Origin of the sequence: Flagellimonas okinawensis, assembly GCF_029194005.1 — a bacterium.
In the GTDB taxonomy this organism is placed as follows: Bacteria; Bacteroidota; Bacteroidia; order Flavobacteriales; family Flavobacteriaceae; genus Flagellimonas; species Flagellimonas okinawensis.
In genome coordinates, this window is the sequence record NZ_JARFVA010000002.1 from 230,687 (window position 1) to 288,357 (window position 57,671).

At 41.8% G+C, this 57,671-nt stretch carries 50 protein-coding genes and 1 tRNA gene (2 of these 51 running past the window's edge); 18 read left to right on the top strand and 33 right to left on the bottom strand.

Translation table 11 applies throughout. The features are described from left to right. Positions 1-789 carry the end of a TonB-dependent receptor gene (locus PY091_RS06870; protein WP_275648968.1) on the top strand. 1,632 nt of this gene lie to the left of the window's left edge, so 789 of the gene's 2,421 nt are visible here — the last part of the coding sequence; its start codon lies beyond the left edge, outside the window; the stop codon is at positions 787-789. Between the two features lie 52 nt (positions 790-841). Further along, entirely contained in the window at positions 842-1,834 is a 993-nt protein-coding gene (gene dusB, locus PY091_RS06875) for a tRNA dihydrouridine synthase DusB (protein ID WP_275648969.1), read from the top strand. On the opposite strand, the gene PY091_RS06880 is transcribed toward dusB, so the two are convergent. Further along, entirely contained in the window at positions 1,831-3,036 is a 1,206-nt protein-coding gene (locus PY091_RS06880; protein WP_275648970.1) for an ABC transporter permease, read from the bottom strand. The genes dusB and PY091_RS06880 overlap by 4 nt on opposite strands. A gap of 2 nt (positions 3,037-3,038) precedes the next feature. Further along, entirely contained in the window at positions 3,039-3,434 is a 396-nt protein-coding gene (gene rbfA / locus PY091_RS06885) for a 30S ribosome-binding factor RbfA (RefSeq protein ID WP_275648971.1), read from the bottom strand. Positions 3,435-3,536: 102 nt separating this feature from the next. Between rbfA and mce the strand changes: the two genes are divergently transcribed. Both mce and PY091_RS06895 read left to right on the top strand, forming a co-directional pair. Continuing rightward, a complete protein-coding gene (gene mce, locus PY091_RS06890) occupies positions 3,537-3,944 on the top strand; it encodes a methylmalonyl-CoA epimerase (protein ID WP_275648972.1) in 408 nt (135 codons plus the stop codon). A 59-nt stretch (positions 3,945-4,003) separates the two neighbouring features. After that, positions 4,004-4,077: transfer RNA gene (locus PY091_RS06895), tRNA-Ile, on the top strand. Between the two features lie 166 nt (positions 4,078-4,243). Here PY091_RS06895 and PY091_RS06900 read toward each other — a convergent pair. The 3 genes from PY091_RS06900 to PY091_RS06910 all read right to left on the bottom strand — a co-directional run bounded on the left by PY091_RS06900 (position 4,244) and on the right by PY091_RS06910 (position 6,307). Continuing rightward, on the bottom strand, positions 4,244-4,756 hold the full coding sequence (locus PY091_RS06900) for a DinB family protein (protein WP_275648973.1): 513 nt from the start codon (positions 4,754-4,756) through the stop codon (positions 4,244-4,246). Between the two features lie 3 nt (positions 4,757-4,759). Continuing rightward, positions 4,760-5,818 carry a serine hydrolase domain-containing protein gene (locus PY091_RS06905; protein WP_275648974.1) on the bottom strand — a complete coding sequence of 353 codons (1,059 nt, stop codon included), beginning with the start codon at positions 5,816-5,818 and terminating at the stop codon, positions 4,760-4,762. 87 nt (positions 5,819-5,905) lie between these two features. Then, positions 5,906-6,307 (bottom strand): hypothetical protein, encoded by a 402-nt coding sequence (locus PY091_RS06910; protein WP_275648975.1) that lies wholly within the window; start codon positions 6,305-6,307, stop codon positions 5,906-5,908. Positions 6,308-6,771: 464 nt separating this feature from the next. Here PY091_RS06910 and PY091_RS06915 point away from each other — a divergent pair, with 464 nt between their 5' ends. Both PY091_RS06915 and PY091_RS06920 read left to right on the top strand, forming a co-directional pair. Beyond that, positions 6,772-7,266, top strand: a complete 495-nt coding sequence (locus PY091_RS06915; protein ID WP_275648976.1) for a hypothetical protein — start codon at positions 6,772-6,774, stop codon at positions 7,264-7,266. Positions 7,267-7,420: 154 nt separating this feature from the next. Further along, positions 7,421-7,714, top strand: coding sequence for a helix-turn-helix transcriptional regulator (locus PY091_RS06920; RefSeq protein WP_275648977.1), 294 nt, complete (start codon positions 7,421-7,423; stop codon positions 7,712-7,714). A 187-nt stretch (positions 7,715-7,901) separates the two neighbouring features. Here PY091_RS06920 and PY091_RS06925 read toward each other — a convergent pair whose 3' ends face one another. Continuing rightward, on the bottom strand, positions 7,902-8,594 hold the full coding sequence (locus PY091_RS06925; protein ID WP_275648978.1) for a hypothetical protein: 693 nt from the start codon (positions 8,592-8,594) through the stop codon (positions 7,902-7,904). A gap of 130 nt (positions 8,595-8,724) precedes the next feature. Between PY091_RS06925 and PY091_RS06930 the strand changes: the two genes are divergently transcribed. From PY091_RS06930 to PY091_RS06940, 3 genes are all read left to right on the top strand, one after another. Beyond that, positions 8,725-9,804 carry a hypothetical protein gene (locus PY091_RS06930; RefSeq protein ID WP_275648979.1) on the top strand — a complete coding sequence of 360 codons (1,080 nt, stop codon included), beginning with the start codon at positions 8,725-8,727 and terminating at the stop codon, positions 9,802-9,804. Positions 9,805-10,013: 209 nt separating this feature from the next. Further along, a complete protein-coding gene (locus tag PY091_RS06935; protein ID WP_275648980.1) occupies positions 10,014-14,852 on the top strand; it encodes a RecQ family ATP-dependent DNA helicase in 4,839 nt (1,612 codons plus the stop codon). Between the two features lie 417 nt (positions 14,853-15,269). Further along, a complete protein-coding gene (locus PY091_RS06940; RefSeq protein ID WP_275648981.1) occupies positions 15,270-16,361 on the top strand; it encodes a Fic family protein in 1,092 nt (363 codons plus the stop codon). 166 nt (positions 16,362-16,527) lie between these two features. On the opposite strand, the gene PY091_RS06945 is transcribed toward PY091_RS06940, so the two are convergent. The 7 genes from PY091_RS06945 to PY091_RS06975 form a co-directional block, all read right to left on the bottom strand. After that, positions 16,528-17,139, bottom strand: a complete 612-nt coding sequence (locus tag PY091_RS06945; protein WP_275648982.1) for a plasmid pRiA4b ORF-3 family protein — start codon at positions 17,137-17,139, stop codon at positions 16,528-16,530. Between the two features lie 141 nt (positions 17,140-17,280). Next, positions 17,281-18,495: a GIY-YIG nuclease family protein gene (locus PY091_RS06950; protein ID WP_275648983.1), complete on the bottom strand. Its 1,215-nt coding sequence runs from the start codon at positions 18,493-18,495 to the stop codon at positions 17,281-17,283. Continuing rightward, positions 18,488-20,452, bottom strand: coding sequence for a DEAD/DEAH box helicase (locus PY091_RS06955; protein WP_275648984.1), 1,965 nt, complete (start codon positions 20,450-20,452; stop codon positions 18,488-18,490). Before PY091_RS06955 ends, PY091_RS06950 begins: the two co-directional genes overlap by 8 nt. A gap of 3 nt (positions 20,453-20,455) precedes the next feature. Next, the gene (rhuM, locus tag PY091_RS06960; protein WP_275648985.1) at positions 20,456-21,436 is read right to left on the bottom strand and encodes a virulence RhuM family protein; all 981 of its coding nucleotides are present in this window, start codon (positions 21,434-21,436) and stop codon (positions 20,456-20,458) included. 1 nt (position 21,437) lies between these two features. Next, positions 21,438-24,161 (bottom strand): class I SAM-dependent DNA methyltransferase, encoded by a 2,724-nt coding sequence (locus PY091_RS06965; RefSeq protein WP_275648986.1) that lies wholly within the window; start codon positions 24,159-24,161, stop codon positions 21,438-21,440. Then, entirely contained in the window at positions 24,161-24,367 is a 207-nt protein-coding gene (locus PY091_RS06970; protein WP_275648987.1) for a helix-turn-helix domain-containing protein, read from the bottom strand. Before PY091_RS06970 ends, PY091_RS06965 begins: the two co-directional genes overlap by 1 nt. 260 nt (positions 24,368-24,627) lie before the next feature. After that, positions 24,628-24,810 (bottom strand): hypothetical protein, encoded by a 183-nt coding sequence (locus PY091_RS06975; RefSeq protein WP_275648988.1) that lies wholly within the window; start codon positions 24,808-24,810, stop codon positions 24,628-24,630. A gap of 257 nt (positions 24,811-25,067) precedes the next feature. Between PY091_RS06975 and PY091_RS06980 the strand changes: the two genes are divergently transcribed. The 5 genes from PY091_RS06980 to PY091_RS07000 all read left to right on the top strand — a co-directional run bounded on the left by PY091_RS06980 (position 25,068) and on the right by PY091_RS07000 (position 29,408). Next, complete coding sequence (locus tag PY091_RS06980; protein ID WP_275648989.1) at positions 25,068-25,415, top strand: single-stranded DNA-binding protein; 348 nt, start codon at positions 25,068-25,070, stop codon at positions 25,413-25,415. Positions 25,416-25,481: 66 nt separating this feature from the next. After that, a complete protein-coding gene (locus PY091_RS06985; RefSeq protein WP_275648990.1) occupies positions 25,482-25,931 on the top strand; it encodes a JAB domain-containing protein in 450 nt (149 codons plus the stop codon). A gap of 434 nt (positions 25,932-26,365) precedes the next feature. Further along, complete coding sequence (locus PY091_RS06990; RefSeq protein ID WP_275648991.1) at positions 26,366-26,788, top strand: BfmA/BtgA family mobilization protein; 423 nt, start codon at positions 26,366-26,368, stop codon at positions 26,786-26,788. Positions 26,789-26,794: 6 nt separating this feature from the next. Next, the gene (mobB, locus tag PY091_RS06995) at positions 26,795-27,823 is read left to right on the top strand and encodes a MobB family relaxase (protein ID WP_275648992.1); all 1,029 of its coding nucleotides are present in this window, start codon (positions 26,795-26,797) and stop codon (positions 27,821-27,823) included. A gap of 10 nt (positions 27,824-27,833) precedes the next feature. Continuing rightward, the gene (locus tag PY091_RS07000; protein ID WP_275648993.1) at positions 27,834-29,408 is read left to right on the top strand and encodes a type IV secretory system conjugative DNA transfer family protein; all 1,575 of its coding nucleotides are present in this window, start codon (positions 27,834-27,836) and stop codon (positions 29,406-29,408) included. Here PY091_RS07000 and PY091_RS07005 read toward each other — a convergent pair whose 3' ends face one another. The 17 genes from PY091_RS07005 to PY091_RS07085 form a co-directional block, all read right to left on the bottom strand. Next, positions 29,409-30,215, bottom strand: a complete 807-nt coding sequence (locus PY091_RS07005) for a DUF4138 domain-containing protein (RefSeq protein ID WP_275648994.1) — start codon at positions 30,213-30,215, stop codon at positions 29,409-29,411. Between the two features lie 18 nt (positions 30,216-30,233). After that, positions 30,234-31,151: a conjugative transposon protein TraM gene (gene traM / locus PY091_RS07010; protein WP_275648995.1), complete on the bottom strand. Its 918-nt coding sequence runs from the start codon at positions 31,149-31,151 to the stop codon at positions 30,234-30,236. Next, a complete protein-coding gene (locus tag PY091_RS07015; protein ID WP_275648996.1) occupies positions 31,132-31,758 on the bottom strand; it encodes a conjugal transfer protein TraK in 627 nt (208 codons plus the stop codon). The genes traM and PY091_RS07015 overlap by 20 nt, the downstream gene beginning before the upstream one ends. 12 nt (positions 31,759-31,770) lie before the next feature. Next, positions 31,771-32,610 carry a hypothetical protein gene (locus tag PY091_RS07020; RefSeq protein WP_275648997.1) on the bottom strand — a complete coding sequence of 280 codons (840 nt, stop codon included), beginning with the start codon at positions 32,608-32,610 and terminating at the stop codon, positions 31,771-31,773. After that, complete coding sequence (locus PY091_RS07025) at positions 32,610-33,215, bottom strand: conjugal transfer protein (protein ID WP_275648998.1); 606 nt, start codon at positions 33,213-33,215, stop codon at positions 32,610-32,612. Before PY091_RS07025 ends, PY091_RS07020 begins: the two co-directional genes overlap by 1 nt. Further along, the gene (locus tag PY091_RS07030) at positions 33,202-35,622 is read right to left on the bottom strand and encodes a TraG family conjugative transposon ATPase (protein WP_275648999.1); all 2,421 of its coding nucleotides are present in this window, start codon (positions 35,620-35,622) and stop codon (positions 33,202-33,204) included. Before PY091_RS07030 ends, PY091_RS07025 begins: the two co-directional genes overlap by 14 nt. Then, entirely contained in the window at positions 35,615-35,893 is a 279-nt protein-coding gene (locus PY091_RS07035) for a hypothetical protein (RefSeq protein ID WP_275649000.1), read from the bottom strand. The genes PY091_RS07030 and PY091_RS07035 overlap by 8 nt, the downstream gene beginning before the upstream one ends. Position 35,894: 1 nt before the next feature. Beyond that, entirely contained in the window at positions 35,895-36,182 is a 288-nt protein-coding gene (locus tag PY091_RS07040) for a hypothetical protein (protein WP_275649001.1), read from the bottom strand. A 623-nt stretch (positions 36,183-36,805) separates the two neighbouring features. Next, on the bottom strand, positions 36,806-38,599 hold the full coding sequence (locus tag PY091_RS07045) for an ATP-dependent nuclease (RefSeq protein WP_275649002.1): 1,794 nt from the start codon (positions 38,597-38,599) through the stop codon (positions 36,806-36,808). A gap of 6 nt (positions 38,600-38,605) precedes the next feature. Then, entirely contained in the window at positions 38,606-40,300 is a 1,695-nt protein-coding gene (locus tag PY091_RS07050) for a response regulator receiver domain (RefSeq protein WP_275649003.1), read from the bottom strand. Between the two features lie 10 nt (positions 40,301-40,310). Next, positions 40,311-43,187 carry an ATP-binding protein gene (locus tag PY091_RS07055; protein WP_275649004.1) on the bottom strand — a complete coding sequence of 959 codons (2,877 nt, stop codon included), beginning with the start codon at positions 43,185-43,187 and terminating at the stop codon, positions 40,311-40,313. Further along, entirely contained in the window at positions 43,154-44,233 is a 1,080-nt protein-coding gene (locus tag PY091_RS07060; protein WP_275649005.1) for a DNA cytosine methyltransferase, read from the bottom strand. The genes PY091_RS07055 and PY091_RS07060 overlap by 34 nt, the downstream gene beginning before the upstream one ends. A gap of 54 nt (positions 44,234-44,287) precedes the next feature. Next, complete coding sequence (locus tag PY091_RS07065) at positions 44,288-44,950, bottom strand: P-loop NTPase family protein (protein ID WP_275649006.1); 663 nt, start codon at positions 44,948-44,950, stop codon at positions 44,288-44,290. Further along, positions 44,947-45,486 (bottom strand): hypothetical protein, encoded by a 540-nt coding sequence (locus PY091_RS07070; protein WP_275649007.1) that lies wholly within the window; start codon positions 45,484-45,486, stop codon positions 44,947-44,949. The genes PY091_RS07065 and PY091_RS07070 overlap by 4 nt, the downstream gene beginning before the upstream one ends. Before the next feature lie 2 nt (positions 45,487-45,488). After that, positions 45,489-45,767 (bottom strand): helix-turn-helix domain-containing protein, encoded by a 279-nt coding sequence (locus PY091_RS07075; RefSeq protein WP_275649008.1) that lies wholly within the window; start codon positions 45,765-45,767, stop codon positions 45,489-45,491. Between the two features lie 282 nt (positions 45,768-46,049). Then, entirely contained in the window at positions 46,050-46,889 is an 840-nt protein-coding gene (locus tag PY091_RS07080; RefSeq protein ID WP_275649009.1) for an RteC domain-containing protein, read from the bottom strand. Between the two features lie 12 nt (positions 46,890-46,901). Next, on the bottom strand, positions 46,902-49,307 hold the full coding sequence (locus PY091_RS07085; RefSeq protein ID WP_275649010.1) for an aminotransferase class I/II-fold pyridoxal phosphate-dependent enzyme: 2,406 nt from the start codon (positions 49,305-49,307) through the stop codon (positions 46,902-46,904). Between the two features lie 198 nt (positions 49,308-49,505). Here PY091_RS07085 and PY091_RS07090 point away from each other — a divergent pair, with 198 nt between their 5' ends. From PY091_RS07090 to PY091_RS07105, 4 genes are all read left to right on the top strand, one after another. Continuing rightward, the gene (locus PY091_RS07090) at positions 49,506-49,883 is read left to right on the top strand and encodes a DUF7793 family protein (RefSeq protein ID WP_275649011.1); all 378 of its coding nucleotides are present in this window, start codon (positions 49,506-49,508) and stop codon (positions 49,881-49,883) included. 18 nt (positions 49,884-49,901) lie between these two features. After that, entirely contained in the window at positions 49,902-50,828 is a 927-nt protein-coding gene (locus PY091_RS07095; protein WP_275649012.1) for a helix-turn-helix domain-containing protein, read from the top strand. A 96-nt stretch (positions 50,829-50,924) separates the two neighbouring features. After that, positions 50,925-51,374, top strand: coding sequence for a MauE/DoxX family redox-associated membrane protein (locus PY091_RS07100; protein WP_275649013.1), 450 nt, complete (start codon positions 50,925-50,927; stop codon positions 51,372-51,374). 59 nt (positions 51,375-51,433) lie between these two features. Further along, positions 51,434-51,679, top strand: a complete 246-nt coding sequence (locus PY091_RS07105) for a DUF6520 family protein (protein ID WP_275649014.1) — start codon at positions 51,434-51,436, stop codon at positions 51,677-51,679. Positions 51,680-51,795: 116 nt separating this feature from the next. On the opposite strand, the gene PY091_RS07110 is transcribed toward PY091_RS07105, so the two are convergent. The 3 genes from PY091_RS07110 to PY091_RS07120 form a co-directional block, all read right to left on the bottom strand. Then, positions 51,796-54,114, bottom strand: coding sequence for a zinc-dependent metalloprotease (locus PY091_RS07110; protein WP_275649015.1), 2,319 nt, complete (start codon positions 54,112-54,114; stop codon positions 51,796-51,798). 81 nt (positions 54,115-54,195) lie between these two features. Further along, positions 54,196-55,635: a RagB/SusD family nutrient uptake outer membrane protein gene (locus PY091_RS07115; protein ID WP_275649016.1), complete on the bottom strand. Its 1,440-nt coding sequence runs from the start codon at positions 55,633-55,635 to the stop codon at positions 54,196-54,198. A gap of 15 nt (positions 55,636-55,650) precedes the next feature. Then, positions 55,651-57,671 carry the 3' portion of a SusC/RagA family TonB-linked outer membrane protein gene (locus PY091_RS07120; protein ID WP_275649017.1) on the bottom strand. It continues 1,009 nt past the right edge of the window, so only the last 2,021 of its 3,030 coding nucleotides appear in the window; its start codon lies beyond the right edge, outside the window; its stop codon occupies positions 55,651-55,653.

Genomic DNA, 57,671 nt, shown 5'->3' on the forward strand with positions numbered 1-57,671 from the left:
TTTTCTTTTGATTTTGGAAGAAACATCAATCGCCCAAAGTACAATGATTTGAATCCTTTCCGATTTTTCTACAATGAGAACGACTACGAGGAAGGAAACCCAAGTCTAAGGCCGAGCTTTAGCAACAATTTTAATTTCAACTACACATTGAATAGTGAATACTTCTTTGATGTGTACTATCGGGATAATGGAAGCAACATTGCGTATTTGGTATTTCAGGACAATACCGACCAAACCTTGGTAGAGCTCAAACAAAACGTGTTGGACAGTAAATCTTATGGATTGGATTTTACCTTGAGCAAATCCATTGCCCCATCTTGGTTTATGTATGCGTATACCTCTTTGTTCCACGAAGAGGAGACCTATTTGGCCGAAGAAAGTGGCAATGTACCTTTTACCAATGAGGTGAACGGAGTGTATGCTTACCTGGGAAATTATTTGACCCTGTCCAAGGACGGAACCTTTACTGGCGAGGTTACGGGCACCTATATTTCCAAATTTCTTTTTGGATCGTATGTGTCCGATGAGCAATTCAACCTCACCATTGGTTTAAGAAAAACCCTTTTTGACAATAAAATCACCTTGTCTCTAGCTGCCGAGGACATTTTAGAGCAATATGTGCCGACGTATCGTTCGCAGTATCTCAATCAAGATAACTTTTACCGTAGGCGTCCCGAAACGCAGTTTATTCGCTTTGGTTTTACCTATAATTTCGGAAACTTCCGTTTGGAGGACAACGAGCGTGGAATTGACAAAAATGAGCGTGATCGACTTCAAACGGCAAACTAGCTTTTTGTTTTTCACCTATTTTGTACTTTTGCAGTCCAAAAAACCGTAGGATTTGCCTAAAATAAGAAACATAGAACTCCCTGATTTTCCGCTTCTTCTAGCTCCAATGGAAGATGTGAGTGACCCTCCTTTTCGCAAATTGTGCAAGGAGCAGGGTGCCGATGTGGTGTATACGGAGTTTATTTCTTCAGAGGGATTGATCCGTGACGCAGCGAAAAGTGTCATTAAACTGGACATTTATGAAAAGGAACGTCCAGTAGGCATTCAAATTTTTGGTGCGGAATTGGATTCCATGTTGCAGGCAGTGGATATTGTGGAAGCATCCAATCCTGATATCATCGATATCAATTTTGGCTGCCCCGTGAAAAAGGTGGTCTGTAAAAATGCAGGAGCTGGTATTTTGCGGGATATTCCTTTGATGGTTAAGCTTACCGAAGAAATCGTGAAACGCACCAAATTGCCCGTAACCGTAAAAACACGTTTGGGTTGGGACCAAAGCTCCATCAAAATTGTTGAAGTAGCGGAACGCTTACAAGATGTAGGCATTGAGGCCATCTCCATTCACGGCCGTACCCGTGTTCAGATGTACAAGGGCGAGGCCGATTGGAAACCCATTGCCGAGGTAAAGAACAACCAGCGTATGCACATTCCTGTTTTTGGAAACGGTGATGTGGACACTCCCGAAGCTGCGGTAAAAATGCGTGACGAATACGGATTGGACGGTGCAATGATCGGTAGGGCGAGCATAGGTTACCCTTGGTTTTTTAATGAAGTTAAACACTACTTTAAAACAGGCGAGCACTTGGCTCCACCAACCATGCACGAACGTGTGGAGGCCGCCCGCAGACACCTACAAATGGCCATTGATTGGAAGGGTGAAAAACTAGGTGTTTTTGAAACCAGAAGGCATTACACCAACTATTTTAAAGGCATTCCGCACTTTAAGGAATACCGTATGAAAATGGTGACCAGCGACGATGCCGCGGATGTTTTTGCTGCTTTTGATGAAGTTCAGGAGAAATTCGGGGATTTCCAGTTCGCTTAAGTGGAAATCAATTTTTGGGTAATTCGGCTGCTCGCAATTTTTGAAGAGATAAAGCCCAAAACCACAATCGTTCCGATTACAATCAATAAATTGATGACATTGAACTCCACAGGGTAGGCCAATGATGGTGTAATCTTCAACCACCCGAAGGCCAGTTGGGACCCGATCAAAATCGACCCGATCAAAACACCGATCAACCCGCCGAAAGAAGTCACCAATATGCCTTGGATAAAATAGATACGGCGTAATTCTTTGATGGTCGTACCCAGACTGAACAATGTTTTGGAGTTTTGCTGTTTATCCAAAATCATCATGATTATTGCCCCGACAACATTAAAAAGGGCTATGATCAACACAAGTGTGAAAATCAGATAGGTCGCTAAATTTTCCGTATTCAACATTCGGTAGAGCGAGGTATTCTGCTCCCTGCGGGTCAAAACCGAAACTTTATCGCCCAGAACACCAAGTATGGAGTTCCTGACATCATCTGCGGAGGCATTTTCCATCAATTTAAAATTGAGGCCGGAGACTTCTGTACTATCTTTCTGCAATAGGTCTTGCACCACGGGAAGGCGGGCGAACACGTATTTTTTGTCCAAAGATTCTTCTACGGCATAAACACCACTCACAACCAAGGGAAGGTCATCATAAGGTTTGGAATTAAACCCTTGTTGCGAAAAAGAACCTTCTCCAGGTTTGGGCACCAAAGCTTCCATGGCGGTCCTGTTGTTCATAGGAACCCCTAACAAATTATAAATCCCGATACCAATAACACCATTGTACACATCCACACCCCAGTTTCCAAAAATCAGGGTACTGTCTACGCCTGTTACGGCACGGTAGTTTTCGTCCACCCCTTTTATATAGGCAATGGTGCTTTTTTCTTTATAGGTAAGGTAGGCCCGCTCTTCCAGTTCCTTGGAAAAATTGGCCAACCCCTCGATTTCCAAAAGTTCCGATTCTTCATCAGCAGAAATGGAAAAATGCTTGCCCATGGTGGGCGAGGCCTTCAAATCGGGATCAAAGGTATTAGAAAAGGAAAGGCTGAATGTCTTTAGACCGGCAAAAGCGGAAAGCACGATAAAAAGAGCAGCAGAACCTATCACAATCACCAAAAAAGTGATGAAATTGATAATATTTACCGCATTTTGGCTGCTTTTGGAGCGCAAGTAACGTTTTGCGATATAAAGTGGAAAATTCAAAATCAGGATTTCTTACGTTTGTCGAGCAAGTCCCTGTTTTCGATGGGATTTTCTTCTCGTTTCAATGATTTTTCGATTCCTTCAATGTATTCCAGGGAATCATCAAGGTAAAAATTGAGCTCTGGCACTCTCCTCAACTGATGCTTGGTTCGTTGGGCCAGCTCATAACGAATGGCCACTTGGGTTTCTTTGATGCCCTCCAATAATTCTTTGGCGCCTTTGTTGGGAAAGATACTTACGTACACCTTGGCCAAGGAAAGATCTACAGTAACGGAAACCTTGGACACAGAGATCAAAGTTCCCTTTAGTCCACCATCGGTAGCGGCACGTTGTAAAATGTCGGCCAGGTCTTTTTGAATGATTCCTGCTATTTTTTTCTGTCTTTGTGTTTCCTCCATACTGCAAAAATAAGCGAATAAATGACTAACCTCACGCTATTAACCATTTACAGTGCTTAATTTTGGAAAAAGGCGAACATTTTAATGCTTATTACAGCTACTATGGATAAAATTGAACACATCGGAATTGCGGTGAAAGATTTGGAGGCATCCAATGTATTATTTGAAAAGCTTTTGGGCGTGCCCCATTACAAAATTGAGGAAGTGGCCTCGGAAGGAGTAAAAACGTCATTCTTTAAATCGGGCCCCAATAAGATTGAGTTGTTGGAGGCTACCAAACCCGACAGTCCCATTGCCAAATATTTGGAGAAGAAAGGAGAGGGAATCCATCACGTTGCTTTTGCGGTGGAGGATATCGTATCGGAAATGGACCGATTAAAGGCCGAGGGATTCGTGGTTTTGAACGAAACACCCAAAAAGGGAGCGGATAACAAACTGGTGGCGTTTTTGCACCCAAAGGGCACCAATGGGGTGCTGGTGGAGCTTTGCCAAGAAATAAAAGAAAGCTAGAGGCGTTAAAACCTTGCGCTGAAGAAAAATAAACACTAATATTGCATCCGCAAAATGCGGGTCCTATAGCTCAGCTGGTTAGAGCACCTGACTCATAATCAGGGGGTCCATGGTTCGAGCCCATGTGGGACCACCTCAACAAAGATAAGCCTTTCAAGCAATTGGGAGGTTTTTCTTTTTTATATGGGTACAACATAGGTACAACATTTCAAAAACACCAATAAACCATTCATAAGCTATTATTGTTTGTCACGTGATAGTTAAAAAAACAGGCATTCGTTTATTTGAAATTTGTTTGATTAAGGCCACCAACCATTACGCTTTCTAATATAAATAATCTGGCCAGTATGGTATGCATTATGAGCCGTCATGCTTGTTATTTCTGAACCCCATTCTTCCAATTTTTCCAAAGAAGATTCTCCAATCACTTTTTCCCATTCAGTTTGAATACTATCCAATTTCATCAATATCATTGACCAATCACTTGCATTATTTATTTTGAAGGTCTGATCATTATCAACATTTAGGTTTGACATATCCTCTCCATTGAATGACCTTAAGTTCATTTCATTCCAAAAAGTCAAATGTGTTGCTAGTTCCACAATTGAGTGATTGTTTGTAGAGTCTTTCCAAATAGCTTGTTCTAAAGAAAGCCCTTTCAGGGCTATATTGGTCGGAACGAACCATTCTTGTTCTGTGTGTGTATTTTTCAACTGTTGCAACAACAAAGATTTCATCCTCGTATCGTTCTTGCCTTCAGAACAGCTTAGGATTGGCAAACTCAATATGAAAATGATAAAGATTTGTTTCATCGTTTATTTAGATTTTGGAATTGTTTTATTGGCCAAAACATGCTTAATGTAATTTGAAATTTTGTTCATTCCTTTTCCTTCAGCGGTATCGACGTTTGAAAGGATTATGGCGGTAATTTCGTCTTTTTCAAAATACATTAACTCACATTGAACGCCATACCAACCGCCAGTATGACCAACAATGGTTTGACCCCATCGATTATCCACAGAAATCCCAAACCCATAATTTGTATAATATCCTTTTACCAATGGAGACATCATTTTTTTGGTTAAAGATTCAGAAATCAATCGATAGTTTTTTAGGGCTTTAAAAAATTTCAAAAGATCCTCTGTGTTTGAATAGTAGAAACCTGCAGGGTTGGCCATTTCAAGAAAAGTATCATTCTTGCTATAGGTGTTGGACTCTCCAAAGTAAGAAGTATATCCACTTGCTTTGTTTTTTACAATGGAATCCAACGGGATGGCTAGCGTGTTTTCCATACCAGCTTTTGCAAAGACATGTTCATCCAAATATTGGTGATAGCTTAAACCGCTCAGTTTTTCTATCAACAGACCAATAACCATATATCCCGAGGCACTGTAGGCATATTTTGAACCAGGTGAAAACAATAGCGGTTTGGTTGCAAAAAAAGGCAAATAGTCTTTAATATCCACTAAATCCAATTTTCCCATATTTTGAGATTCATCCACCAAAAAATTGTTCAATCCTGAGGTATGTGTCAGCAGCTGATGGGCCGTCACCGAATCTCGGACGGTTTGGTTGGGATAATTGGGCAAATAGTTGCCAACGGGGACCTCCAAATCCAAGAGACCTTTTTCCACCAATTGTAAGGCTGCAACGGCAGTCATAGTTTTGGTTATGGATGCGGTATTGAAAAGTGTGTTGACTCGATTTTTGACATCATACTCCAAACTTGCGTAGCCATAGGCTTTTTCAAAAAAAACACTGTCTTTTTGCGCCATTAGGACCACCCCAGAAAACTCTGGATAGGTTATGTTTTCCAAGTAATCAATAATCCTATTTTCCCCAACCGTTTGCGAACACACAAATTTGCTTAACATTAAAAAGCAGGTAAGGTAGAAGGATTTCTTATGCATATCGTTTATATGAACTTTAATTTAAGCTCAGTCATTTGTTGTGTAGCTCTATTATATTCTTTTTTTCAATTCCATTTTTTCTACCCAGAAAAGTTTCGATTCTGTGAAACGAATGATTGAGTCATTTATAACCCGGACTTTGGTATTATCAAAGTCTAATCGATAATCCTGTGTTATGTCTTTCTTCTTATTACAACTAAGTATAATCGACTTATTCTTATAAGTCCAGGCACCTTGACCTTTTTCCATTCCAGCAGCTTGAATTTCACCATTCATACCAGTTTGTTCCCAATGTTGTTCAAATTCAAAGGTTCCGGTTGAATTAAGAGTCAATTTATAACGTTGCTTTATTCCAGAGCTATTATTGAAAATATACTCTCCAACGTATTTATCAGTTTGCGAACAGGAGGTAAGACTTGTAAGGAGAAAGAATATTAATAACCTTAATTTCATTTTTTGATTTTTTCTAATGCAATATGACGAATGTATGTGATCAGTAATCATATTTTCCAATTGTGCACAGTTGACAAGTTAGTGAGATAACTAGAGTCTTAGAATCATTTATTTGAACTTTTTTAGAGTTCGGTTCTTTGTTAACAGCTGGCTTATTTATTCGTTTGTTTTCGTAATTCGTTTATCTCATTCTCCAAATCCGATTTCGATTGAAGTACCCCCCCCACAAATTACAGCTTTTAGTTGACTTTTCTTACTCAATCATTTTATCCCTATCTTGGGATATGGAAAAATTGGGCAACATTTTGGCCATTTGGATTCATAGAAAAAGGTTTTTGATTAAAAACTATAACTCAAACCTTTCAATAAACCAGCTTTCATTTCTAATTATAGTATTTTTTGCTGTACTCCCATTGACTGTATATTTTGTAGTTAGTAACCAAGAATATACTTGGTTGGATATATTGGCATTTTACATAATGGTATTGTTGCCTTTTAGCCTTTCTATAGTAACCGCTATTGGTTGGTACAAAGCCAAAGAAATGGCCAAAGCCGATGCGGAAGGTTTCTCATTTGTAAAGCTATCGTTTAAGAAGATAGAAAAGGAATATTTTGGATTTGATGACTCCGACATGGAAAATCTAGAGCTTTTGACAAACCTTTTGCCTTCCAAAGAAAAGATAGTCATTAGGGAAGTACCAAAGAACAAGCAATCGGGTAATCTTAGGTTTCTTTTTTCGTTTTTGGACCATATTATTGAAGATGGTATTCAAGGGCTGGGAAAGGAATCGAGAGACTCACTTTCCAGTTTAGTTCAAAAAAGATTTTCCTTTGATGGTTCAGAAATCAACCTAAATACGTTTGCATCAAGTTACTCCAAATGGTCACAGAAGACCAAAGCAGGGGACTACGATGATACCCGAAAAACTATAGCCAAAGCACTGGGCCTTTCCAATTAATTATAGATTTTATGCCCAAATCCCGAAAACAAAAGGCAATTAAAACGCAATCTTCATTTCCCTATTTTTCACTTGCATCAAGTGATATATGTTTGTCCTGTACAAAAAAGTAAGCGGCCGTTTACATATTCTCTAATTCCAAAAATCAAAAGTTATGGAAGAGCAACAGAATGTGTTGACATTACTCAAAGAAATCAAAACCATCCTTGGCCATCAGAAGAAGGTCATGAACGTGGAAGACCTTGCTGCCTATACAGGACTTTCCAAAAGCAAGATTTACAAGCTTACCTCGTTAAAGCTCATTCCTATGAGTAACAATAAACATATCCGGCAAATATTTTTTGACAAGGATACCATCGACAAATGGCTGATGGGCGACCCAAACCTATCCGATGAATTTCTTGAAGAGAAGTTCAATCAACAGCTTCAAAGAAACAAAAGCCACTGAGTTTTGTAGCCTTACCCCTTTTAGAACATCGCTAAATTCATAAAAACAACCAAATGACCTCCTCCCAATATTAGGTGCCGGTCATAACTAGAGAATCGGGGCTTTCTTGGCATTCATGAAGAAAATGTTGAATAATTATCTCTGAGACACCACTATTATATAAATAAACCTTAATGTGAAAGAATGATTAATTTTCTGAAACATCAAAATTCCACTTCAATTCCTCAAGCTTCCAAATGAACTTTTTTACCTCATCGGTAGCGTTTTTTAAACCATTGTCATCATTGAACTTCATTGACAATTCGTCACTGGTTTTATAAAGTAATTTGTAGGCATAGAACACTCTTTTTTGTAGTATTTCAAGACGTTCCGAATTTATTCCTGCATTTAATTCTTCAATGTTTTCACAATCCCAATTAAATTCTGATTGTAGCAGTTCAAACTCTGTTTCTTCTTCATTTATTGCTTTAAACCCCGCCTCAATGGCAACACGCATGGAGTTTTGATAGAATTTATCACCGATGCTGTTTTTATCAATGTTTATTCTTTGTTTATCCCTGCCATCATAAAATATATAAGGGAGAATAGATTCTTTAAGAGCCTTTGTCAAATAACCAAGTTTTCTGTTCTCTGGAACCATATACCAATGCAAATCATAATTCATATCAAGCACTGCCCCAATATATCTGCCAGTTTCATTTTTTAAAAAGAAAAATCGGTATGAATCAAAATTCCCAATGATATCATCCGTTATTTTGGGTTGTTCGGACCACACCTTTGCTACAACCACTGTTTCACTTATTTGTCGGGTAAATATTGTTTCGGATTCTTTTTCTTTGTTCAGAAGGTCAATATATCCTTGTATTTCTCGGTTTGTCATTTTTATGAAGATCAGTATATAAAAATCAGATAAAAATTTCAAATATGTAATAGCACAAAAGGTTTAATCATGTTAGGTATCGCAACTAAAACCTCCATGAAAATATTCCTAAAATAACACACTAATAATTATGGCTATTTCCAGAAAGGAACTATATGACTTGGTCTGGTCCCAACCCATGGTTCAGATCTCAGAAAAACTACAAGTGCCCGCACATATTTTAAGAAAAAAATGTAATCAATATCAAATTCCGCTGCCTAAACAGGGATATTGGCAAAAACTTCGATATGGAAAGAAAACAAAGCAGGATAAGTTACCACCTATAAATGTGGCTGGGAACAGAAAGCCAGACGGTAAGATTATGGTAAAGTTTGTGAGCGAATACAAAGCACGCATAGAAGAGCTTAAGAATGACAGGGCCTTGGATTTAAAGGTCCCGACCAAACTGTCCCGGCCACATCCATTGATAAAGAAAACCGAAACGGCCCTGGGGAAGAAATTGGACAAGGAATATGGTTCGAGGTTTAGTTCAAATGACCCTAAATTCGAGTTTCTCCCAATCAATACGGATAAAAAACAGCGGGCTAGGGCCCTAAGAATTATGAACACTTTGGTTCGTGCCATCGAAAAGTTGGGACATAAAATAAGTTTCCAATATGGACGATGCTATGTGGAAATGTTTGGTCAGAAAACAGAGATAAACCTTCGTCAAAAGTATAACAGGGTTAGAGAAAAAGGGGATGATGGATTTAGTCGGGAATCTTGGGTAAAAACGGAAAGACTAGAGTTTCAGGCAGGGCCTTCCTTTGATCAGAAAAGATGGATAGATACAAAAACCAGAGACCTTGAATATTATCTGCCTGAAATCATCGCTTGGATAGAAAAGGATTGTAAGTACTGGCATGACCTCAGGGCCCAACAAGCAGAAGAAAGGAAGGAAAAGGAACGGGAATTGGAAATTGAGCGAAAGAGACTAGCGGTTATTGAATCTGAAAAGAAAAAATTGGAGGAGCTTATTGAGAATGCACAAAACTGGAAAAAAGCACAAGCCATACGTGAGTATATAGGTGAAATGGAGCGCCAAGTAGAGAATATGGATTCAATGCTTGGGGAAGATCCCAAGGCCTATATCGAGTGGGCCAAACGAAAGGCCAATGGTTTAGACCCTTTAAATGGATTCGAAGATCCCATTCTCGGTAAGGAAAAGTAAACACAACTACTTGAAAGAGTATCAACTGTATCCTTGCACATTGGTTTTAAGGAACATTCGATAATTATTGGTAATTTACTGGCATCCCTTAAAACAGTTGTTAAAAATGGCTCCGTGACACCGGGAACAAGAAAGAACAACTTTTTTGGCCCAAATCCGTTGATTATGTGGAAACAGTGGAATGATACGATCATTCAGAAAAAGGATAGATGAAAAAAATCTTTTTTTTTGATACCGAAGTTCAAGCTAAAAGCGGGAAAGTCCTTGACATTGGAGGAGTTGACGTAGCGGGTTATACATTTCACTCCAATTCCATACCTGAGCTGTTGGAAATATTCGGTCAGCACGAGTATATATGTGGGCATAATATCATTTATCATGATATACCCTATGTCCAGAAATATGTGGGCAGGAAACTTTCTGGAGCCAAGGTCGTGGATACACTGTTTTTATCCCCCCTCTTATTTCCTGCCAAACCCTATTATTCCCTACTTAAGGATGACAAACTCCAAACAGAGGAGTTGAACAACCCAGTAAACGATGCGATAAAGGCAAGGGATCTGTTTTATGATGAAATATCGGCTTTCAATAGAACGGACGAGGATCTTAAACAGATCTACCATGCCTTATTGAAAGATAGGAAGGAATTTTCATCATTTTTTGATTTTGTCGGGTATGCTCCTTTTACCGATAACCTATCAAGATTGATTCGAAAAAGGTTCACGGATAAAATTTGTAGATCTGCCCCAATGGATAACATCATCCAGACAGACCCCGTGGGCCTTGCGTATAGTTTGGCAATTATAGATACGGATAGTAGAAATTCGATTACGCCACCCTGGGTGCTTAAAAATTATCCTGAAGTTGAACGGATCATGTATCTGCTCAGGAACAATCCCTGCATTGAGGGCTGTACTTACTGCAATAAGGCGTTGGATGTAAAGTTAGGTCTTAAAAGGTTCTTTGGATATCCCGACTACAGAACATTTGATGGCAAGGCCTTGCAGGAAGAAGCGGTAACAGCGGCCATACACAACAAATCCATTTTGGCCGTGTTTCCAACGGGAGGAGGTAAATCCATAGCATTTCAAGTGCCAGCACTGATGAGCGGGGAAAGTGTAAGGGGCCTTACGGTAATCATTTCACCCTTACAGTCCCTAATGAAGGACCAAGTGGACAATCTTGAAAAGATTAACATAACCGAAGCGGTCACTATAAATGGCCTTCTTGATCCGATTGAACGTGCAAAGGCGTTTGAACGTGTCGAAAACGGCAGTGCTTCCATTTTATATATTTCACCGGAATCGTTGCGGTCCAAGTCGATTGAAAGACTGTTACTTGGACGAAACGTGGTCCGTTTTGTGATTGATGAGGCACATTGCTTTTCTTCATGGGGCCAAGATTTTAGGGTGGACTATTTATACATTGGGGATTTTATCAAAATGCTCCAGGAGAAAAAAAACCTTGAATTTGGCATACCTGTTTCCTGTTTTACAGCAACGGCAAAACCTAATGTGATCCAGGACATCAAGGATTATTTCCAAGATAAGCTCGGACTTAGTCTGGAAAGTTTCAATGCTTCCGTTTCACGGACCAACTTGAATTACAAGGTGATTCCCAAGGATAATGAAGAAGATAAATACAATACACTTCGCAATTTGATCGATGGAAAGAATTGTCCGACCATTATCTATGTATCACGCACCAAAAAGGCATTTCAAATAGCCGAAAGATTGTCAAATGACGGGTATTCGGCCGGGGCTTATCACGGTAAAATGGATAAGCAGGAGAAATCAGAAAACCAAGATGCGTTCATTGAGGGAGATATACAAATAATGGTCGCCACATCTGCCTTTGGTATGGGCGTAGATAAAAAGGACGTAGGCTTGGTCATCCATTATGAACTTTCGGATTCCCTCGAAAATTATGTGCAGGAATCTGGCAGGGCCGGTAGGGATATAAATATTATAGCGGATTGCTATGCGCTTTACAATGAAGATGACCTGAGCAAGCATTTTGTTTTATTGAACCAGACCAAGCTGAACATTAGGGAAATCCAACAAATATGGAAGGCGGTCAAGGAAATTACACGGTTTAAGGATACCGTTTCCAACTCAGCTTTGGAGATAGCGAGAAAAGCGGGATGGGATGATAATGTGGTCGAGATTGAAACCAGGGTTTCCACGGCCATCTCCGCCTTGGAAGAGGCTGGTTATCTCAGAAGGGGCCAGAACATGCCACGAGTTTATGCCAATGGGATTCTTTCCAAGAATGCCCTTGAAGCCATTGAGAAGATAAATCTATCAGAAAAGTTCAACGATAAACAAAAACAACAAGCGGTACGCATCATCAAAAAATTACTTTCCAGTAAGAGCAGGAAACAGACTACGGATGAAGCGGCCGAATCCCGGATTGATTATATATCCGATCACCTAGGAATAAGAAGGGAAGAGGTCATCAGTGTGGTCAATATTTTACGGGAAGAAAAGATATTAGCGGACTCCAAGGACTTAACGGCCTATATAGGTCGTGGAACCAAGAAAAATAGGTCCATGACCATATTGGAGTCCACCGGTGAAATCGAAAGGTTTCTGGCTTCTGAATTTGACTTGGAGAAAAAGGCCTTTCACATCAAGGAATTGAATGAGATGGCTGATGAAAGTGGGTGCAAAAGTGTTTCGCCCAACAAGATCAAAACTATCATCAACATATGGACAATTAAAAATTGGATCAAAAGGGAGCAGCACAACTATTCCAAAAATCATTTTTCCATCCAATCCAATTATTCAAGAACTGAATTGATGGACAGGTTGGAAAAGCGTCACGAACTGGCACGGTTCATTATAGATTCCCTGTACCAAAAAAGTGAAGATTTCATTTCGGACACTGATAAGGAAAAGGTATTGGTCGAGTTTTCAGTACACGGGTTAAAAAGTGAATATGAAAACCGCAATAGCTTGTTCAAGTCCCATATTGATATTGATGACATTGAGGATGCACTGTTTTATCTCTCCAGAATAGACGCCATACATATCGAAGGCGGGTTTCTGGTCGTTTACAATAGGCTCACAATAGAAAGGCTGGAAAAGGACAATAGGATTAAGTATAAGGTAGAGGATTACGAGAAGCTCCATCGGTTTTATGAAAACAAGATCCAACAGATCCATATTGTGGGCGAGTATGCCCAAAAAATGATCGCTGATTATAAAGGGGCATTGCAGTTTGTTGAAGATTACTTCCAGTTGAACTACGTTTCGTTTCTGAACAAATACTTTAAGGGAAGTAGGCAAAATGAAATAAAGAGAAACATAACGCCCGCAAAATTCAGGAAGCTTTTTGGAGCACTTTCACCCGCACAACTTAGCATCATTAAGGATAATAGTAGCCAACATATTGCGGTGGCTGCCGGTCCTGGCAGTGGAAAAACCAGGGTCTTGGTCCATAAATTGGCTTCGCTCTTGTTAATGGAGGATGTAAAGCATGAACAATTGTTGATGGTTACCTTCTCAAGGGCGGCAGCTACGGAGTTTAAGACCCGCTTGTTTGAGTTGATACATAATGCGGCTCTTTATATTGAAATAAAAACGTTTCACTCCTATTGCTTTGATCTATTGGGTCGTGTCGGTTCCCTAGAAAAATCGCAAACCGTGATCAAGGATGCCGTGGACAAAATAAAGAGCGGGGATATTGAAGCCAACCATATTACAAAGACGGTATTGGTCATCGATGAGGCCCAGGATATGGACCAGCATGAATTTGAGCTGATAAAAACGCTGATTGAACACAATGAGGAAATGCGGGTCATTGCCGTTGGTGATGATGACCAGAATATTTATGAATTCAGGGGCGCCAGTTCAGAGCATCTGGAGCAATTTATCTCCGAACAGAAAGCCAAAAAAGTTGAACTTGTTGAAAATTATCGAAGCAAGGCCAACCTGGTGTCGTTTACCAATCAATTTGTGGAACAGATACCCCACCGATTAAAACAAACCCCGATCGTTCCCAAACAAAAGGACAATGGTTTGGTTAGGGTGGTCAAATATTCCAGCTCAAATCTCATTGCTCCATTGGTCAAGGAAATACTATCAACTGATTTAACTGGGTCGACCTGTGTGTTGACACACAGGAACGATGACGCCCTTCAGATTGCAGGGCTTTTGATTAAAGGTGGTTTGCCTGCCAAGTTGATACAATCCAATGATGGTTTCAGTCTTTATGATCTATTGGAGGTGCGCTTTTTTATCGAACAACTAGGAGTTGACCAAGACCAGTATATCATCGATGAAAGCACATGGAAAAATGCAAAACGAAGACTTTGGGATACCTACAGGGATAGCTCCAACATAGAAACCTGTATCAACATCATCAAGGACTTTGATGCCAGCCATCCGAAGAAGAAGTACCGGACCGATTTTGAAATGTTTGTCAAAGAGTCCAAACTGGAGGATTTCACAAAGACCATGGGGGAAGCCATCAATGTTTCGACCGTTCATAAGGCAAAAGGGAAAGAGTTTGATAATGTGTTCTTAATGTTGGACGGTTATAACTTGGACTCCGATGAGAAAAAAAGACAAATTTATGTGGCCATGACCAGGGCCAAACAGAACCTGGTTGTTCATTTGAACAGTGATTTTCTGGATAGCTTGTCGTGTGAGGACATTCAAAAAGAATTTGACTATAACGCCTATCAACCTTCAGACCTATTGGTGTTGCAGTTATCGCATAAAGATGTATGGCTGGACTTTTTTATTACGCGACAACATCTCTTGTGCGATTTAAAGAGCGGGGATCAATTAAATGTTGATATTGATGGTTGTTACGATGAAATGGGGAATTGTCTGGTTAAATTTTCGGGAAAATTCAAGGATAAGATTCACGAATATGGAAATAAGGGGTATCGAATTAAGGACTGCCAAATAAATTATATGGTATACTGGTATAAGGAGGAGATTGATACAGAAGCAAAAATTGTGCTTCCTGAATTGCTGTTTCAAAAAAGTGAACAAATTCCATCGGAAAACTCTACAACATCGCTAAACATGTCATAGCGGCAAGTCAATAGTTTAGGTAAATTGTTTTCAGCACTAACAAACAATACCTCCAATTGGTAATCTAGAGGTCATTAAAAAAAGAAAATTTTAATTCACAGTTAAGTGGCAACTGTTCCATTTTACTTTTCAAGGATTTTTTTGGCAGTCAAAACAATGGACATGACGGGGTAACTTGAGATGGTTAATATCAGATATATATTGTGCTAACGGCATAAATGCCGATTAAAACTTGGATAAAAAGAGCCACAGCACTTTTTGACATAATGGTATAGGGCAATTTGATCATCCCATTGTAAATTGTATAGTTTCTTTGCCATGTTTTGTTTTCCCCAATTTTATTTTTGAGCCGAATACACCCAACAATCAACTCATATTTTTATTATATTTGAGCCGAATAAGATTTTTAATCGACTCATGCGATATAATTGGCAAAAAAAGGATTGGCCCAATTTTCAATACCAGACCAATGATATTGAAGACTTACTGTTTGATTTTGCACAGAGAACTGGGCGTATTGGGGGAGTATTGGAAGGGCTTTCGGAAACGGAGCAGACAGATGCCATGATCAACCTAATGGTTTCCGAGGCCATAAAGACGTCCGAGATTGAAGGTGAATATTTGAGTCGAAATGATGTCATGTCCTCTATCAAGAGAAATTTAGGAATTCAGCAAGATGTTCCCTTAACCAAGGACAAAAGAGCTGAAGGGATAGCGGAGCTTATGTTGGCCGTTCGAAAGAATTTTAATGAGGGCCTTCGTGAAAGAGAGTTGTTGGATTGGCATTCCATGTTGATGAAGGGCAATGTATCTGTTCAAGTGGGCCAGTGGCGGACCCATGAGGAACCGATGCAAATCGTATCTGGAGCCATGGGCAGGGAAGTGGTCCATTTTCAGGCACCACCTTCTGAAAGAATACCTTCCGAAATGGAAGCTTTCATTGCTTGGTTCAATAAATCACAGGATAAAATAAAGAAACCTATAATAAGAGCTGCTGTTGCCCATCTGTATTTTGAATCCATTCACCCGTTTGAGGACGGGAATGGTAGGATAGGTCGTGCGATTGCGGAAAAAGCTTTGTCCCAAAGTATCAATCGTCCAGTTCTATTCAGTTTGTCAAAGTCCATTGAGAGCAACAAAAATGCCTATTATGACGCTTTGAAAAAAGCGCAGCACTCCAATGAAATCACCGAGTGGGTCAATTATTTTGTACAGACCGTTCTTGAGGCACAAATAGATGCCGAACAGGAAATCGAGTTCACATTAAAAAAGACTAAGTTTTTTGACCAATTTAAGAATGGGTTCAATGATCGTCAAGAGAAAGCGGTTCGCCGGATGTTGGACGAAGGGCATAAAGGTTTTGAGGGTGGGATGAACGCACGTAAATATGTTTCCTTGACAGGGGCATCCAAGGCCACGGCCACCAGGGATTTACAGGATTTGGTCGAAAAGGGAGTCTTTGTTCCAATTGGAGGCGGAAGGAGTACCCGATATGAAATCAAACTTTAGAAATCAGCGAACGAAGAAGAGCGAATTGCTGAATGCCCAAATCCTTTGGATTTGTACAAAAGTTTGTTTGTCTAAGGGCTGACACTAAATTCCAATTCGATTCCATTGAGTGAGTCGCCCCACCATACATTTAGTGTGTTATCACCAACATCTTTTCAAACCTCTACTATTGCTCAGCCTCATGCTCCCATTCCTTGATATAGGTATCCAGGTTGAGCAAGACAAAATTTATCCTTTCCATCGGGAATTTGTTGGGGTCATAGCTGCCATCAATGGCCACAAGTTTGCTGTTTACCCATGCTTTTGTTTCCTTGTATTCCGGATGCTTGGGCTTTTCCATGATCTTTAGAAAATCATAAAAACCCGGTATGCTGCCAACATCTTCTGGAGGGCAGTTCAATGCTCCATCACAACAGACGGGAAAGGGCATTGCCAGATCCTCCACTATCATTTCCAAGGTCAGGGAATGTTGCCAGTAATCCCCGAAATCGTACAAATATTCCAATTTTTGGCCCTTGGCCTTTAGCACATCACCAATGGTTATCGTTTTCGAATCAATGATCTCATTGGGGCCATTAAAGCCATCGTCCTCAAATTGTTGACCAATCCGATAGCTGTCCATAGTGAATTCGTACAGGTGGTAGTTCTCCCACCCCATTACAATCTGGACGATGTGGTGAAGCCTGTAAAACGTGGTATCGGATGGGACCAAAAATTCACGCCATATTTTGGGGGAGGTCTTTTCCAATTCGATTCGAAACTTGAATATTTTTTTCAATGTATAGAACTTGTGTGTAATTGTTAATACTTAATCAGACAATCTTAAAAAATTAGTTTGACTCTTAAAGCAAATCCTTCAGATAAGTACGGCACAAAAAATCATCAAAATGAAGTTGGGATTGCTCGAACTTGCTTTGGCTTATTCCTTTAGTTTAATTCTTTGTGCTTCTGTGTCATATTCGTAATGGACGATATTTTCATTCAAGATCAATTGGATGGTTTCTTCGATAACCTCAAAAGGAACTACAAACCATTCCCTTGGATTTAGTCGTTGTCCTTTTTCATTGAACAAGTCAATGTCCAAACAAGCATTGGCGAAAAATCTATGCAGAAGAATTTCTAATTTGTCCGCATTTCTATTGTAAACTTTGTAAGTCGCTATTTTTTTGACGTCTGCAAATAAGTAAGTCGCTTCGTTTTTGGCATTCTTTATTCTGTCGTCAACTGAACCACTTGCAAAGCCGATTTTGTATAAGTCCTTAATTTCTGTGAGTTCTTTTTCAGTTGATTTTGTTTTCAAAACGTAAATCCAACCCGACTGAACATCTTCTTCTTTTACAAGCCCTGAATTAACAAACAAGTCCTGTTCAATTTTGTCATAGGTGTTGGTGATCAATTTCCCATCTTTTTGGATTTGCTTCCCTAAAGAACGGTACAGCATATTGCTGTAAGTTCCATTTTCAAAAACCGTTCGTGTACGACCTTCAAGTCTTACTCTATTTCCTGAACCAAGGTCGACTTCATCTTTTTTCAAATTCGCTGATTCTAAATAAAGCATAATGCCATTCATTAGATAGAAATCGCCAACGTGTAGGTTTTTTTCAATGTTGGTAAACGGCTTTATCTTTCGCTTTCCTTCCTTTATTTCCTTGTGAACTTTTAAGAACATTTTCTCATACTTCTCAAAGTCCTTTTCTTTTATTGGTTTTCTTTGGGCAACAAAATCCGCATCTGCCCTATCTTCTGGTCTTGGTGTGTGTTTAAATTTGAAAATAGCTAAATCATTGTCAGCATCTAGCAATCCCAATTCATCATCTTCATTCAAAATGTCGTCAATGGATTGCTTTTCCATTTCTACATAGCCCAAAAGGTTGTGTCTGTCAAAAGGTTTAAGAACTTTTTTCTGCTCTTCATTTTCTCTGAAGTTTTTGAGTTTGGCTAACAAACCATATTCTGACATACTGGATTTGTTAGGTTCCCGCTCGTTTTTGTCAATAAAAACATTGATTTCCTCAAAAGAATCAATAAGCCTTTCTTCATCTGTTTTTACAGTTGAAGTTTTGACTTTGGCATCTAACAATCCAAAATCATCATCATCAAAAATATCCTCTATGGTCAGTTTCTTTTTACCCATTTTCAAGTGTTTTTTTACGTTTTAACTCTCTCAAAAACACTAAAGCTTCTGCCATTCTCTTTTCTTTATGGTCAAATGCCTGAATACTTGGTTGCTCGCCCTTATTGTTTTTTACCCATTCTTTTATTTTTGGCCATAATAAAATGGCTTCTTCTTCGGTCATTTCAATTTTGGTGGATTGAATATGTTCGTCAATCAATTTTAAAACCTGTGTGGTTACCGATTTTGATAAAATTTCAAAGGCCTTTTGGAACGGATTCACTTGGTCAATCAGATCAATGTGAATATCATCTATGTTCACAAAGCTTCCTGCCATTCTGATAAATTTCTTGTCGCCTTGTTCCTCAATAGTACTGTTCTTAATAACAGAATCGACTACTACGTGCTGTCTTACGGCTTCCACATCTTCTTCATCCAAATCGGGATAAACTTCACGAATGATTTTAGGAATCAAAACGGTATTGATAACCTCTGGCTCAATATTCCCGGGCATTGCTTTCAGCATTTGTGGGTCTTGCAAAATCTTAGCCTTCAAATCATTCAAATCTGTATCAATGATGTCTTTGGCCCTCTGTGAAGTAGGTAATTTGAAACCTCTTATTTTAATGGTGTTGTCATCCTCGTCTTCATCCTCATCATCTTCGTCTTTTTTGAGCTTGAATTTCCAATTTGGGGCCAACACTTGCTCCATCAATAAAGAAGCTGTTATGGCTTTCAGCATATTATTGACAGACAATTTTACTTCTTCATCTTCTGCATCAGGTTGCGCAATAAGGTTGGTAAATTGAGCGTGTGTTTTATTGTTGCTGTCTCTTGTGGCTCTACCAATGATTTGAATGATTTCAGTTAATGAACCTCTGTAACCAATCGTCAAGGCGTGTTGGCAATAGGGCCAATCAAAGCCTTCTTTTGCCATTCCTAGGGCAATTATAATGTCAATATCATCTGCCGATTTTACATTGCGTAGATACGCACTTATTTTATCTCTTGATTTTGGATTGTCGTTTACCAAATCAGCCACTTTTAAAATCTTGCCTGTCTTATGGCTTTTAATATGTAAAACACCTGTTTCTTCGGCTTGATATTCCAACTCGCCCAAAACGTCAATGATGTGATTAACTTCTTCGTATTTCTCTTTGGAAGATTCAGCAGAATTTACACTTGGAATGTGGATGATGGTTTTTTGATTCTCATCTAAAATCTCTGCCAAAGCCGACATTTCTTTTTCAGGATGTTTCTTGAAATACTTCCCTGTGTAAAAATGATAGCCGATCCCCAAGGATTTTAAAAACTCATAGCCGTTTAATTGTTGGTAGTAGGTGTACGTTACTTTGGTGAATTTAGCCTCATCTTCTGGCATTAATACAGGAACACTATCACCTCTGAAATAAGAGCCTGTCATTGCTACAATATGGGCGTTAGAATTGTGCATAATGCTTTTTAATACCTGACCTAAAATATTATCGCATTCTGCTGAAACGTGGTGAAACTCATCAATTGCTACTAATGTATCATCCAACTTTTTCACGTCTAAACCCTCAAAGGCAAAACGCAACGTAGCGTGTGTACAGACCAGAATTTGCTCGTCGGATTCCAAAAAGTTTAAGAATGCCGTCACCTTGCTTTTTTCTGTGCCCGGTGTACAGAGATTGTATTTTGGATTTGGGTTCCAATCGGCAAAAAAGCCATATTTCTTAAGTTCTGTTGAGCCAAAAGATGCACCAATAGATTTTTCAGGGACCGCAACAATGACTTTTTGAATACCTTGGTTTTTCAACTTGTCCAAAGCAATAAACATCAAGGCCCTTGATTTACCCGATGCTGGTGGTGCTTTAAGTAATAAGTATTGAGCAGTTCTGCCTGCGTATGCCTTTTCTTGCATTTCCCGCATACCTAAAGCATTGGTACTTTTGCTTTTTCCTGTTTGGTCGTATGTTACGTGTACTAAATTTGGCATTGGCTATTTCTTTAATTTTTTGGCAGTAGCATCTATCTGCTTGATGAAATCCTTTTCCGCTTTTGAAAGCTCGTTTTTTGTCTGCTCCTTATATTTTGCATATTCTTTATGAGCTTTGTCCAACGCTTTTTGATGGCTGATACTTCCTGCATTGGTTAAAATGTCATTCCCCGTCATTGTTAAAAAATCATCCAAACGGTTTATCCAATCTTTCATATACATTGGTTTTCTGTTTAGCGCTTGCAATTCTGCCAATTCCAAATAAGCGGTTACCATTCTGTTGAGTACATCCAATTCTTTTTCGTTCAGGTAGTTTTTGGCAACTTCGGTTTCTTTTTTGGTTGGTTTTTCACCTTTAAAATTGGTTAACCCTAAATTGGGCTTACTGGCATCAATACGTTTGTAAATGGTTTCCGCAGCGGTTTGTCCGTGTGCTGCCCAATGCATTTTGTTTTGTACGGTTTTAAAAAACAGAATGGATTCTTCGGCTTTTCCGTCATAATCAATACTGGTTGCATATATATCGAGTACTTTTCGCCAAAACACTTTTTCTGACGAACGTATATCCCTTATACGTGCCAACAACTCATCAAAGTAATTGCCTCCACCTGCTTCTTTTAGCAAGTCGTCATTCATTGTAAAGCCCTTTACTACGTATTCTTTTAAACGTGCTGTTGCCCACTGGCGAAACTTTGTGCCTTGTAAGCTCTTTACGCGATAACCAACAGATATGATGACATCCAAATTATAGAAATTGGTAGGCTTGGTAGAAAAATCGGAATTTCCGATTTTTCTCATTGAAGTCTCTTTTTTTAGCTCGCCCTCTTTGTAAATGTTGAGGATATGTTCGTTAATGGTCGACTTTGCTTTTTGAAACAATTCAGCCATTTGCTCAATGGTTAACCATACGGTTTCATCCTCTAATCGAGTTTGGATTTTAGTCTGTCCATCTTCGGTCTGATATATGATTAATTCACTACTCATTTTACTTTCTTTTTTGGTTTTTTTTACCCTGAGCTTGTCGAAGGGTCTTCTGCTTGGCAAACAGGGTATCTTTTTTTACCATTCCCTCATACTGCTTAAACAAGAACTCCAAACGCTCGGTATCGTTTTTAAAAGGTTGCAAACGGTAACATTGTTCAATGGCAATATCGAGGGCTTGATGGGCTTGCAGCAAACCTTTGGGCATTGTAGGTGGGTTGTACAACTGTGCCATTGTTTTGCTAGGGTGTATGGCTCGCTCATCTAGTATATCAAACACATATTGATTCAAATTCTCTTTTTGTTTGGTGGTAATGTCTGGAAAAGGAAAAGTATTATAGCAGAGTTTTGCTGAATAACGATAATCTGTCTTTAATTTTCCTCCAACATTTCTTACCCAAACCATATGCATACGAGAAGTTACTACTGCAAAAAGCCAAGGTTGGGCGTGGTATATTGCCATTGCTGAATTTGAAATAATAGTATCCTGATTCAAAAAGCCAATTGGTATATAATCCCTTCTCTCTGATGATGTTGCAGGTATAATAATTGAGTCTGAATTTATATGGCGTATTTCTCCAAATAAATGTGGGCTTTCTGCTAAAGCGTTAGTTGCTTCTCGCTTGCTATTTAATCTATGTATTTCTACGTTGTCAATACGTTTTGCTATCTGAGGAATTTTATAGGCTTCTTTTAAATAACTGTCCTCAATCCAAAGACAATATTTTTTTATTCCTCTAACAAACTCTGCACCTCCTGAAAACTCTTTAATGTATTTTGAAGCGTTGCTATTCTCTTTAATAAGATTGTTCCTTTCATCTTCATCCAATAGCAAGTAGCCTTTGTCATTAGGCATACTACCGAAACTTATTTCAGGAAATTTTGAAAGCGGTTTACTTCTACCTATGACAATGGTATTAGAACCATCCAATAAATAAGGATTTATGTTTTTTGCTGTTTTTCTAAAATTGTCGTTAAACAAATATTTCGGTTCATTACTTACATTTCTTAGTCCAACAATAATGACCGTAACGCCTGCATTGCCTTTGGCGTTGTTGGTCCATTTGAAAGATTGGTGTGCAAAGTCAATTTCTATGTCGTCTGAAAGAATTGAAGGCCATATTAAAGCTACTTGTTCCCCCTGACAAATTGAATTGGTTGTTACCAAGGCACATTTAGCGTTATTGTCTTTTATATAATCTTTTGCTTTATAAAACCAACAGGCGATGTAATCCATATTGTTGTATCCACTCTTTCCGTGGAATACAATTTTCATATCTTTTTTCTGTTCAGCATCCTGCAATCTTGCTCCCAAATAAGGCGGATTGCCAATTACATAAACTTCATCCTTTGCAGAAATTGGACACACCTCATTCCAATTTCTTCTTGTGGCATTGCCATGTTGTATTTGTCCTGCTTCTTTTAAAGGTAAAATTGGTTTTGATTTTCCGTAATCAAAAAGCATTTCTTCAAATACGCGGTTCATTTGGTGTTCTGCCAACCAAAGAGAGAGAATAGCCATTTCGTGAGCAAAGTCGTCTATCTCGATACCGTAAAACTGAGAGAGGTTTACAGAAGTCCATTTGAAAGTTGGTGTAGTTTCTAAATCGGTAATTTTTTGCAGAATCTTTATTTCCAATAAGCGGATTTCCTTGTAAGTGATAATCAAGAAATTGCCACTACCACAGGCAGGGTCAAAGAATTTGATTTTTGAAATGCGTTGAATGAGTGCGTTGAGTTGTTTTACCGTTGTTGCATTTTCAAATTCCTCATACAATTCATCTAAAAAGAGCGGTTTAATGAGTTTCAGAATGTTGGCTACCGAGGTATAGTGCATCCCCAAATCGCTACGGTAATCTGGAATTACCACCGCTTGTATCATTGAGCCGAAAATGTCAGGATTGATGTCCTTCCATTGCAATTCGCCCAATTCGATAAGTGTCTTTCTTGCTTTCGAAGTAAATCTTGGCGAACTGATTTTTTGACCAAACAAACCACCATTTACATATGGGAATTTGGCTAAAAAGTCTGGATAGTCTTTTCCGCTTTTGCTGTCCAAACGGTCAAACAAATCATCTAAAAACGTATGGGTGTCGCTACCGTTCTCTGTGGTGTGTTGAGCAAGTGTGTTGGTAAAAATGCTGTCTTGCTCGAATATCTCGGTGTCTTCGGCAAAGAAGCAAAACAACAAACGCGATAAGAATATATTGAGGTTGTGGACGCTTTCTTTTGAATTGTAAATGTTGGGGTTTTCCTCAATCAACAAATCATACAACGAAGCCATCTTGTAGGAAGCGTTTCTGTCCGCCTCATTGTCGTTGCTCGCATTGTAAACCTCACTACCTGCCAACGGCAAAAAGAAGTCGAAATAGTTTGGTAGGTCTTTAAGTGCAATATCTAAGGGGCGACCTGTTTTTAGGTCTTTAGCAACGATTTGTTTGTGATCGGTAAGAATCGCAAATCTTGGTTTGTGTTTTAAGATGCGTTCTTCTTTTGTAATGGTATCTATACTGCTCAACAATTTGTCCGTGGCTTCAACTTTAAAAAAGATTTTCTTTTTGTAAAGGACTTCGCCTTCCACCTTTGAGAGATTGTAATCCCCTTTTTTTAGTCGTGTTACAGAAGTTTTTGAAATACCGTAAGCAACTAACAAGTCAAAGACAAATTCTTCCTTCGTGAAATTGTCAATCAGGGTCTGAACATTATGTTTTATTTCACTTGATTTCATTAGTTGTCTTGTTCAGGTTTGTTGGAAACGAGCAATTCTTTAATGTCCACATTCAGAATGTCCGCAATCCTGTATAAGTCGTCTATACTAGGTTGTCTTTTGTTTTGAGCATAAGAGTGAACCATATTGTAGCTTTTCCCCAATTGCTCAGCCAACCAAATTTGCTTAATTCCTTTCTGGTCTAAAATGGCTTTAATCCGGTTCATTTTGAATTATTTTATTCGGTGAACTAATGTAGGAAAGATTTTATGGATACTCACTGAATGAGTATAAAAACTATCATTCAATTAGGTCTCTATGGGTAGGAGAAAATCCCTTTGGTTTTTTGGGGTTGGATGATGGTGTGTATGCAATAAGGAAGTCGGCCAAATGGATTTTAACGTGCCCTTCCTTTGCAAATCCTTCTTTGGGCTTTGCCGTGGAAGGCCACAATCCGTTTGTCCGCCCAACAAATTTTAAGGGGTCCTTAATAAAAGAAGCCCTGGTTGTTTTTCGGGTCGTCGAAAAACAGGGCAGTGCCCAAGGACTTCTCATCAGGACACCATCGCCCGCACTCGCTTAACTTCCCGTACGCTCCCTTGGCAATGGGTCGGATGGAATTCCTAAGGCCCTTATCGAACCTGTCAAGGCCATGCCCTGTTTTGTCCATAAATAGGGTTTCCACTTCCTTGAAAATCTTTGGCCGTGCCTCCGGCAGGCAAGATTTTACTACGTCGCGGAGCCTCCCGATTTCTGCCCAAAAGCCCTGACAGAACCCCCTTCTTTTATTGTGCTACGCACCTAAGAAGCAAACAAACGCCCCTTAAAATTTGGGAAACAAAACCAAAAAAATAGAGGGGAAATTTTTAACCCTGTTTGCTGATTTATCCCATAGTGGAAGACAGCAGGCCTTTAAAACTTTTTATCATGAGTACATTGAGAAACAAAGTACAACTTATCGGAAACGTGGGGCAAGACCCCACCATTACAGACCTTGACAAAGGGAAGCGTGTGGCACGGTTCACCATGGCCACCAATGAACATTACAAGAACAACCAAGGGGAACGGGTGACCAATACCGAATGGCACACCGTCATCGGATGGGGGAAGCTTGCCGACATCATCGAAGGCTTCGTGACCAAGGGCAAGGAGATTGCCATCGAAGGGAAATTGACCTCCCGTTCCTATGAGGACAAAGAGAGCAACAAACGCTATGTCACCGAAGTGGTGGCCAGTGAGATCTTATTGTTGGGCGGAAATACTAATGAGGCGTAAAGGTAACGGGTGGCCCTGTCTTTGGATAGGGCCCCCATTCCTTTTTTAACCTGTAATACGAAAAGTATGGAACTCAAAGTCAACGAAATACAGATCAGCTATCGGGAAAAACTCAGCACGCTGACGTCCTTGTCCGTGACCAACTCCAACGCGGTGGCGAAGCTGCTGTTCCAAAATTGGGACAATAAGACCATAGGCTTGCACGAAACTTTTAAAATCGTGCTGCTCAATCAGTCCAACAAGGTAAAGGGCATTTATCCGCTATCCAATGGGGGCATCACAGGCACCTTGGTGGATATGCGCATCCTTTTTGCCATTATCCTAAAGACCCTTTCAGTGGGAATCATCCTTGCACACAACCATCCCTCCGGGCAACTCAAGGCCAGCGAACCCGATAAGCAATTGACCCGAAAGATCAAGGAGGCTGCACAACTTTTCGACGTCAAGGTCTTGGACCATATCATACTTGCACCCGATGGCCGTTACTACAGTTTTGCAGACCATGGACTGATGTGAGGAGCCCATTAATTGAATTGATGGCATGGTGTTGCAAGCTGCCAATAGGAACCAAAACGACCCAATCATTATGATTGGGTTTTTCTATGTTCAAGGCTTTAATTTTCATATATTTAAGTCGTTGTCCAACAACAAATAAAATGTACGGCGATTCTGATTTGACTTTCCCAAAGTCCGTGCGATTCGATTTGACTTTTACATAATTGGCAACTGGCCTTGGCCAGGTTGTTCGAGTTTTTGGTCCCGCACCGCGGGACAAAGGAGAAGCAAGAGGGTAACAGGCTAGCGCCATGTTACACGTTTGCGGTTTTTGTCAAAGCATTGATATATAGATTATTACATAAATTTTTAAAATGATTTTTGGGGAGATGGTCCGCATTTTTCACGGAAAAACGCCGCCAGCCCCCTAAAACCGGCAAATTTTTCACGGAAAAATGGATAGAGGATACGAAAAGGAACGGTTTGAGAGCCTGAGCATCAAAACATCGATCGCCCAAAAATTCAAAAAATTCAGTAAGCGGATGGGAGCTTCCCAATCCATGACCTTGTTATTGATGTTGGATTTTTTTGAGGCCAATGGGATTTCCCCAAAAGAATCCCTGGGTCCCCATATCCATACCTTGGAGAGCTTGATCAAAAAACGGATCAATGCCGTGATGGCAGTGATCAAGGACATCGAAAAGAACCAGACCAAACCCACCGCGGCCATGATGCATGCCCTCTTTGAAGGAGAGGACCCATCCGAAAAGAAACCCCTATTGACGGAACGGAAGCAAACGGCCAAGACCCTCGAATCCGAATTGGAAAACTGGATAAGCAAGAAGGAAGCCCAAAAAAACCAGGAATTTAAAAAATGAACCGCTATGTATATCACCATTACGCCACAACAGACTCAAGGGAATTTCAGCCAAAGTGCGGCCGATTATGTGGCCTATCTCGAAAAGGAAAACGAGTCACTTTCCCCTCCTGAACAGGAACACTTTTTCAATCAATACGGGGATAAGGTCACCGCGGAACAAGTCATTGCAGAAATCGATGGCAATACGAAAAAACTCAGCAAGCACGAGCCCAAGTTCTATGCCATCACCGTCAGTCCAAGCAAGGCGGAGCTGAGGCAGTTGAAGGACCATTCCAAGGACCTGAAAGCTTATACCCGGGAATTGATGAAGGCCTATGCCCAATCTTTCCATCGGGAAATCCATGGACGACCACCGAATATCGATGATATAAAATATTTTGCCAAAGTGGAACACCAGCGCTACTTCAAGGGAACGGATCGAGAAGTCAGGGAGAACCAGCCCATGGCCTCAAAGATTCTGGAGCTCCAACATCAAAAACGCAGGATACAACGAGGGGAGGAGGCAGGTAACTTAAATCTTATCAAAGAAAGGATCGCCCAATTGGAAAAATCCGCTCCCCACAAATTGGAGGGAAAGCGCATAGTCCAGGGGATGGCCAAACCGGGCCATCAGACCCATGTGCACCTTGTTGTCAGTCGTAGGGATGCCAGTAACTCCGTTAGCCTTTCCCCAGGGAGCAAGTACAGGGCGTCGGAAGTCATGCTCCATGGAAAGCTGGTCAAACGGGGCTTTGACCGGGACCAGTTTTATACCCAAGCCGAAAAGGTGTTCGATGCAAACTTTGGCTACCAACGGAATTTTGTGGAACAGTATCATTCCCGGAAACTGATGGTCCAGAACCCAAAACTGTACTATAGTACGATCCTGGGCCTGCCCGCCAATGAAAAGGCGCTGGCCCTAAAGCTGCTGGGCAAATCAGGGGTCCACCTCCCACAGATCCCTACCAATAAAGTACAACTGGCCCTAAGGACCATCAAGGCCCTGAAACGTGGCGTGGAGGTGGCCATCAAATCAGGGTCTATCGGTATCTAAAAAATCACATATGGAAGGAGAATGGAACGCACTTATTACGCTGACAATTTTAGGGGGGCTGGTATCGCTGGCACTTTACCGGTGGATACGGTTTGCCTTGGGAATCGGTTTGCTGTTCATGATATGCTTGGCCATGGGACTACATGTTTTTGCGGGGTTTCCTGGACCGCAGTTGGTTTTGGGGCTTGTATGTCCCCTGCTATTGGTGAATGTGGTGGGCTATGTCTTTGTGGCCAGGGATACCCTTCCCGTCAAACCCACTCCTTTTGTGATCAATATCCCATTGCAAAAGGGAATACTCGTACTGCAGAACATCCGTAGGGGCATCTCCATCATAGGGGCTGCAGGCAGTGGCAAGACGGAAAGTGTGGTCGCACCCCTCTTGGACCACTTTGTCCAAAACGGGTTTTCCGGGGTCATACATGATTACAAGGATTTTGAGCTTACCGAAATCGCCCACCCCTTGATCGATGCGGACAAAGTAGACTTTTACTGTGTCGGTTTTGATCCCATCCATTATCGGGTCAATCCCATCGCTCCCCGGTACATGGATTCGGAGGAAAGTGTCAACGAGCTTTCCCGGGTATTGGTGGAAAACCTTTTGGAGCAGAAGGAATCCGGTGCGACGGGGAGCAACAGGTTTTTTACCGATGCTGTGGAGGGATTGCTGGGCGGCATGATCTGGAAACTGAAATCGGACTATCCAGATTATTGCACCCTGCCCCATTTGATGGCCCTTTACCAATACCTGGATATGGAAAGCCTGGAGGCTTTTTTGAAGGGCAATCATACGGCCAAGGCCATGGCCGATGCCTTTGTCAATGGCATCAAGTCGGAACGCCAGACCGCCGGGGTGCGCAGTACGCTCTCCAATGCCCTGAAGAAAATCTCGACCCAACGGAATTTTTATGTGCTTTCCGCAGATGAAGTACCCCTTGATATCAAGGAGCACAAACGTCCCGTTATCGTATCCGTGGTCAACAATCCCAAATATGAAACGGCCTATAGTCCTGTCATCGCAACCATCATCCATACCTTGACCAAGCAGATGGCCGTACGAAATGCCAGGCCTTCCTTTCTCATGATGGAGGAGGCCTCTACCTTACGGCTATTGAACATGCATCGCATCCCGGCCACGTTGCGGAGTTATGATATCGCCACGGTATATGTGATGCAGGACAAGGTGCAGAACGATATACTTTATGGGGACAAGGCCAGTAGAGCAATCCTGAGCAACCTGTCCTACCAGTTTTTTGGAAAAGTGAACGACCCCGAGACGGCCAAGTACTATGAACGCTTTTTTGAACTCGTGAAGAAACCCACCACCAGTATCAATCGTAGCTATACCATCAACTTTGATACCCGTGTGACCACTGGGGAACGGGAGGTGAGCAAAATACGGGCGGATGTGTTCTTTCGGTTGCAACAGGGGGAATTCATCGCCTTTGCGGATGGGAAGGAAAAAAGGGTGCGGTTCAAAAGGCCCCAACTCCAAAAGGGGTTGCCGGAACACCCCAAGAACATTGATCTGGAAGGGAACTTTTATCGCATCCATGCAGAGATCAGAGACCTGTTCGGGAAATGATCAGCGCAACTTGAGGATAAGATTTCGGCTACCTTGGGCCTCCAATACCTTTACTTGTAGGCGTTGCCCTGTATTCATGGTAAACTTGGGATAGACCACCACAAAACGAACTGAACTACTTGGACCGATTTGTTTGGGCATTTTGAATTCGAATAGGGGCGTGATGGGCAGTTCCTGATAGGAGGCCTTGCGTTTAGGGGTACCCAATACCTTTGACAATTGGAACTGTCCAAGTGCATAGGGAATAGTGGAACGATTCTTCAGTTCATAGACCATATAGACGTGATCATCATGGTATACGCGTTGCATCAGTTTGATCCGGATGCCTTTTCGTTGTTTGTTGTGGTGGGGCGATGATTTCTTGTGCAGCAATTGGGTACATAAAAGTGTAAAGTGTTGTTCTTTGACAGAAGCGGTTTTCTGTATGGAATCTTGTGCTGAAGCCCTATTGATCGAATGTTGAAAAGGGTTTTTCAAGCCTTGGTCCGGATTTATGAAATAATGCAATTGGGGGAGGTGTTCCCTATAGGCGAGGATAAAGGAATAGAGGTTCCCTGTGGTGGTGCGGACCAACAGATTGCTTGTCTGTTTTTTTTCCGCCTGCAGCAATCCCAAGTTTTCCGCTTGCTCCCTATTGAAATTGAAGGCAAAGTTAGGGGAACCGGTCATAGCTGTTTGGATAGGGTCCGTAAAGGATAGGGATACCACTTGGCGGTCATTGACATAGATGGTATCCAAGGTCTGGCATGGGGCATGGATAGAGAAAAAGAGACATAGGATGATGGGGAAAAACGTATAAAATTTCATGGTGTTGCGATTTACTTGTTACTGTTTTGGTTTTAAAAGCAAGCGATGGCCATCCAGGATGGTCACTTTCTGCTTGCGCTGGCTACGTTGGAAAACGCTCTTTAGGCCCCTGACTTGGGGCAGCCCGGCAATATTGATATCCTGTACCATATCGTCCACCACTTCTTGGGTAGCTTCTTCCCGAAGGGAGTTTTCCAGATAGAGGCCAGCAAGACCGTCCTGTAGGTCAAAGGCTTCCCATTGCACAGGAACATGGTCAATTTGGCTGATGGCCAATAAGGTCCTATTGGATCGGAAACGCACGGTGCCGAACAAAACCGTGTACTTGGGGAAATGATGGCCATTGATCGTTGTAGGTTCCACCAATCGTAACCGGATGCGGCTATTTTTCCGCAGGATTTGTTTGCCGTCCACTTCGACCAGAATGCTACTATGGATTTCACCTTTCAGAGCTTTAGGTTGGGAGGCAAAGAACAATTGGTGTTCCAGGGCCAGTTCTTCAGCGCTTATGGAGCTGTCCGGTAGCGGTTCTTTAGTTTGGGTCGGTTGAGGTTCCTGTTCCCCTGTTGGCGTTGTATCCAAAGGTTGCATGGGTTTCCGATGTGGGTTCAAATTGCCTGAGCTGTATACGCTATCAATGATACGCTGTTTCTCGTATTCCATATAATCGGGATTGAAATATCCCTTGTCATCGACCATATGGTCGGGGTAGATTTGGGGAGCGGTGGTCTCGCGCTCCTCTTTGAGGGCATCCAGAGCCTCCATCTTGGATTGGTAGGTCTTTTGGTTTTCCTCCAGATCGGGCATCGGAATGCGGTCCGGTTTCAGTTCCGATTTTTTGTCCTTTCCAAAGGTGAAAACGGAGTAGGCCACAATAAAGAGCACCACGCCCACTAGGACCAACACAAATACGATTTTATTCTGCTGCTTTTTCATTAGCTTCTATTTTACGGAGGGAGTTTTCAAAAAAATCAGTGATCAACAACCCGTGGGGGTTGTGGGGAAAATTACGGGCCACGGGGATGAGCTTGCCCGTGGTGACCAATTCGTAGGTATCCGTAACAGCACCTCGATTGATACGGATGACCGTCTGGGTCTGAAAGGCATAGGGTCCCTTGGTCATATCAATTTTGGAATCGATACGTTCCACCTGTTGGACTAGGGAATATTGCAACAAGCGGTTATAGAAGCCATCGGCTTTCTTCTGGCGGTACAAGGCATCTACGGAGGCATTGCCCAACCAGAGGGCCTTTTCCATGTTTTTCTCATAGCTGTTGGCTTCCACGCCATAGAACCATGTGTGGAATTGTTCCAGATGGGCCAGTGCCTCGACTTCCAAGTTTTCCCGTTGGGCAGTCAGTTGTAGGGGGATGACCGCTCCGTCGGAACTGACCACAAAGGCTTTGTCCAAGCTTTCTTTGTGGATTTTGACCACCAGAAAGACCGAGATGATACAGACCAAGCCCGTCATGATGATTAAGGCCAAAACCACAAATCGGTTCAGCCGTAAAACCTGTTGGATATTTTTAAAAGGTGTTTTCATTTTTAGAAGTGTTTATCCGGTGAACAAGCGTAGCGTAAAACTCGTGGCCTTCCGGTACAGTTTGAATTTGAGCAAAACGATAAATCCGATGGAGCCCAACTGGATGACAGGGGCAAAGAACTCATTGCCCCAATCGGTCCCGAACAGGTTGCCCCAAAAGTTGGTGTTGATCTCGGTATAAAGATTGTTCACAAAGACATTGACCAAGAAAAAGGCAGGTACCAACATATAGACCCCGGCATAGAACTTGAAATAGGTGTAGGCCAAATGGCGGAACTTTTCAAAAACCGATAGACTGATGACAAGTGGGAAAAAGGCCTGCATGATTCCTAATAAGAAATACCGCTCGACCAAGAAGATGGGATAGATAAAAATATCCAACAGCCACAGGATAACACCTATGATAAAGGCCAATAGTTTTAGTCCATACAAGGGAGTAACAAGTGCCTCATAGAGGATGGCCATGGCCTTCTTGGCGGCTTCCAAGGCACCCACATCCCGTTCCAGATCTACGTCCTGCAACTGTAACGGGAGGAGTGCCGGAGCCGTGTCCCGGTATTGGGATTCAATGACGACCAAAATGCCGTCAAAAACCCCCAGTACCTCTGTAGAAAAGATGACCAAGAGCACAATGGCGAAGTTTTTGGCCAGTTCCGTGGGGGTGAGGCCCCAGGTATGCCCATCGGTAGCTGCGATGCCCTCGTTGTATTTCTTCAGAATGTTGACCAAAAAGAACAGTACGGCCAAGGCCTTCATCCCCACGATGGTATATTGTGAAAAATCACTGTCCTTTATCGTCTGAAAGACCGCATCCACATACTCCAATCCGATGCCCAAAAAGAACCCTGCCATCAATATTCGGTTTCACGGTTATTGATAATATCTTGCATCTTCCTGAAGGAAATGATCTCCCGATAGCGTCTGGTCTTGACCTCCAGTTCGGCCACCATTTCCTGGGACTGTACCTTTTTTTCCATCAAGATGTCCGTCCGCTCGGCATCGGTCATTTTCAAAAAGTCGCTGGAAAGGATCTGGTTGACAAAGTCCAGGTCGTCAATGGCCGTATCCATGATCTGTTCAAATGAGCGCGATACTTGTTCCACTTCCCCAGCTTTGATATAGGGGGAATTCAAGATGTCCCTCAAGTCACTTTGCACGGTTCGGAACAGAATCTCATTGTTCTTGGTCAGCTCCTGTAGGGCTTTCAGTTGCCTGATGGCATTGTTGACCTTTACGATGTTGTCCTTCTGTTCCTTTAAAAACTGAACGGTCTTCAAGAGTTCGGAGGTCTGTTTGGCGGACTCAAGCAAAGATTTGGTCAGACTTATAAAGTTGGTGTTGTCATACACCGGCATCCCCTGGCAGGCAGCGCCTGCTGGCAGTAATAGGGTAGTAGTTAGGGCCAATAGCAAGGTCAAGGCTTTTTTCCTGATGGGATGTTGCTTAATTGTTTTCATAGGATTTCTTTTTGAGGTGAATAAATGCTTTGATGGCCTGTTCCATATCCCCGGTCTTTTTAAACAGTTCCATGATCTGGTTGTTTTCAAGTCCATCGGTGAGGTAGGCGGCATAGACTTCCGGCGGCACTTCCAAACGGAAGATGTTGCTCTCCTTTCCGATCTTGATAAAGATCTCGGTGTACTTCCGTTCCCCGGTCAGCTTATTACGGATGGATTTGAGTTGGTTCAGGTCATGGCTGGACAGGTTGAGCCTTTGTTGCAAGGTTTCATAGCCCTTTTCGTTCCGCAGGCTGTAAATGACCTGGGTGTTTTCAAGTATACTGGCCGAAGTGGAATTCTCGGGTAATTGGTTGATGGATTGTAGGATGATGCCAATCGCCCCGTTCTGCTTCCGGATGGCCTGATAATAGAATTCCACGCTTTCCAAAACGTTGGGAAATTTCAACTGCTTGGCAAACTCATCAAAGAGGATGATGCCCCGCTCGGAACGGTTCCGCCAAATGGTCCGTTGTATGGCAGACTTGATGAGCTTGAGCATCACGGAGAGGATTTCCTTGTTGTCCCTGACTTCGTCGAGTTCAAAGATGATGAGCCGTTTGTCCTCGATGGTATAGGTCTGATCTGCCCCAGAATTGAACAGAAAGCTGTAGGGACCATCATCCACGTATTCGGAGAGGATATGTAAAAAGTCATAGGTACTGAAGTGGGCTTCTTTGATCTGTAGTTCTTGGATCAGGGTATCTTTCCGGTCGTCCACAAACTGGTAGAGAGAAGCCAAGGAATGATTCTGTCTGACTTTTTTGTAATAAAGCAGCAACACCTTTTTAATGGCCACCTCTTGGGATTTGGAAGCATTGTTTTGGGCAAGGAGTTCCAAGAGAAAGACAGCAAGGTCTTCCAAACGTTCCGGGGACAGACCTGAATCATCAGAAGTATAAAAGGGATTGATACCCAGATTCTTGCCCTGCTCATAGCGCAGGATGATATGCTGTTCGGGATAGAGCTTGGCAAACTTGGCGTAGGAGCCGCCCAGATCGATAAGGACCAGCCGAACACCCTGCTCAAAGTATTGTCGCAAAATATTGTTGGCAAGAAAAGATTTGCCCTCCCCGGTCGGAGCAAAAATGGCAAAGTTCCGGGCCTTGATGCGTTTCTTTTGTTCGTCCCATACATCTTTCAGTATGGGGATGTTGTGCTGACGGTCATTGAAGAGGATGCCCGTGGCATCCGATTGATAGTTGGTATTGTTGATATAGAGGCAGAGGGCATGCTTCAAATCCGTCACATACAAATCTTCATTGGAGAAGTTGGTGGCATGACAGGGATGGGAATTCAAGAAATAATGTTTGCGTTCCTCCCCATTGGGATTGTAGGGCACGATGTCCAGTTCCTTGAATCTCGCCTTGATCTTGGAGCTTATCCTTTTTAAGTGCTCCTCTTCAGAATGCCAAAAAATGATATTGAGATGGCCCCGGATGATTCGGCTGGAATCATCAGTATTGATTTGGTCAAGGATATGTTGGACCTTTTTGAGGACCACTTTGTTCATGGAACCGAAATTGGAACTTTTGCTGAGCTCCTCCACTTTTTTGTCCAAGAGCTTGCGCCATTTGTATTTGTCATCCAAGTAGAGGATATGATTCACCAAGTGGTTCTCATTAAGGTCAAGACCCAAGCCGTCAATAAAACCTTTGTGAAAGGTGAAATCGTCCGAAGTGAACTTTTCATTGGGTCTGCTGCTCTGGACAGGTCCTCCAAAACAAGTTTCGTTGTTGACCGCTATGGCATCAAAATAATATTCACCGATTTCGATTTGTTTTTTATCCAACAATATATCGGTATCGAAACCTTGATTGAAGCCATTATAGTAGTTGTTCATATGGGTAATAATGTTGGGGGGCTTCATTGGAACCAATGACACGTGCTGGCTGTTATTGATAAAGGAAACGGCATCATTAACGGCAGTGATGAACTCCGCCACTTGTACATCCAATTTTCGATGGAAGCCTTTTTCCGTTTTCCGAAAGGGGTTGACATATTTGGAAGCGTTGAGAGTTTTATCCAAGGGCAGTATAAAGAATAGATAGCTTTGATGGCTCAAGTGCTCCCTTCCCTGAAAATAGTCATGGGTTGCCTTTTCCAAAAAAGTACAGTTAGGCAATTGTTCGGCATCATATCCCACTTTTTGGTAAATGTCCTGCTTATGGATGACCGTGCCTGTAGGTAAGGATTTGAAAGCTTGGAACCATAAACCGTGCAGTTCCTCAAAATCCTGCTCTGAAAGCGAATACACCTCTGGCAGTGCAAGCTCGTAACACAGGACCACATTGCCATTGTTGGCAAAGACCATATGGTTTTGGATATCCAGAATGGGATGATGGGAATTGATGTTGATCTTAGGCATAGAAAAGGGGGCTTAGTTTTTTGTTACTGATGGTATGGGGGAAGACCTTTTGTATAGTAATTAATTGGGGGTTTTTTGCCCACTGTGCCAATGCCCCGAACAATAGGGCATTGAACAACAGCAGGGCTACGATGACACCAAGACTGAAGGAAAAGATGATAACCAATAAGGAGCTAATGACCGATGCCATCATAAGGGCAAACAAGGATATGGGCATTCCCATGATCATGGCCCGCTTGCGGATATTTCGGTAAACCTCGTACTTCTTCATCCTATACCACAATTCCAATGAGATAGGTAAAGATGCCCACAACGGCCCCTGCTATCAGGACAAAGACCAGGACCCGGGTAATCCCTTTTTTCAGGTCTGCATTTTCCCCGAAGAAATGTCCGGCATTAAAGAGGAAGCCCACCAAAAAGATTACCCCTAGGATAATGGGAAAAATAGTCCGGATGGTGTCGGAAATATCATTGACGGAATCCTCAATACCTCCAATCTGTGCAAAGAGGGCATTGGAAACCAGGTTTAATAAGAGGGTTGTAAAAAGTGTTTTTCGCATATCGTAAATGCTTTGGAATTAGACGGTTTTTTGATATGTGAAAAGTACAATAGAGATGTATTCAAATTACTGATATACAGATATTTGAATATAAAATAATGATTGGTCTTGATTGCTTTTAATTGATGGTAATTAATGTCATATTTTATGAGGAAAAGAAATTCCTTGTTAATAACTTAATTCCAGATGAATCAAATAGGAACGTAAAAAGCTGTTTTGGATAAAAGTTTAGCAACTATGCATGGCTTTTCAAATAGGTTCTAAAGTGGAAGTTTATCAAGGTGATCTTCTTCCAAAAGAATATTTTACGCCGCTTTGAAACTATTAAGAATTTCTTTTATCTCTCCTATCTCCATGAAGGGCAGGTTTTTACTCCCCCTACTAAATTTAATTTAACGAGAATGTCTCTTGAAAGTGCTTCATTCTTCATGATTTCAGAATTTTCACCCATGAATTCTAGAATTGCAGTGCGAATGTGTCAATTGCAACCAAATCCTCTTTCGGTGATACCTACAGCTAGGTCAGCTCTACTTAGCAGAATCTCGGTCAGTTCCCATGGGTTGCTGATATTCTCATCATAAGTAAAATACCCCCTAATCTTATAATTGCCTTATGAGATTATGTCAGGTTCTATTCAAAATACTTTCTAAATTACCTTTTATCAATTCAAAGTCCTCATTTTCGATATTTAGCCAGCGTTGAATAAATTGTTTGTGAATTGCGTAAATAGAATCTGCACTACTTTCACCTTGAACTACTTTGCTCACGAAAGCAAATCTTAGTTTCGTATCGCCAATACGGGACAAATCAACAAGTGTCTGTTCTACTGTATCAATATTTGGTGTTACGCCCTTAATCAAATACTCGGCTAATTCTTGACTCCAAACAATATCTTCTGGAGTATGTCTGGGAAGATAAAAAACATTGGTTAAATAGAAATCCAAGTATGATTTTAACAATTCCAATTGTTGATTTTGATTTCCGCCGGTTAGTCCACCATCTACTGAAAATTTGATTTCTTCACCACATTGTTCGCGAATTATAGATTTGAGGTGGTCAATAGTTTGGTCGCTTGTTGAAATACTTCTCCAGTCTAGGTGTGGATTCTCAGGCTTTTGATCTCCATCGAAAAATACATAATCCTTCATATTTTGTTCACGACAATAAACAGTAATGAATTCTTTTTTTATAACCGATTCCCCACCTGGATTAAATTTCACATTGAACAGATTTCTTGTTTCTTCTCCCATTTTATCCAGCACTCCCTCTACAATTTCCTTTGCTAATATGTCCTCAACAACAATATTTTTTCGATTATCGATTGGAAACTCAATATGAAAAAAGGCCTCTTCCGGGATGAGGTTCTCTTTAACCAAAAACCGCCCATTGCTTGGATTCTGGTAAAAAACTTTAATGGATTCCTTTGGAAGACCTTTGACAATGGAAGGAGAATGACTGGTCAAGACAATTTGATGTTTTTTATTTCTTATCTGGTTTAAAAGAAAAACTTTAAGCCTATGTTGAGCTCCAGGGTGTAAAGATACTTCAGGCTCATCTAGTAGAATCAAAGAGTAATTTTCTGCGGCCAGAACTTCCCTAACCAATCTGACCACTGCCATTTCACCGCTCCCTGCAACTGCTTCCGAATATTTAGCAAAATTGGTTTGAAAAAGTACGGAATAGCCCTTGTTTCTGAATAGTTCGTGTAAAACCGAAAGCCCACTTATATATTTCCTCCCAAGAATGAAAGAAATCCACTCCAATTCCAATCCAGATAATTCTTCCATTGGCATGTTTAAAGCCCTTGTACTTGAACTTATGGTAGCTTTGGCGCCAGTAAAGATTTTATTTAGCGATGCTGATTTTCTGCGGAGATATTCCTGTTTGTTTCTAGCCCTACTAAACTTCAGGTTTCCAAAATAAAAGTATTTGTCAAAAGCACTTAATTCGGATCGGAAGTCCAGATACACCACATTCTTAATTACTGGCTTATCACGCTCATTTTTATTAGATCTTGTTGTCATTCCAGCCCATGCCAATGGCCTACTGGTTTCCCAATAGTTAGGGTCATCCTTTCGTTTAATTCTCGCTTTAATTACCTCAAAAGTCTGATTTCCTTTCTGATAAGAGTACCAAAATGAATGTCGTTTACGCTGATCATCATAATAGCTTACTGGGTCAACTTTTGTGTCAAACCAAAATTTATAGGGTGTGTATCTGTCGGGGGCACCGTAGAGAGCATGTAAACAGGAACTTTTACCACATCCGTTTTGACCAATAAAAACGGTTAACGGAAAATCAAATGTAATTCGGGTGTCTATTTCTACATTTCGGTAAAAAGGAAATTGAATAAAGTCGATGTAGTTTTTAAACTGTCCTGAACTCTTTATGGCTTGAATGACTTCTATCAATTCCATGGAATACTAATGCGGTAAATCAATTCCAACTCGGTGACCATATCCAAATGATTCGTTTGCTATTCTTTGAGCGTAGTTTTCCTTTAGAACGATCAAATGCCGAAGTTGAATTTCGACGCCACAGTAGTTGATTTTTAACTGGCTTACATCGTTGGTTGAAATGTAGCTGGTAAAGGGCTTACACTGCCACTTAATGCATTTGGGTTCATTTTCTCGTAAAACAAAAGAATGGAAACCTGTTTCTGCTTCCCGAATAGCCTGAAAACCGTTGAAATTTGCTCCCTTTACGAAGTAGAAATTGTCGTTGATATTATCTTTTGGATGTAAGCAATCACAGGACGGTGTGATACATAAAAAGAACTCATTCGGTTTGTCCGAGTTTACAAACAAGTCCCCAAAACGCAACGTCATATCGTTACGTTCTGTCACTTTGGATGTAGATACATACGCACAGTATTTAATCAGTTCACTAATAAGGTCTTTATGAGTTTCTGCAAGCTGCTTGGGAGGTGGAAACTCAAGCGATTCGAACCTGTGGTTGGCGAATTTTAATATTCTTGGCTGTTCGTTAAGCCTTTGCTGGTACAACTCTCCTATCCAGCTTTTTAGAATAAAATCATAAACTGAACGTAAATCATAATCAGAACCATTGTTTAAGGTCCTATAGTTTTCTAAATGGTAAAAGAATGCTTGCTCATCTGTCTTTGAAAACTGTGTGCCTATCCTGGAAAAAGACTCGCGCAGCCGATCTTTCAATTCGAGAGAAAGAATGTTGAGATAGTTATGTGGATTGCTTACTATCGCCTCTGCGAAAACGGCGAACAAGTTTTCCGGTTTGATTCCGTCTTCCTTGTCTTGTTTATGATATGCAAGAACAATCGTTCCGTTCAAATAAAAAGCATGTTGTGCTGTGCTGATCCGTTCTATTCGGAATGGCGATTTGGTTACTGATTCCTGACACATAGCCATCATTGACAACTCCAATAGTCCATCATCATGTTGGTCAGCAATTGTTCTTACCGCAGCAGACACCTTGGCTTTGATGGCGGCTTCTCCAATTTGCGCTTTTACGGCAAAACTTTGACGAAATATAGTCAAGAGTTTAGACTCGGTTTCTTCTCTATTATTCCAATTGAATAAATACTCGTAAAATGTTTCCGTGTTTTCTTCGAGAAAAATATCCGCTTCAATGGAATCCGGGTCATCGGAAATAGCCGAATAATTTGCTTTGAGGGCAGAAGAAACTTCTTGAAATGCCTCCGTGTTGTAAGGTGAAAACTCACGTACGAGAGCCTTGCTCACCGAATGAAGATCGGCAGTGGAGGTATAAACTACTACAAAGGGAATTTTCTTTGATTGAACAACCTCGTTAAGTATTTTGACAGCATTGTCATAATTGCCGTCTGCATCAAGTTCCCAATCTAAAATTAGAAGATCTTTGTTCGACAACATAACGTCACTGTTCCAAGTCTCTTCAAAGGTCGTGAATCGATATATGTCCAAATCGCATAAACCATCCTCACGGAATGATCTATGAAGCTTTCTTGGTTCATCGACATTTAACCTGGAAGTGTCTTCTTCATAAGCTGCAGCATATCGGTCATCTATGCAAATAGCCGAACGGATGGAGTTGCGGATAACTTCCTTAGCTACATCTGAAAACGAAGGTTGGGCAGTAATATTTGTAGGAGTGTCGGGCATCTAATCTAATTTATTTTGAACCTTCCTTCTTAATGATAAAGCAGGCCCCTTTAAGCTTGTTCACATCTTCCTTGTTTGTTGCAAAAATGTCATAACCGATTGACTGCAGATTCTTCTTTGCTAGATAGAGACCTATTCCACGACCATCCCGCTTTCTGCTAAAAAACAAGGTGAAAATATCGTCTAAGTAGGAATCATCTATTCGTTCCCCTGAATTCATAATTCGAATCTCATCATCAACCAAATCAATTCTAATTGTCCTATTTTCAACCGGTATGAGCCAATAGTTGGCATTATTGATAATGTTTAAAAATATTGGCTTAATGATAGAATCGTAAGTAAAGAACTCATACTCGCGAAATGCATCGCTCACTGAAAAATCAATTCGGTATCTATTAAAATCATTTTTGAAAAAATCTTTTATATAGCTCTCTATTTGTCTGCCAGTTATTACCTCGCGTGTTCTGCGACTGGTTCTATAGAGTGGTTTAAGTAGCTTGTAGTTTCCCTCAAGGTGCTGAAAAGCCGCTTTTAATTGTTTGAATGCTGATTCAATTCCCTTATTTTTTCTGGAATACTGATCAATTTCATGTACGGCATCATTCATTTGCGAGTACATGACATTGAATTGGTGATCAATAATTTCTATTGACATACCCAATTGGGCCAACTCTTCATAGTCACTCAGCTTTTCCTTGAGATTTTGGTTTTGTTTTTCATACCATGCCCGAAGAAAATCATCATCGACATCAATTTGTAGGTTGGAAACGTGATTGATGAACCCACCAATGGAATGTTCAATCTGTGTTTTTTGGTCTTCGGATATGAGGTCAAGCATGTTTATTTTTGAAGATATTGACTCTGTATTGTCATCTGCCAAAATTTTGATTTTTTCAGTTTGATCGATAAAATGGTCAACCTGTGTATTTAGTTCATCTGATAAAAGGTTATTGACCCTATTAAAACTATTCGTACAGATAGCCCTATAGTCGGAGAACAATTTCTCGATGTATTTTATGTGAGATCGAAACTTTTCATTGTATTCCAGTTTGAGGTTCTCTGCATTGATTCTGCTCCGTGTATCTTCCACTAATCTAATGCAGGTTTTTAACCTATCATCAACAAAAGTATATTCTTTTTGAAATTCTATATATTCTCTTTCTTGACTTTTGGTGATTTTAACGGCTTGAGGTTTGGTTAGTCGTAGACCCCTGACCTGTGCTCTCTTATCTTCAAGTTCCGCTACAAGCTTATTATAATTGTTGTAGTTAATTTCCAACTTTTTTGCTTCTTCGGAAAGTTTGTTTGCTAAATCTCCTATTTCATTCTCGAGCTTAACGATAACTGGTTTGTTTTCCTTAAGTTGTTCGAGAAAGGCCTTTTTTGTTTTTGCGTTTTTCTTTTTTGCCGCAGCGTGCTGTCGGTCATATTTCTTTTGTATTTCTTCAATCTGTTCTTGTCGAAAGGAAGGTTGTTCTCCATCAGGTAGTTTACGCATATAGCGTTTCGAGATGTCAATAAATAGCTCAATTAAATCATCCCGAAATTCTCGATAGGCCTTATTCTGGATAAACCCTTCTCTTCCTGCTTTGTCTTTAAGATTTGGATTTTTTTCTCTTTTCAGATTTATATATCCAACAAATCTACGGTGAGCGAAGAAGTAATAACCTGCACCTAGATTACGTCTCTTTTCAAAATCCAAAAAGTCATATTCGGTGCGACCATAGGGCAAAACTCGGAATCCATCCCTATATACATATAAACCTCCAAAGGTTTCTAACTTATTATTCAATGTGCGGAATTGCTCTTGGTTTAGTAACGAACTTTTCTGCTCACCTTCTAGCGAACCCCACTCAATACTAAATGGGCCATAAGAAGTTTTGCCTGGTGGGCGATTGGGTTTGAATGTGTACTTCTCACGACGATTAAAGACTCTTATTTCACCCGTGAAAAAACCGTTTTCATCAAATTCTCCTTTCAGCCAATGGTCTGCATTTCGCATCTCCTCTTGAGTGAAAAATTCATCGATTAAATCGTACTTGCCGGATGCATCATGCAAAAAGAAATGAGTTTCAAAATCCTTTTTTGAATTCTTTAGATCATTGTGCATTCCACTTAGAGAAGCTCTCAAATAGGTTAGGGCGGAATCTTTTTTTAAATCGATTCTATCCTTATTGGATAGTTCAACCAATTGATCGTGGGGGGTGAAAATTAGAAAGGTTGTACCGTGATAATCCTTCTTGGTAAACTCTTGAATGACTTCTTGGTATAAAAAATCTGGGATTTTGAAAGAATTCCAATCTTCCAGCATTTCCTTCCTCAACCACTTTTGTTCCATCCATCGCTTTTCGTCCAAATTCTTCAGGAATTCTGCAACCGCACCCTTTTCGTTTTTCTTGAATTCATCATTGGATGAGAAAGTAAATAGGGGAATGTTAAGATCATCTAAATAGAAATCATAGTTATCAAGCACTCTCCAATCAATGTATAGCGCATTTGCAACCTCACCCTGTTTTTTTGAAAGCATTAATAGTTGATTGCCAAGATAAGAAACGGAGAGGCGGCCAATGCCTTTTTCGCCCATAGGGGTCCTTCGATTAAGGCCAAAATGTGGTTCTATTTTTTCTCCTCGGGCTTTAGAGTCGGTTCCAAGAACAAACCACTTTTCAACGATGTCGGTTTCGGACATACCAAAACCATCATCTGAAATAAGGAAAATAGGACTTTCATTGTCTTTATATGTTTCTAGGAACAAGCGACACACAAGATTTTTCGCGTAAGCATCATAACCATTTTTCCAAAGCTCAGTAATTGCCGTGGGAAGGTCAGCTATTTGTCCTTTTCCTAAAAGCTCTACTGCTCTTGCCTTTGCTCTAAATTTTGCCATTTATTCCAATGTTCGATTAATGATTGGCCAATCGCTTCAGCAAGTTTTGGAGGAACAGCATTACCTATCATGGTCGCAATTGTGCCTTGATTGGAGGAGTGGAATTTATAGTTGAGGGGAAAAGATTGAAGTGTTGCTCCTTCTCGGAGTGAAATTCCTCTATCCTGTTCAGGATGAGTGTAGCGTCCGGTACTTGTATAAACGAATCGTGTTGTTAGTGTTGGTGCTGGTTTTTTCCAAAACATTCTTCCATAGACATCATAATGACCATCATGATTTTTATAGCATTCCAATTGAAGTCTATCATTATTTGCCCATGATAATCTTGAACCACCATCTGTAGGAGTGTTTTGAACTCTTTCTAGATTAATCTTCGAAAGTCGAGCCACTGAATGCTGTCGTGATGACCCATCCTTATGTCCTGCTTCCACTTGTGGGAACAAGTTATAGTCGCCAATTGCGTCTTGAACTGTGACAAGATTTTCCTTTTTTCTAATTTGAAGAGGCAACTTGATTTCTTTATTTAACCGTGAAGCAATTAGAACAAATCTTCTACGGTTCTGCGGAACTCCAAAGTACTTTGCATTAAGGACTTTTTCATCAAAAACATATCCTACTTTCTTAAGTTCTCTCTTAAACTTGGATAGGGGGCTACCTTTTTTCGTTTCTAGCCCAGGTACATTTTCTATAAAAACAAAACCTGGCTTATAGTAAAGCACGAATTCTTTAAAGTCCTCAAGCAAAAGCCTTCCCTCTTTAGATTTAGTTTTATCGGATTTAAGATTTGAATAATATTGACAGGGACTGCATCCAACAAATATAAGGGTGTCATCGTTCCTTTGGATTGGAAGTAATTCTGAAAGCCTCTGTGGAATTAGGGAAAGCCTAGAAACATCTTCATTTAAGAAGACCGTACCATTGTTGTCTTCGTATGTTTCTCTAAATTTAGGGTCAATATCTAATCCACCTAAAACATTAATTCCAATTTTTTGGAATCCGCAAGTGACCCCGCCAGCACCACAAAAGAAATCAACTGCTTTAAGCATTAAATTTTCAAATTAAATACAGACTAAAAATTAACTAATTTACAAAATTATAACTTATGTCCGTTTATCCTTACTTTTTTCATGAAATCCCACCAAATTAAAAAGTTCCCGCATCCTAGACCGTACACGGGTGCCATAGCGTTCCTCAAGCTCCTGGGCATTGAGGTTGGTGGTGGCGTGGGTCTTGCGTTTGTCGTTGATGAAGAGTTCGTGGCGGGAGAGAAGGATTTCGCCCATGACATTGCAGTCTTGTCCGAAATGCCGTCCTGTGGGTTCAACACCTAAATCGTCAAAGCAAAAGAACTGGGAATTTCCATAGTCCTCGATGGTCTTATAGCCGATGTGGTTGAACCCAAAGACTATGTTCCGACACGGGATGACCTCATAAGGGCGTTGGTGGGGGACAATGTGTTTCAACAGTTTCATGAGGCTGGTCTTGCCACAGCCTACGGGTCCTGAGAGAAGGAGGCCCTTATTGATGTCGATACCCATTTGTGTACACCTGTCCTTATCTTGGATAAAGTAGAGGCAGAGCTTGTAGAGAATCTCTCGGTCCTCTCGGTGGATCTTGAACTTTTTGCCGAACAGGAGCTTGCCCTTGGCATCGAGATAGATCAGGGTTTTTTCAAAATCGTAATGGATTTCCCTGCCCTTAAGCGTGCCCAATAGATATTGGACGGCTCCTTCGGTGATGATATGTGGAGCACTGTATTTCACAAGGGTTCGTTGTAGTTTTTGTGGGTCCTTGTCTTTAGGTTGTCCCGAAATGGGACACTGGCCCTCTGTTTGCTTTCGTTTTCCAAACCCTCAAATTCAAAATTTTTGAAATTTTGCGGTTTGTTATTGTTTTTTTGGTTTTCCAAGGTTTGTATATGTTTGTTTATAGGTACCACTGCTTGTCCATTGCTTGTCCCGATATTGGTACGGCTTGGGTCCACCACTTGTCCACCACTTGTCCCAAAATCGAACATCTTGATTCTACTCCCTTTGAAAGGATTGTGGGATGGGGTGTAAACGATATAGTTCCAATGGTGGAGTTCCTTGATGCATCGATGATAGGTAGATTTGGATCCGATCTTGGCACATTGCATAATTTCATCCCGGTTGATAAAGAATTCCGGTTTAAAGTAGTTGGTGTTCCAGAATTGAAACAGGGCCACATAGAGGCTGATATGGGTTGGGTTAAGCCGACTGTCCTTGGAGAATTGCCCAAATACCCCATTGAGATGTTTGATGTAATTGACTTCCTCCAAACCTAGATACGGTTATGAATCTTGTTCTGTTCCAACACCTCCATGATTTCATGGTATTCGTAATAGAGGACCCCGCCGACCTTGGTGTAGGGGAGGGTTCCGTTGATACGAAGGTTCTGCAAGGTGCCGGGGGAAATACCCAGCAATTCCCGGACCTCGTTGGATTTGAGCCATTTTTTGTTCGATTGCTTATATTGGTTTTCCAATAGACCCTTGATGTCCTCCAGTAGTTCAACTTTGAACTCCATCAGGTCTTCCGTGGTAATAATGGTCGCTCCCATAGTTTTTGAGTTTTAAAAAGGGCCACCGCATTTCTGTAATTTCTTTTGATGGCCCTCCCATTGATTTGACTTTCACCCACAAAACTCAAAAATGATTTTGGAAAAACTTCCCAAGGTGGGTCCCACCTTGGGAAAGATTTATGCAACATATAATTTGGTCACAAATGGAGGGATTTGACACATAGCGATCAATTCTACTGCCTTATAGGATAAAAAAATGGGCCCGAATCTGGCCCAAAACCAAAATTCCCAAGGTGGGTACCAACTTGGGAAAACATAAACTCACTCATCCAAGGATTCCATGCGCTGGTTAAGCAGTTCAATGAGCTTGTCCAAAAACCTTGTTTTACTGGTCTTTCGTGACCTTATCTCTATAAAGGTATGGTAGTAATTGCCCAGGTCGATATTGTAAAAATGCTCAAAATGGGAGGCCATTTCCTTAATGTCGACCGTGCCTCCATTGATGGATTCACTGGCATGCAGCGCATATAACAGTTCGATCAGATCAGTCTTGCTCCCGGTCCAGAATAATTTCGAAGGTTTTTCCATAGGTGTAGTTTTTGTAGGTTCGAGGGTATTGTTCAAATCGTCCACTTCCTTTCTCAAGTAGACGATCAGCATATCATAGGCCATAATGGTGGCCACCGTACCATCTTGACAGGTGGAAAACTTATCATCGATCAGAAAATGGAAGGATTCCAAGGGGAGTCGCAGGTCTCGATTTCCGCGGACAAAGTATTGTTCATCCAAAGACATGGCGCCACGTCGATAGTAATTATAGAATTCCAAATTGTCATTGAAGAAAGCCTGTAACTTGTCAATCTGGTTCTGGAGATACTTTATCTGGGCGGCATTGTTTCCACGGGGGCGCTTGCTCTCAATACTGAAGAGCCTGGCGTAATAGATCAGCTTACTAAAGATCTGGGGCTTGACATGCTTGAAAAAGTAGATCTCATCGGCTTGTGTGGCAAAGGTTTTTCCTGTTATCTGCTTTTGCAATTTACGGATACACTTCTCCACAATCGCAATGCCCTTTTCGGCCTTGAACAGAACATCCCCGTTTCCGCTTTCCAAGGTATCCAATTGGCCCTCAAATTCCGATAGCAACTTTTGGTACTTCATGACAATCGACCATTAGTGCTGTCCTTCCATGACCCCGATCATCTCCAGTATGAAGTTGTCACTGGTCTGGAGATAGGCATACTTTTCATGGACCATTGCTCCCAGCTTTCTTTTTTCAAAGGAGGCGGTCATCCCAAAATCTATTTTGGGGATATCCAGTTCAATCGCACGTTCAATGGTCCAGTACAGCAATTGGCGGTAGGTGGAAAAGGTTTCTAATAGGACGTAGTCCATGCCCACAAAGGCTGGCACATAGGCAGCATTCTGATTGGTATAACAAAACATCACCCCGAGGATGGTTTTGGGTTTCCCCTTAGGGGCAAGAACGATAAATTCCCAATGTTCATTATCGTTCATATGTTCAAACAGTTGGTCAGGAAATGAAAAGGTATTGAGGCCCAGGTTCCGTTGTTGTACCTCTCCAAAAAGACGTTTGAACTCCTGTATTTGGAACACATCGGCCTTGGAGATGATTTCGGATTGTACCAATTCAAAAAACGGTTGGATGTCCTTTCGATAATGCCTTCGGTTTCTGGATGACAATTGTTCCATATAGTTTTCCATAGTATCAATCCCTGTTAGATCAACAGTACAGGAATCGGGCATTTGCACCCGGAGAAAACCATGGCCGTACAATGCTTGGTTCCATGATGATTCTGCTTCAAAATCACGCAAAACAGTCATTTTTGCACCCAACTGGTGTTCCATTTTTTCCAAGAGTTCCAATAGATCTTCCCTTGCGGTGTCACTAATTTTATGTGATTTGTCCCAATACAGGTGGTCCCCCTCCGTGAACAGGCAACCCAAGGACAGTACCATGGAGGTCAAATGATAGGGATTTTCTTTCCGTTCTCGTTCCATGGCGGCAGATATTTCTGCCTGGGCGAGCATGTCATCCTTCCAAAGGGAAAGGGTCACAAAGGTTATCAAAACGGGAATACCCTTGGAATCCTTGATGATTACATATCGGAATGACCAATTGTGTTCTTTTTGGGCATTTCCCTGAAAAGCTGCTTCCAAAAATTTTAGCCCCTCCCAATCGTAGACACCTTCTCCACCCATGTACTTGTTCCACATTATTTTATCAACTTGATGAATAGTATCGAAAATTTCGATGGTCAGTTCAGTAGATACCTGCGGTTCGTTTTGGGTCTTATGTTCCAATTTAAAGGCGTGGAAGACCCTTTCGGGATTCGTTTGGGTGTCTTCCAGGGCCAGCGGAAAATGATGTTCCATCGCTTCCACCAACCCTTTGATCTCAGCCTTTTCATTATGTCTGGATATGGTGATGCGAACCCCGGTATTCTTGACCGGCACCGCAGGAAATATGCCCAGATTGACATAATATCCTTTATCCATTAATCGGTTCACAAAATTATAACCCGTCTTGGGCATCCCTGTCCCTATATAGAAGACTGGTGATTCATTCTGGTCGATTAATGGTAGTTCGGTAGCAGACAGGCATGCATTGAAATAAGCAATGCGTTCCCGCAACTCACGTTGTAATTTATAGATTTCAGGGGAAAGATGGATTTGGGCAGAAGCTATGGCGGCAGCCACAGAGGCTGGTTCCAATTGGGCCGAAAAGGTCAGGGGACCACCAAAGGTCTTGATCTTGTCGTACAGTTTGGGGTTGGAACAAGCCAAAACGGCACCACTGGCCCCAAAAGTTTTACTTAATGTACCGAAGAGTAGTACGTTTTCTGGTAGCTCCTTGAGTTGATCGAGTACGTAGCCCGTTCCATTCTTGCCGGTCCAGCTCATCCCATGTACATCATCAAAATAAAAATGAAGTTGTGGGTATTTCTGGGAAAGTGTCATTAATTCCTTCACAGGGGCATAGTCCCCGTACATGGAATAGATGCCATCGGCCATATACCAGATGTGTCGTTTGGAATGTTGGTACTTTTTGATTTTGTCCTCCAACATATCCAAATTATTGTGGCGTATCATTTCGATGGGAACACTGCGGGTCTTGAGCATCTTGGCGGCGTTCTGTACACTCCAATGCACTTGATGGTCCAAAATAATCACATCATTATCATCCACGGCACTGGGGATGACACCCAAATGTCCCAGTGTACTGTTCTTGGTAATGACGATGGGATGCCCGTACATGATACGGATATAGTTCTCCAGTTCTTCGTAAAGTGGGTTGGAGATATAGGACTTGGATAGGGGGAATTGGGTGCCATATTTTTTTATGGCCTCGATGGCAGCAATTTTTAACCTTGTATCCTGCTCCAGTCCGAGGTACCCTGTGGTCCCAAAATGGAACAGATCCATACCATTAACTTTAATTGTCCTGCCAGAAAAGGATTTTCCTCCCGCATATAGATGTAATACCCCAGCCTGTTTGGCATCGGTAAAAACCTCGTGTACGGTGTTCAAAAAATTGTGGTGTTTGATCTTTGCCATATCGTTTGGTTTAAATTGTCCTAAAATGTAATGGCAATTGTCAGATTTACGATAATTAGATATAGATATAATCCTTTTGAGATAACAGATACTCCTTTTTAGATAACTATATAGCAGTTTTAAGATGAGGTGTGACCGTTTCAATTCATCCAATTGCAATATTTTTGTAAATTCCAGTTGCTAACCAGTTTTCTAGAAATGAAAAGAACACATGAAAACAACTATGCGGTTTATCTCCTGACCCATGAGCTAATGCACGTCATTTATAAAAAGGTTCCCCTCATCGACCTTAAGGCAGCACAGTTGATCGTTCAGGATAGGATGTATTTGCAGGAAGGAAAGGAAATGCCCGTGCTCTGTGATATTCGGGATGTGAGGACCATCAATAAGGCGGCCCGGGACTATTTGGCCCGAGAGGGTTCGCTTTGGATCAAGGCCCTGGCCTTTTTGATCGACCCGCCTGTAACAGATGATCTGAGTATCTTTTACATGGACACCAATCCTTCAAAAATTCCTACGGCATCTTTTGTCAGCAAATCAGAAGCCCTGGCCTTTTTGGCAAAACACACCTCCTAACACTAGAAACGAGAGCATATGGAAAATAACGATGACTTTAGGGTAAAACGAATCAAGAAAATGCTTTTGGAAATGGCCAAAGGCAATTTCTTCTATACTCTTGAACCTTCCGATAGGAATGACAACATCGCCTCTTTGGTGGTCATGCTCAATATGGTCAGTGAAGAAATCCGGGCGGCCTTTATCCACCAAGGTTTTGCCAATGCCCACACCACTCCACAATGTATCATTCAACTGTCCCTAATCTTGGATGACCGCGGTCAAATTGAATTGGTCACCAACGGCACCTGCTCCCTATTGTCCTATCTGCCCAAGGACCTTATCGGAAAGCCTATCACTGAATTTATGACCGAAAAGTCCCGGGAAAGATGGACCAAAAAGTTGTCCAAATACCTGAAAAGAGAACGGTCTGAAACGGTCTTGTTCTTGGAGTTCCTGACCAACGAAGGTCTTGTACTTGCAAAGGATTGTCAACTATCGGTTTACCAAGCATTGGATGGGAGCGGTCAAAAAATCCTATTGAATACGGTTTTCTTTTCCAAAGGGGAGCCTTTTGAAACAGGGCTTCCCAAAAAGACACTCAAAGTGACGAAGGGAACCAAGGAACATAAGGTCACCCTGACCCCAAAAGACATCCAGATCATCCGTGGTGTCCATGACGCCATCATCAACAATCTGGACAAGGACCTTCCTTCCTTAAAGGAGTTGGCGCATCAAGAGGGGACCAATGAGTACAAGTTGAAATATGGGTTCAAGCAAGTGTACGGCACGACCATTTTCCGATTTTTGATACAGGAACGTCTTAGAATGGCAAGGACCCTTATCCTTCACAGTACCCATACCATCAAGCAGATCGTTCAAATGACGGGCTTTAAGAGCAAGACCCATTTTTCAAGGGCATTCAAGGATAAATATGGACGTTCCCCAAGCGAATTACGGTCGTAACAGCTTCAAAAACATTGATTTAATCCTTTACAGATAACGATTGCTCCCTTAGGGATAAACCAGTCTCCCGAACTTTGTCATATCAAATCAAACGATATGTCGAATCAAGGAATCCACCAAAAGCTTGTTACACTTTTCAGCCTTTTACTGACCGTACTTTTCGTGTATACAGCGGTAAGCAAACTGATCGAGCTGGACACTTTTCAATGGCGTTTGGAGCGGATGCCCTATGTTGCACCCTATGCTACTTTAATCTCATGGGGGGTGCCCTTTCTGGAGTTGGTCATTGCCGGCCTATTGTGGTTTCGTAGATATCGAACCATGGCATTTTATGCCAGTTTTATTCTTTTGGGGCTGTTCACCATCTATATCATTATAGTTCTTAGGTACAGCGACTCCATCCCCTGTTCTTGTGGCGGGGTCATATCGGCCTTGGGATGGAAGGACCATATCCTATTGAATATCACTTTTATGGTCTTTGCCTTATTGGGGATCCTGTGGTCGAAGAAACAATACAACATGCAATCACATCAAAATACTACGTAGTCACAGGGGAAGCCGAAAACCTAGAAAAGAGTAGGCATTAATATTTAATACGTAATAATATGAAAACTAAATTTTTCAAATTGTTGTTACCGGCCTTCGCCATCTTGATGGCAGTAGGCTTGGCTTTTGCCACCGAGGATGAACCTGTGGCTCAAGTTGCTCATTATTTTCTTCCAGGACAGGGTTGGCAAACGGTCACGGTTGAAGATGATTGTGGGGCATCAGGTAACGAAGCCTGTGAATACAACGGCATCCAGTTGTATTCAGAACGTGATTTTGGCAGTATTGCCCTGCGCAAACCTTGATTGGGTCTAAATACCATTAACCCAAAGGTGCCCTATATAGGGCACCTTTTTTGACTAACTCAAACATCTCCCGTGCATCAGTATTGGTATACTTTGCAAAGGGAAAACTCTTCTGCTCAAGGGAGAACAGCGTTGATTTTTTGAAGGCATAAAAGCCAATGTCCATTCACTTCCTTACGCCGTCGTTTGCTTACTTTCTTTTCCAATTTGGTTTTTAGTTCCAACAATCGCTCTGCCAATAGTCCATTTGCATAATCGGTATAGTCGGTCAGCTTTGCATCCGAATTATAGACCGAAATTTCAATGTTCAGGATAGCACCCATTCTTTCGATATAGGCCATTTGGAGTTCCTGTATTCGTGGGGAGAGGTCCTTTTCGTTGTCCAGATTTTGGAATAGACCATCCTGTACTTTTACCAGAAACTGCTCCAATAGATTGTTGCCCATCAGCCCCTCCATATATTCCAACCGTTTGAGCCTTGGGGCCAGCAATAATTCGGTCATTAACTTGATCTGGTATTCTGAGACCTTATCCGGGAAGGTGGTATACTTCACCTTTACCATGAAATCAGGGTCGGTCAACCAGTTTGGCGGGTGGAATACATTTTGTACCAGAAAGTCAATGGCTTCTTCCTGCTTGCTCCATGCAATAGGGTCAAACATATTTCCAGGCTGGTCCAAGGATTTATATTGCAGGTCATAGCCTCCAATGACCGAGGCAGCATGCTGCATATGATGGTACCATAGATCAACAGATTTGTTGTACAGACGGAACAATCCTGCGTTGCCTTTTTCATTCAGCGTGGCACTGGGTATAATTTCAATGGCGCGCTCCAGATTCCGCAGGGCCATTGATGTACTTAGGACTGGATCGTTGGTCTCGACTACTTCATCTGTTCTGGCGGGGCCGATGACCTCAAACTGTGAATCATTATAACGATACCAAGGAATGGAATCCTGTAAACGGATCATTGTCTCCAACAGCTGTGATTCTTCTTTTTTGGTGGTGCCTAATGGAAATTCCTGATAACCCCATGTTATGGAATAATGATCTGTGGGACCGACCTTGGGAATCAATAAGTTCGGAGGGATATTATCCTTGGGTTGTGGGATATTGTTGTGCCTGGTATAGTTCATGACACTTGGGGTATGTCCCATAGTGGTCAACCAGTTTGGATCGGTTACTTGATCGACACTATAATTGTACTCTCCAAAATTTCCATCTTTAAGCCCCAGGGCATGTCCAGTTTCATGTGCCGTCAGTGCTTGGAACAACCGTCCGGTCAATTCATCAGGGAAGGGAAAGCTTCGAGCCCTTTTATCCAAGGGAGCTGCCCGAACAAAATACCTTTCCTCCAGGGTCTCTCGGGAAGCGTTCAAAAAAACATCCCCTTTTAAAATCTCGCCTGTTCGATCATCTATTACCCATCGTACAGTACCGCCGTACTCTTCTCCATCAGGGTTCCTGAAATATCGCTCCTGTCCCCAATAAACTATATTGGTGTTAACACTGTATTTATCCCATTCACTTAAACTATCGGTTTCTATCACCCGTATAGCATCATTGAAGCCTGCAGTCTCGAATGCAGGCAACCATTCCTCGATTCCCGCTTTTACATAGGGGCGCCATTTTTTAGGAATTTCAGGGGACAACAAAAAGGTAATGGGTTTGATAGGAACACTGAGGCTTTTGTCTTTGTATTTTTTTTCCAGCCGCCACCTGATGATATTGGCCTTGCTATTATGGGTCCCGCTAACGTGGATGCCTTGAGGGATGCCCATGTAATCCTCATTGAAGTAACCCATTCGATAATCATGCGTTCTTGATTTCATGGGTTCGGGCAACGCTGAAAAGCCAAAATACATTGGAAAGGACACCCTTTCTTTTTTAGAGACCATTCCTCTTCGAATTTTGATGATGACTTCATTGTCAAGGTCTTTGCTATCCTCTACAAATGAGATATCAGGAACCGAAGGGCCAAAGGATACACCAAGCTTTTGGGGCCATTCGACAATCTTGTTCAAGATCAAATCGGTGATATTGATGCGGTATTCCTTGGATTCACTTTGTTGCTGTTCCAAGGGAAAAATGGCCAGTACATTGTCCATCAAGGTCTTGTCCGTTACCACAGGCAAAACAACCCCTGAAGTAGATGGAATACTAAGGGATTTTAATATGATTTTATCCTTATGACGTGTCCACGCTATTTGCATATAGCTGTAGGACCTTCCTTTATAGCAGTTGAACAATATAGGTTGGTCCAATAATTTATGGGGAATGTTGAGGAACAATTGGTCCCCCACGATTTCCGTATTCAAAAACGCTGGGCCCTGATCAGTAACTAGGTCGGTTTTAATTTCCCCATTCAACTGAGAGGCTTTCAATTGCCCAAAGAATAGGAATAACAGAATAAGGGGTAACTTGATATGTTTCATCTTACGTTATGTTTTACTATTGAATCGACCATTGTACAGGACCTTGTTATTTGACAAGGTCCTGTTATTGGCCTTTTTTGTTTAATAGCCTGCATTTTGAGGCAGTAGATTTGGATTGAGTTCCAATTGGGATTCTGGTATGGGTAGCAATAGATTCGTTTCATTCCAATTGGGCTTGATGTCATCCAATATGGTTCCCGCATTTCCGGTACGTTTAAGGTCGAACCAACGATGTCCCTGTTCCGTAAAAAGTTCCAGTTGCCGTTCTTTCAGGATAGCTTCCAACAGTTCAGTCTGGGTGTTCGCTTGCGTGGCAGCAAGACCTGCCCGCTCCCTGATACGATTGAGATCGTTGGCGGCCCCAATGAGATCTCCCAGACGGGCCCTTGCTTCTGCCCGGATCAAATACTGCTCGGTCAAACGGAACAAAATGGAATATTCCAAGGATTCCGTTTCGTTGTAATCGGCCTTGTATTTGTGTGGATAGTAGAACGTGATGGTGTTGTCCGTATCCGAAATGGGTTCGGTCCATTGCTCATACCTAAGGTCATTTTCTTCAAAAGACGACAAAAGATGGTCGGTCAGGGCATAGGTCTGACCCGGCACCAACTCAATGGTCAATGTGCCTCCTTCACTTGTATTGATGGGAAATTGATCATCGGCCTGTAGCTGCCAAATGGTTTCTGGTGATGCTTTTAAGAATACACGGTCCAGGTCCATTTCCAATTGAAAGTTCTGGATGAGACCCGTTGAATAGGATACCGCATGTTCCCAACTCCCGACGTACAAATGCATTCTTGCCAATAAGGCCTTGACCACATAGGCATCAGGAATGATCCTATTGGACGTTTCAGGTTCTTGCCCTTCCATGAGCCCAAGGGCTTCTTCCAAGTCCACAATGATAGTCTCGTACACCGCGGTCTCCGGCAATCGCGAAACCCTATTGTTCTCCTGATAATCAGTGGTCTTGATATAGGGGACGTCCCCGAAAAGGCCGACCAATTGACTGTGCAGGTACGAGCGAACGAAAAGGGCCTCGCCCTTGAACCTGTTTCTTTCGGAGTTGCTCAAGGCTTTGGATGACTCGACCCCTTCAATGATGGCATTGGCCCCGTAGATCAGGTTATAGGCTTGGTTCCACCAAAGTTCCACTCGATTGTTGGTGGCGATGATGTTATGATTATAGAATTGGGCCAGATCCACATTGAATCCATAATAGTCCAGTTCATCCGAATAAATGCCCAGTACAGGGGTCAGGCCAAAGTTTCCCGATACCATGCCCTGCTCCCTCATGTTAAAGTACAGATTGGCCATTGCGGATTCCACCGTGGCAGGGTCCTCAAATACAGTCTCGGCTATGAGAATGTTCTGTGGTGGATCTACTTCCACAAATTCTGTGCATCCCGAAAGCAACATGCATTGCAGGATAAGGATGTGATAGGGTCTAAAGAAAATAGTGTCTTTGATAAAGGACTTTGTTGCTGTCCTTTTATGATATGTTGTTTTATCTATTTTTTTCATCTTGAAAGGATTTGATTAAAAACTGATTTGTACGCCTAAGGTGAGCTGTCTTAGCGGGGGCAAGCGCGTGCTTGAGGGTTGTTCTGGATCTGGCCCGTAGTAATTGGTCAAGGTCCATAGGTTTTGCCCCTGCAGGTATACATTGATATCCAACCCATTCTCCATGGTGGGTAGTTTGTAGTTCAGCGCAATGTTTCTGAGACGCAGAAAGGAGGCGTCGGAGACCGCAGCATTGCTACTTTGCTGGCGGGCACCCAAATCCTCCACCGTCGTAAAACCACTGGAAGAACGCTGATAGGTGGCGATATCCCCCGGCTGTTGCCATCTGTCCAATAAATCTACGGGTACATTGCCCCTGAAGCCAGGCGTGGCATCAAAACGGACCGCATTATAGGCCCTCTGTTTTTTGAACTGGAAGAATACGTCCAGGCTCAGGTTTCCCAAAGTGAAGGTGTTTCTCATACCCCCATACCACTTGGGGGCCAGATCTTCGATCCATTCCAAGTCGCCCGGATTGCTGACCTCCCCATCACCATCATAGTCCTCAAATTCATAGATGCCTGTTTCAGGATTGACCCCTAGGGCATTGTAGAGTTTTACGATGGTCAAGGGTTCGCCAATGACATACCGATTGGCAAAAGTGGATGATTCAAGGTTGTCGAACTCGACCAACTTATTTTTGGGCACGGTCAGATTCAGGGTCGTTGACCATTCGAACCTTTTGGAGCGGACATTGACCGTCCGAAGATCCAGTTCAAGCCCCGTGTTCTCTACCACGGCGTCAAAATTGCCCGTTAGCTGGGAAAAACCAGTGGTTGCTGCCAAGGGAATCCCTACCAACTGGTTGGAGGAACGGTTTCGGTACCAAGAGGTGTTGAGGAAAACCCGGTCATTGAAAAATCCAAGTTCGAGGGCAGCTTCCAATTTTCGATTGGCCTCCCAGCCAAACTGTGGGTTAAATATGCCTGAGGGTTCCAACAGCGTAGTGCTTGCATAGGATTCCCCGGAGACATTGTAGGTGTCCAAATAACGATAGTCCCCAATGTTGTCACTTCCCGTGATGCCATAACTGCCCCGAAGCTTTCCATGGCTCAAAAAGGAGCTTTCCTTAAAGATGGCTTCCCTTGAAAATACCCAGGCAAGGCCCACGGCACCAAAGTTTCCGAACTGCCTTCCCGGTCCAAAGCGGGAAGACCCGTCGCGACGGCCGGTAAGGTTCAGGATATAACGGTCATACAACTTAAGATTGACCCTGCCGAAGAGGGCACTATAGCGATAATCGGCATCGGAGGTGGAAAAGATTTCCAAGGATTGAGCCGCGGCCAAATTCTTGATCAGGCCATTATTGGGAAAACCCCTTCCCCTTATTACCAATTGACTGGAACTTTCTTGTTGAAAGGTGGTACCTACCAATACATTCAGCGAAAGTTTGTCCCAGTGCTTCTTCCAGTTCAACTGTGGCTCCACAATCCATGATTCCCGCTCTGAGGCATTGGTGGTCAGGTTGGAAAAGTTTTGGGGTGTGAGTCCCAGACCTGGGTTTCTAGCTGTATTGGGATTGGTGACATAGGAGTCCAATCGATAGCGGGTAAAGCCCAAGCTGGACTTCAGTTCCAAATTGGGCGCTATGGCATAAGATAAAGTCGCATTGGAGATAATGTTATTCGTAGTAGCTACAAATTCCTCCTCCAATGCGGCCAAGGGGTTGTCCCAGGTGTTGTTCTCCCAGTTCAGGTTGCCCTCCTCATCGAACAGGGCAGGGGCATTGGGCTCCAAGGAATAGGCTTGCTGGGTAAAGTCTGCTCCGGGCAATCGGTTATCCTCTCGAGTGTAGCTACTGGAAAAGTTGATTTTGAACTTCCCATTGTTGGATCGGTGGGTCAGATTACTGTTCAAGCTTGCCTTTCTGTAATTGGCATCCCCGGGAAATACCGTGGTCTCCTTTAAATAACCGCCACTGACGAAGAATTGGGTCAGTTCGTTGCCCCCGGAAACGGAAAGCTGTGCGTTCTGGCGATAGGCGGTGCCCCCGATCA

Coding starts and splice junctions, on each gene's coding strand:
- PY091_RS06990 (WP_275648991.1), top strand. CDS start 26,366: ATGGATAGAGGATACGAAAAGGAACGGTTTGAGAGCCTGAGCATCAAA.
- PY091_RS07045 (WP_275649002.1), bottom strand. CDS start 38,599: ATGGAATTGATAGAAGTCATTCAAGCCATAAAGAGTTCAGGACAGTTT.
- PY091_RS07105 (WP_275649014.1), top strand. CDS start 51,434: ATGAAAACTAAATTTTTCAAATTGTTGTTACCGGCCTTCGCCATCTTG.
- PY091_RS07075 (WP_275649008.1), bottom strand. CDS start 45,767: ATGGGAGCGACCATTATTACCACGGAAGACCTGATGGAGTTCAAAGTT.
- PY091_RS07085 (WP_275649010.1), bottom strand. CDS start 49,307: ATGGCAAAGATCAAACACCACAATTTTTTGAACACCGTACACGAGGTT.
- PY091_RS06910 (WP_275648975.1), bottom strand. CDS start 6,307: ATGAAATTAAGGTTATTAATATTCTTTCTCCTTACAAGTCTTACCTCC.
- PY091_RS07060 (WP_275649005.1), bottom strand. CDS start 44,233: ATGCTTAAAGCAGTTGATTTCTTTTGTGGTGCTGGCGGGGTCACTTGC.
- PY091_RS07020 (WP_275648997.1), bottom strand. CDS start 32,610: ATGGCAGGGTTCTTTTTGGGCATCGGATTGGAGTATGTGGATGCGGTC.
- PY091_RS07080 (WP_275649009.1), bottom strand. CDS start 46,889: ATGAAGTACCAAAAGTTGCTATCGGAATTTGAGGGCCAATTGGATACC.
- PY091_RS07035 (WP_275649000.1), bottom strand. CDS start 35,893: ATGAAGAAGTACGAGGTTTACCGAAATATCCGCAAGCGGGCCATGATC.
- PY091_RS06970 (WP_275648987.1), bottom strand. CDS start 24,367: ATGAACCGGATTAAAGCCATTTTAGACCAGAAAGGAATTAAGCAAATT.
- PY091_RS06925 (WP_275648978.1), bottom strand. CDS start 8,594: ATGACAAACCGAGAAATACAAGGATATATTGACCTTCTGAACAAAGAA.
- PY091_RS06965 (WP_275648986.1), bottom strand. CDS start 24,161: ATGAAATCAAGTGAAATAAAACATAATGTTCAGACCCTGATTGACAAT.
- PY091_RS07100 (WP_275649013.1), top strand. CDS start 50,925: ATGTCGAATCAAGGAATCCACCAAAAGCTTGTTACACTTTTCAGCCTT.
- PY091_RS06905 (WP_275648974.1), bottom strand. CDS start 5,818: ATGTTAAGCAAATTTGTGTGTTCGCAAACGGTTGGGGAAAATAGGATT.
- rhuM (WP_275648985.1), bottom strand. CDS start 21,436: ATGAGTAGTGAATTAATCATATATCAGACCGAAGATGGACAGACTAAA.
- traM (WP_275648995.1), bottom strand. CDS start 31,151: ATGAAAAAGCAGCAGAATAAAATCGTATTTGTGTTGGTCCTAGTGGGC.
- PY091_RS07030 (WP_275648999.1), bottom strand. CDS start 35,622: ATGCCTAAGATCAACATCAATTCCCATCATCCCATTCTGGATATCCAA.
- PY091_RS07000 (WP_275648993.1), top strand. CDS start 27,834: ATGGAAGGAGAATGGAACGCACTTATTACGCTGACAATTTTAGGGGGG.
- PY091_RS06980 (WP_275648989.1), top strand. CDS start 25,068: ATGAGTACATTGAGAAACAAAGTACAACTTATCGGAAACGTGGGGCAA.
- PY091_RS07040 (WP_275649001.1), bottom strand. CDS start 36,182: ATGCGAAAAACACTTTTTACAACCCTCTTATTAAACCTGGTTTCCAAT.
- PY091_RS06930 (WP_275648979.1), top strand. CDS start 8,725: ATGGCTATTTCCAGAAAGGAACTATATGACTTGGTCTGGTCCCAACCC.
- PY091_RS06950 (WP_275648983.1), bottom strand. CDS start 18,495: ATGGGTAAAAAGAAACTGACCATAGAGGATATTTTTGATGATGATGAT.
- PY091_RS07110 (WP_275649015.1), bottom strand. CDS start 54,114: ATGAAACATATCAAGTTACCCCTTATTCTGTTATTCCTATTCTTTGGG.
- PY091_RS06985 (WP_275648990.1), top strand. CDS start 25,482: ATGGAACTCAAAGTCAACGAAATACAGATCAGCTATCGGGAAAAACTC.
- PY091_RS06935 (WP_275648980.1), top strand. CDS start 10,014: ATGAAAAAAATCTTTTTTTTTGATACCGAAGTTCAAGCTAAAAGCGGG.
- PY091_RS07055 (WP_275649004.1), bottom strand. CDS start 43,187: ATGGCAAAATTTAGAGCAAAGGCAAGAGCAGTAGAGCTTTTAGGAAAA.
- mce (WP_275648972.1), top strand. CDS start 3,537: ATGGATAAAATTGAACACATCGGAATTGCGGTGAAAGATTTGGAGGCA.
- PY091_RS07015 (WP_275648996.1), bottom strand. CDS start 31,758: ATGAAAACACCTTTTAAAAATATCCAACAGGTTTTACGGCTGAACCGA.
- PY091_RS07095 (WP_275649012.1), top strand. CDS start 49,902: ATGGAAAATAACGATGACTTTAGGGTAAAACGAATCAAGAAAATGCTT.
- PY091_RS06940 (WP_275648981.1), top strand. CDS start 15,270: ATGCGATATAATTGGCAAAAAAAGGATTGGCCCAATTTTCAATACCAG.
- PY091_RS06900 (WP_275648973.1), bottom strand. CDS start 4,756: ATGAAACAAATCTTTATCATTTTCATATTGAGTTTGCCAATCCTAAGC.
- rbfA (WP_275648971.1), bottom strand. CDS start 3,434: ATGGAGGAAACACAAAGACAGAAAAAAATAGCAGGAATCATTCAAAAA.
- PY091_RS06955 (WP_275648984.1), bottom strand. CDS start 20,452: ATGCCAAATTTAGTACACGTAACATACGACCAAACAGGAAAAAGCAAA.
- PY091_RS07050 (WP_275649003.1), bottom strand. CDS start 40,300: ATGCCCGACACTCCTACAAATATTACTGCCCAACCTTCGTTTTCAGAT.
- mobB (WP_275648992.1), top strand. CDS start 26,795: ATGTATATCACCATTACGCCACAACAGACTCAAGGGAATTTCAGCCAA.
- PY091_RS06975 (WP_275648988.1), bottom strand. CDS start 24,810: ATGGACAAAACAGGGCATGGCCTTGACAGGTTCGATAAGGGCCTTAGG.
- PY091_RS07025 (WP_275648998.1), bottom strand. CDS start 33,215: ATGAAAACAATTAAGCAACATCCCATCAGGAAAAAAGCCTTGACCTTG.
- PY091_RS07090 (WP_275649011.1), top strand. CDS start 49,506: ATGAAAAGAACACATGAAAACAACTATGCGGTTTATCTCCTGACCCAT.
- PY091_RS07115 (WP_275649016.1), bottom strand. CDS start 55,635: ATGAAAAAAATAGATAAAACAACATATCATAAAAGGACAGCAACAAAG.
- PY091_RS07005 (WP_275648994.1), bottom strand. CDS start 30,215: ATGAAATTTTATACGTTTTTCCCCATCATCCTATGTCTCTTTTTCTCT.
- PY091_RS06920 (WP_275648977.1), top strand. CDS start 7,421: ATGGAAGAGCAACAGAATGTGTTGACATTACTCAAAGAAATCAAAACC.